Source organism: Frankia sp. ACN1ag (assembly GCF_001414035.1).
Taxonomy (GTDB): domain Bacteria; phylum Actinomycetota; class Actinomycetes; order Frankiales; family Frankiaceae; genus Frankia; species Frankia torreyi.
Map to the genome: position 1 here is coordinate 1 of NZ_LJPA01000019.1, position 57671 is coordinate 57671.

General features: G+C 73.3%; 51 protein-coding genes, 1 tRNA gene and 8 pseudogenes (1 of these 60 running past the window's edge). 32 read left to right on the top strand and 28 right to left on the bottom strand.

The window, feature by feature from the left end; translation table 11 throughout:
- The 6 genes and pseudogenes from UK82_RS38420 to UK82_RS17880 form a co-directional block, all read left to right on the top strand.
- A partial coding sequence (locus tag UK82_RS38420) for a transposase (RefSeq protein WP_236706076.1) occupies positions 1–199 on the top strand: 199 nt, incomplete at both ends.
- 342 nt (positions 200–541) lie between these two features.
- Positions 542–642 (top strand): annotated as a pseudogene (locus tag UK82_RS38425) (dTDP-4-dehydrorhamnose 3,5-epimerase family protein); the annotation flags it as partial.
- A gap of 1 nt (position 643) precedes the next feature.
- Positions 644–1168 (top strand): annotated as a pseudogene (locus UK82_RS17865) (dTDP-4-dehydrorhamnose 3,5-epimerase family protein); the annotation flags it as partial.
- The gene (locus UK82_RS17870) at positions 1165–1806 is read left to right on the top strand and encodes a GNAT family N-acetyltransferase (RefSeq protein ID WP_044885354.1); all 642 of its coding nucleotides are present in this window, start codon (positions 1165–1167) and stop codon (positions 1804–1806) included. The pseudogene UK82_RS17865 and the gene UK82_RS17870, both read left to right, overlap by 4 nt.
- Before the next feature lie 364 nt (positions 1807–2170).
- Positions 2171–2707 (top strand): anti-sigma factor, encoded by a 537-nt coding sequence (locus tag UK82_RS17875; protein WP_011607046.1) that lies wholly within the window; start codon positions 2171–2173, stop codon positions 2705–2707.
- Positions 2704–3675 carry an RNA polymerase sigma factor SigF gene (locus UK82_RS17880; protein WP_082121889.1) on the top strand — a complete coding sequence of 324 codons (972 nt, stop codon included), beginning with the start codon at positions 2704–2706 and terminating at the stop codon, positions 3673–3675. Before UK82_RS17875 ends, UK82_RS17880 begins: the two co-directional genes overlap by 4 nt.
- A 106-nt stretch (positions 3676–3781) precedes the next feature.
- Here UK82_RS17880 and UK82_RS17885 read toward each other — a convergent pair whose 3' ends face one another.
- Positions 3782–4309, bottom strand: coding sequence for a hypothetical protein (locus UK82_RS17885; protein ID WP_044885353.1), 528 nt, complete (start codon positions 4307–4309; stop codon positions 3782–3784).
- 328 nt (positions 4310–4637) lie between these two features.
- On the opposite strand from UK82_RS17885, the gene UK82_RS17890 reads away from it, so the two are divergent.
- Positions 4638–5675 carry a diacylglycerol kinase family protein gene (locus UK82_RS17890; RefSeq protein WP_044885352.1) on the top strand — a complete coding sequence of 346 codons (1038 nt, stop codon included), beginning with the start codon at positions 4638–4640 and terminating at the stop codon, positions 5673–5675.
- A gap of 386 nt (positions 5676–6061) precedes the next feature.
- Here UK82_RS17890 and UK82_RS17895 read toward each other — a convergent pair whose 3' ends face one another.
- On the bottom strand, positions 6062–6886 hold the full coding sequence (locus UK82_RS17895) for a glycerophosphodiester phosphodiesterase (protein WP_044885351.1): 825 nt from the start codon (positions 6884–6886) through the stop codon (positions 6062–6064).
- Between the two features lie 547 nt (positions 6887–7433).
- Here UK82_RS17895 and UK82_RS17900 point away from each other — a divergent pair.
- A complete protein-coding gene (locus UK82_RS17900; protein ID WP_009742166.1) occupies positions 7434–7682 on the top strand; it encodes a WhiB family transcriptional regulator in 249 nt (82 codons plus the stop codon).
- A gap of 369 nt (positions 7683–8051) precedes the next feature.
- On the opposite strand, the gene UK82_RS17905 is transcribed toward UK82_RS17900, so the two are convergent.
- Positions 8052–9512 (bottom strand): sensor histidine kinase, encoded by a 1461-nt coding sequence (locus tag UK82_RS17905; protein ID WP_173667315.1) that lies wholly within the window; start codon positions 9510–9512, stop codon positions 8052–8054.
- Positions 9513–9612: 100 nt separating this feature from the next.
- On the opposite strand from UK82_RS17905, the gene UK82_RS17910 reads away from it, so the two are divergent.
- The 4 genes and pseudogenes from UK82_RS17910 to UK82_RS38430 form a co-directional block, all read left to right on the top strand.
- The gene (locus UK82_RS17910; RefSeq protein ID WP_173667313.1) at positions 9613–10884 is read left to right on the top strand and encodes an 8-amino-7-oxononanoate synthase; all 1272 of its coding nucleotides are present in this window, start codon (positions 9613–9615) and stop codon (positions 10882–10884) included.
- Positions 10881–11597, top strand: a complete 717-nt coding sequence (gene bioD, locus UK82_RS17915; protein ID WP_044885349.1) for a dethiobiotin synthase — start codon at positions 10881–10883, stop codon at positions 11595–11597. Before UK82_RS17910 ends, bioD begins: the two co-directional genes overlap by 4 nt.
- Before the next feature lie 437 nt (positions 11598–12034).
- Positions 12035–12832, top strand: a 798-nt coding sequence (bioB, locus tag UK82_RS17920) for a biotin synthase BioB (protein WP_396230585.1), incomplete at its 3' end; no start/stop codon positions are given.
- A 1-nt stretch (position 12833) separates the two neighbouring features.
- Positions 12834–13102, top strand: a pseudogene (locus UK82_RS38430) (biotin synthase BioB); the annotation flags it as partial.
- Positions 13103–13187: 85 nt separating this feature from the next.
- On the opposite strand, the gene UK82_RS17925 reads toward UK82_RS38430, so the two are convergent.
- Complete coding sequence (locus UK82_RS17925; protein WP_055408282.1) at positions 13188–13382, bottom strand: hypothetical protein; 195 nt, start codon at positions 13380–13382, stop codon at positions 13188–13190.
- A 209-nt stretch (positions 13383–13591) separates the two neighbouring features.
- Positions 13592–13822, bottom strand: a complete 231-nt coding sequence (locus tag UK82_RS17930; RefSeq protein WP_011607058.1) for a biotin/lipoyl-binding carrier protein — start codon at positions 13820–13822, stop codon at positions 13592–13594.
- 160 nt (positions 13823–13982) lie between these two features.
- Between UK82_RS17930 and UK82_RS17935 the strand changes: the two genes are divergently transcribed.
- The gene (locus UK82_RS17935; protein ID WP_236706078.1) at positions 13983–14945 is read left to right on the top strand and encodes a DUF5317 domain-containing protein; all 963 of its coding nucleotides are present in this window, start codon (positions 13983–13985) and stop codon (positions 14943–14945) included.
- A gap of 32 nt (positions 14946–14977) precedes the next feature.
- Entirely contained in the window at positions 14978–15052 is a 75-nt protein-coding gene (locus UK82_RS42855) for a 50S ribosomal protein bL37 (protein ID WP_369299096.1), read from the top strand.
- Between the two features lie 81 nt (positions 15053–15133).
- Here UK82_RS42855 and UK82_RS17940 read toward each other — a convergent pair whose 3' ends face one another.
- The 5 genes and pseudogenes from UK82_RS17940 to UK82_RS17955 form a co-directional block, all read right to left on the bottom strand.
- Entirely contained in the window at positions 15134–16087 is a 954-nt protein-coding gene (locus tag UK82_RS17940) for an NAD-dependent epimerase/dehydratase family protein (RefSeq protein ID WP_044885398.1), read from the bottom strand.
- A 164-nt stretch (positions 16088–16251) separates the two neighbouring features.
- On the bottom strand, positions 16252–16536 hold the full coding sequence (gene rsrA, locus UK82_RS17945) for a mycothiol system anti-sigma-R factor (protein WP_044885346.1): 285 nt from the start codon (positions 16534–16536) through the stop codon (positions 16252–16254).
- A partial coding sequence (locus tag UK82_RS38435) for a sigma factor-like helix-turn-helix DNA-binding protein (RefSeq protein ID WP_304438055.1) occupies positions 16533–16804 on the bottom strand: 272 nt, incomplete at its 5' end. The genes rsrA and UK82_RS38435, both read right to left, overlap by 4 nt.
- A gap of 1 nt (position 16805) precedes the next feature.
- Positions 16806–17248: pseudogene (locus UK82_RS38440) on the bottom strand (sigma-70 family RNA polymerase sigma factor); the annotation flags it as partial.
- Positions 17249–17383: 135 nt separating this feature from the next.
- Positions 17384–18065 (bottom strand): alpha/beta family hydrolase (locus UK82_RS17955; RefSeq protein ID WP_236706079.1); only part of this gene is annotated, 682 nt, incomplete at its 5' end.
- Between the two features lie 187 nt (positions 18066–18252).
- Between UK82_RS17955 and UK82_RS17960 the strand changes: the two genes are divergently transcribed.
- Complete coding sequence (locus UK82_RS17960) at positions 18253–19041, top strand: methyltransferase domain-containing protein (protein ID WP_044885345.1); 789 nt, start codon at positions 18253–18255, stop codon at positions 19039–19041.
- Here the strand turns inward: UK82_RS17960 and UK82_RS17965 are convergent.
- Positions 19038–20357 (bottom strand): amidase, encoded by a 1320-nt coding sequence (locus UK82_RS17965; RefSeq protein ID WP_055408357.1) that lies wholly within the window; start codon positions 20355–20357, stop codon positions 19038–19040. The genes UK82_RS17960 and UK82_RS17965 overlap by 4 nt on opposite strands.
- A gap of 54 nt (positions 20358–20411) precedes the next feature.
- On the opposite strand from UK82_RS17965, the gene aroA reads away from it, so the two are divergent.
- The 4 genes from aroA (at position 20412) to UK82_RS17985 (ending at position 24579) form a co-directional block, all read left to right on the top strand.
- Positions 20412–21734 carry a 3-phosphoshikimate 1-carboxyvinyltransferase gene (gene aroA, locus UK82_RS17970; RefSeq protein WP_044885343.1) on the top strand — a complete coding sequence of 441 codons (1323 nt, stop codon included), beginning with the start codon at positions 20412–20414 and terminating at the stop codon, positions 21732–21734.
- A 107-nt stretch (positions 21735–21841) separates the two neighbouring features.
- Positions 21842–22828, top strand: coding sequence for a ribosome small subunit-dependent GTPase A (gene rsgA, locus UK82_RS17975; RefSeq protein ID WP_044885342.1), 987 nt, complete (start codon positions 21842–21844; stop codon positions 22826–22828).
- Between the two features lie 99 nt (positions 22829–22927).
- On the top strand, positions 22928–23767 hold the full coding sequence (gene hisN / locus UK82_RS17980) for a histidinol-phosphatase (RefSeq protein ID WP_044885341.1): 840 nt from the start codon (positions 22928–22930) through the stop codon (positions 23765–23767).
- 92 nt (positions 23768–23859) lie between these two features.
- Positions 23860–24579: a glycerophosphodiester phosphodiesterase gene (locus UK82_RS17985; RefSeq protein ID WP_044885340.1), complete on the top strand. Its 720-nt coding sequence runs from the start codon at positions 23860–23862 to the stop codon at positions 24577–24579.
- Between the two features lie 322 nt (positions 24580–24901).
- On the opposite strand, the gene UK82_RS17990 is transcribed toward UK82_RS17985, so the two are convergent.
- The 3 genes and pseudogenes from UK82_RS17990 to UK82_RS18000 form a co-directional block, all read right to left on the bottom strand.
- On the bottom strand, positions 24902–25045 hold the full coding sequence (locus UK82_RS17990; protein ID WP_235487522.1) for a hypothetical protein: 144 nt from the start codon (positions 25043–25045) through the stop codon (positions 24902–24904).
- Positions 25046–25757: 712 nt separating this feature from the next.
- Positions 25758–26750 (bottom strand): annotated as a pseudogene (locus tag UK82_RS17995) (alpha/beta fold hydrolase); the annotation flags it as partial.
- 12 nt (positions 26751–26762) lie between these two features.
- On the bottom strand, positions 26763–28193 hold the full coding sequence (locus tag UK82_RS18000; RefSeq protein WP_044885338.1) for a gamma-aminobutyraldehyde dehydrogenase: 1431 nt from the start codon (positions 28191–28193) through the stop codon (positions 26763–26765).
- A gap of 189 nt (positions 28194–28382) precedes the next feature.
- On the opposite strand from UK82_RS18000, the gene UK82_RS18005 reads away from it, so the two are divergent.
- On the top strand, positions 28383–29741 hold the full coding sequence (locus UK82_RS18005; RefSeq protein WP_055408287.1) for an FAD-binding oxidoreductase: 1359 nt from the start codon (positions 28383–28385) through the stop codon (positions 29739–29741).
- Positions 29742–30060: 319 nt separating this feature from the next.
- Here UK82_RS18005 and UK82_RS41860 read toward each other — a convergent pair.
- Both UK82_RS41860 and UK82_RS18010 read right to left on the bottom strand, forming a co-directional pair.
- The coding region (locus tag UK82_RS41860; RefSeq protein WP_304438056.1) for a hypothetical protein at positions 30061–30159 on the bottom strand (99 nt) is incomplete at its 5' end.
- A 1-nt stretch (position 30160) separates the two neighbouring features.
- Positions 30161–31464: pseudogene (locus tag UK82_RS18010) on the bottom strand (aspartate aminotransferase family protein); the annotation flags it as partial.
- A 228-nt stretch (positions 31465–31692) separates the two neighbouring features.
- Here UK82_RS18010 and UK82_RS18015 point away from each other — a divergent pair.
- Together UK82_RS18015 and UK82_RS18020 are read left to right on the top strand one after the other, a co-directional pair.
- On the top strand, positions 31693–32181 hold the full coding sequence (locus UK82_RS18015) for an Lrp/AsnC family transcriptional regulator (RefSeq protein ID WP_044885335.1): 489 nt from the start codon (positions 31693–31695) through the stop codon (positions 32179–32181).
- A 360-nt stretch (positions 32182–32541) separates the two neighbouring features.
- Positions 32542–32733, top strand: coding sequence for a hypothetical protein (locus UK82_RS18020; protein ID WP_396230586.1), 192 nt, complete (start codon positions 32542–32544; stop codon positions 32731–32733).
- A gap of 294 nt (positions 32734–33027) precedes the next feature.
- On the opposite strand, the gene UK82_RS18025 is transcribed toward UK82_RS18020, so the two are convergent.
- Positions 33028–33104 (bottom strand) — tRNA-Met (locus UK82_RS18025).
- A 119-nt stretch (positions 33105–33223) separates the two neighbouring features.
- Complete coding sequence (locus UK82_RS18030) at positions 33224–36289, bottom strand: UPF0182 family protein (RefSeq protein WP_044885334.1); 3066 nt, start codon at positions 36287–36289, stop codon at positions 33224–33226.
- Positions 36290–36448: 159 nt separating this feature from the next.
- Here UK82_RS18030 and UK82_RS38445 point away from each other — a divergent pair.
- Positions 36449–36656: PPA1309 family protein (locus UK82_RS38445; RefSeq protein ID WP_236706080.1), on the top strand; the 208-nt coding region annotated here is incomplete at its 3' end.
- 1 nt (position 36657) lies between these two features.
- A pseudogene (locus UK82_RS38450) lies at positions 36658–36955 on the top strand (PPA1309 family protein); the annotation flags it as partial.
- Positions 36956–37062: 107 nt separating this feature from the next.
- Here UK82_RS38450 and UK82_RS18040 read toward each other — a convergent pair.
- From UK82_RS18040 to UK82_RS18050, 3 genes are all read right to left on the bottom strand, one after another.
- On the bottom strand, positions 37063–38103 hold the full coding sequence (locus UK82_RS18040) for a PDZ domain-containing protein (RefSeq protein ID WP_044885333.1): 1041 nt from the start codon (positions 38101–38103) through the stop codon (positions 37063–37065).
- Between the two features lie 90 nt (positions 38104–38193).
- Positions 38194–38592: a hypothetical protein gene (locus UK82_RS18045; RefSeq protein ID WP_044885332.1), complete on the bottom strand. Its 399-nt coding sequence runs from the start codon at positions 38590–38592 to the stop codon at positions 38194–38196.
- 59 nt (positions 38593–38651) lie between these two features.
- Positions 38652–39149 carry a molybdenum cofactor biosynthesis protein MoaE gene (locus UK82_RS18050; RefSeq protein WP_370657216.1) on the bottom strand — a complete coding sequence of 166 codons (498 nt, stop codon included), beginning with the start codon at positions 39147–39149 and terminating at the stop codon, positions 38652–38654.
- Between the two features lie 223 nt (positions 39150–39372).
- Between UK82_RS18050 and UK82_RS18055 the strand changes: the two genes are divergently transcribed.
- From UK82_RS18055 to UK82_RS18065, 3 genes and pseudogenes are all read left to right on the top strand, one after another.
- A complete protein-coding gene (locus UK82_RS18055; RefSeq protein ID WP_055408292.1) occupies positions 39373–40803 on the top strand; it encodes a zinc-dependent metalloprotease in 1431 nt (476 codons plus the stop codon).
- 254 nt (positions 40804–41057) lie between these two features.
- Positions 41058–42296, top strand: coding sequence for a ThiF family adenylyltransferase (locus UK82_RS18060; protein ID WP_044885330.1), 1239 nt, complete (start codon positions 41058–41060; stop codon positions 42294–42296).
- Between the two features lie 121 nt (positions 42297–42417).
- Positions 42418–43888 (top strand): annotated as a pseudogene (locus UK82_RS18065) (ABC1 kinase family protein); the annotation flags it as partial.
- A 576-nt stretch (positions 43889–44464) separates the two neighbouring features.
- On the opposite strand, the gene UK82_RS18070 reads toward UK82_RS18065, so the two are convergent.
- The 4 genes from UK82_RS18070 to UK82_RS18085 all read right to left on the bottom strand — a co-directional run.
- Positions 44465–45994, bottom strand: a complete 1530-nt coding sequence (locus tag UK82_RS18070; RefSeq protein WP_236706081.1) for an alkaline phosphatase family protein — start codon at positions 45992–45994, stop codon at positions 44465–44467.
- A 127-nt stretch (positions 45995–46121) separates the two neighbouring features.
- Positions 46122–46409 carry a WhiB family transcriptional regulator gene (locus tag UK82_RS18075; RefSeq protein ID WP_173402707.1) on the bottom strand — a complete coding sequence of 96 codons (288 nt, stop codon included), beginning with the start codon at positions 46407–46409 and terminating at the stop codon, positions 46122–46124.
- Between the two features lie 106 nt (positions 46410–46515).
- A complete protein-coding gene (locus tag UK82_RS18080; protein WP_236706082.1) occupies positions 46516–47130 on the bottom strand; it encodes a glycerate kinase in 615 nt (204 codons plus the stop codon).
- 45 nt (positions 47131–47175) lie between these two features.
- A partial coding sequence (locus UK82_RS18085) for an ATP-dependent DNA helicase UvrD2 (protein WP_236706083.1) occupies positions 47176–49349 on the bottom strand: 2174 nt, incomplete at its 5' end.
- 159 nt (positions 49350–49508) lie between these two features.
- Between UK82_RS18085 and UK82_RS18090 the strand changes: the two genes are divergently transcribed.
- Both UK82_RS18090 and UK82_RS30730 read left to right on the top strand, forming a co-directional pair.
- Positions 49509–49748 carry a mycoredoxin gene (locus UK82_RS18090; protein ID WP_044885326.1) on the top strand — a complete coding sequence of 80 codons (240 nt, stop codon included), beginning with the start codon at positions 49509–49511 and terminating at the stop codon, positions 49746–49748.
- A gap of 188 nt (positions 49749–49936) precedes the next feature.
- A complete protein-coding gene (locus UK82_RS30730; RefSeq protein WP_396230589.1) occupies positions 49937–51460 on the top strand; it encodes a GAF and ANTAR domain-containing protein in 1524 nt (507 codons plus the stop codon).
- Between the two features lie 79 nt (positions 51461–51539).
- Here UK82_RS30730 and UK82_RS18100 read toward each other — a convergent pair whose 3' ends face one another.
- From UK82_RS18100 to UK82_RS18110, 3 genes are all read right to left on the bottom strand, one after another.
- On the bottom strand, positions 51540–52934 hold the full coding sequence (locus UK82_RS18100; RefSeq protein WP_044885325.1) for a pitrilysin family protein: 1395 nt from the start codon (positions 52932–52934) through the stop codon (positions 51540–51542).
- Positions 52931–54232 (bottom strand): pitrilysin family protein, encoded by a 1302-nt coding sequence (locus UK82_RS18105; RefSeq protein WP_044885324.1) that lies wholly within the window; start codon positions 54230–54232, stop codon positions 52931–52933. The genes UK82_RS18100 and UK82_RS18105 overlap by 4 nt, the downstream gene beginning before the upstream one ends.
- 298 nt (positions 54233–54530) lie before the next feature.
- The gene (locus UK82_RS18110) at positions 54531–54902 is read right to left on the bottom strand and encodes a hypothetical protein (RefSeq protein WP_044888310.1); all 372 of its coding nucleotides are present in this window, start codon (positions 54900–54902) and stop codon (positions 54531–54533) included.
- Between the two features lie 100 nt (positions 54903–55002).
- Between UK82_RS18110 and UK82_RS18115 the strand changes: the two genes are divergently transcribed.
- From UK82_RS18115 to UK82_RS18125, 3 genes are all read left to right on the top strand, one after another.
- Positions 55003–56583 (top strand): helix-turn-helix domain-containing protein, encoded by a 1581-nt coding sequence (locus UK82_RS18115; protein ID WP_044888309.1) that lies wholly within the window; start codon positions 55003–55005, stop codon positions 56581–56583.
- A 110-nt stretch (positions 56584–56693) separates the two neighbouring features.
- On the top strand, positions 56694–57485 hold the full coding sequence (locus UK82_RS18120) for an endonuclease/exonuclease/phosphatase family protein (protein ID WP_044888308.1): 792 nt from the start codon (positions 56694–56696) through the stop codon (positions 57483–57485).
- A 135-nt stretch (positions 57486–57620) separates the two neighbouring features.
- On the top strand, positions 57621–57671 hold the 5' end (the start) of the coding sequence (locus UK82_RS18125; RefSeq protein ID WP_044888307.1) for a MerR family transcriptional regulator. Its footprint extends 1197 nt past the window's final position; only the first 51 of its 1248 coding nucleotides appear in the window; its start codon is at positions 57621–57623; the stop codon falls past the right edge of the window.

Sequence of the window (57671 nt, forward strand, 5' to 3'; positions counted from 1 at the left end):
TTGCACCACATCCACCACCGGACGGACCCTCACCATCCACCCCCAGCACACCCAGCTGGCCGCCGCCCGCCGCGAGGCCACCAACCCGGCATGGCAGGACGAGTACCGCCGCTGGCGTCCCCCGGTAGAACGCGGAATCGCCTGGCTGGTAGCCCACGGCAACCGCCGCGTGCCCTACCGCGGCGTGACCCGCAACGACNCCTGGCTCCACCACCGCGCCGCCGCNCTCANCCTCCGCCGGCTGATCAACCTCGGACTCNCCCACACCAGCACCAACGGCTGGNCCCTGACCGCCGCACCCCCTTAAACCACGGCCATCCACCCCCACCAGCACCCCGCAAGATTTTCAGTGATCTTCTAGACCCCACGGTGGACGCTGCCCCCACCGTCGCCGCTGCCCCCACCGTGGACGTCGGCGCACGACACCGGCCGCATCATCGGAGCCGGCGCTCCGCACGAGCCACCCCTGCGCGCCAACGCGCGCCGACCCGACGGTCCGGCCTGCGGGGAGGCAACTGGTNGAACCGGTACCTTCGCTGTCGTGGAGATCAGCGAACTATCGGTTCCAGACGCCTGGGTGTTCACCCCGCGTCAGCACTCCGACAGCCGCGGGACCTTCCTGGAGTGGTTCCGCTCCGACGCNCTTGCCGAGGTCGTGGGCCATCCGCTGACCCTGTCGCAGGCCAATCACAGCGTCAGCCGGGCCGGAACCCTTCGCGGCGTGCACTACGCTCAGGTGCCACCCAGTCAGGCGAAGTACGTGACCTGCGTGCGCGGGCGGGTGCTCGACTGCGTCGTTGACATCCGCACCGGATCGCCGACGTTCGGCACCTTCGCCTCGGTCCTGCTCGACGACGTCGACCGGCGGGGCCTGTACGTCTCGGAGGGCCTGGGGCACGCCTTCATGGCGCTGACCGACGACGCGGCGATCTCCTACCTGTGCTCGACGCCTTACACCCCCGGTCGCGAGCACGGCGTCAACCCGCTCGACCCCGATCTGGCGCTGCCCTGGCCCGATGATCTCACGCCGCTGCTGTCGGAGAAGGACGACTCGGCCCCCTCGCTGAAGGAGGCAGAGTCGGCGGGCCTGCTGCCGGCCTACCGCGACTGCCTGGCCTTCTACGACGAGCTACGCGCCGCCGGCGCCGTGGCGGGCGGATCACGATGATCCGGGTGGCCGGCCCCGGGGACGTCGAGGTCGTCCTGGAGCTGGTCCGGGCGCTCGCCGGCTACGAGCGCGAAGCGGACCGGGTCGCCATGACCCCGGCCGATCTGCAGGCCGCCCTGTTCGGCCCGATCCCGGCCGCCTACTGCCTCGTGGCCACGGCCGACCAACCACCCGCGGGTGCCACCCCGGACGGGGGACCACCCCCGTCCGGGGGACCACTTCCGACCGGGGGGCCGCTCCCGTCCGGGGGCCCACTCCCGACCGGCGGTGCGCTTCCGGCCGGGGTGGCGCATCCACCCCCCGTCGTGGGCTTCGCGATCTGGCATCCGACCTTCTCCACCTGGACCGGCCAGTCCGGCATGCACCTGATCGACCTGTTCGTGCGGCCGGAGCACCGCCGTGGCGGCCATGGCCGGGCGCTGCTCGCCGCACTCGCCACGGTCTGCGTCAAGCGCGGCTACCGGCGGCTCGAATGGGCCGTGCTCGACTGGAACACGCCGGCGCAGGCGTTCTACCGCTCGCTGGCGGCGCGGCCGCTGACCGGGTGGTCGACCTGGCGGGTGGACGGCGACGCCCTCACCGATCTCGCCGCCCTGGGCCGCCCTCGCCCCGGCGCCGGCACCGCCGATCCGGCCTGATCCCGCCGCTTCGGCCCGGATCGGGGCCCGACCCGGCGGTTCGTCCCCGTTTCTGGGCCCCGCGTGCCTGGTCGGCACCGGCGCCGGCCAGGCACGGAAGGGCGCCGACGGCGAGGGCTTACGATCACCCGACCTGCGGGACCCACCGGCGGCTGGGTACGGTGGAGGCGGTGGCCGTCGCCGGCCGCCGACGGAGCGGATCGCGACCGGCCATGAGGGACGTCACGGCCGCCGCGGAGATGCATGATGCCGTCGGTGAGCGGGAAGGCAGTCATTCACAACATCATCGTTCGGCCGGCTCCGGCCGGCGGACCACCCGCGAGGGTTCCTCCTCGCACTATGCAGGCTCTTTGGGGGTAGGAACGTGGATCCGACGCCTTCGACCGGCGGCGCGGAGAACTCCGACACCATCGACAGCCAAACCGCCCACTCCGGCGGACTGCGCGACGTCGTCGCGCTCACCCTGCCCGCGGCCAGTGCGTACCTGACTGTCCTGCGCACCGCCACGGCATCCCTCGCGGCCAGGCTCGACTTCACCCTCGACGACATCGAGGACCTGCGGATCGCCGTGGACGAGGCGTGCGCGCTGCTGCTCGTCTCGGCGGTGCCCGGGTCGTCGCTCGACTGCACGTTCACGCTCTCGCCCGGGGTGATGCACGTGCTGGTGACGGTCGAGAGCCTCGACGGCGAGCCCCCGTCGGAGGACACCTTCGCCTGGACGGTGCTCAAGGCCCTCGCGGGGGATGTGGACACCTCCACCGGCCCGGGCAACAAGGTGAGCATCACGCTGCAGAAACGCCGGGGCGTGCGGGCGGATCTCGGCGAGCCGCCGGCGGGACACGTCCGCGGATCGGGTGCGGCCGACCAGACACCATTGGGTGACGCGGTAGGTACACCGTGACGTCAACCGGCAGAACTCCGACTCCGCCCCGTACGGCAGCCGCCCATGACACCCCCGCGGTGGACCCGGTGGCCGCGCTGAGCCAGCGGGGGGCTGCCCTGGACGAACATCCCGCCGAGCGCGGCCAGGAGCCGGACCTCGGCACCGAGGTCGCGGCCCAGCCGGCGCCGAGCGCCGAACCCGAGCGCGAGGGCACCGAACGCACCCACTCTCCCGACCGGGCGATGGCCCGGGCGCTGTTCGTGCGCCTCGCCGAGCTGCCCGAGGGCGACGCGGAACGCGCCGCCATCCGCGACCAGCTCGTCCGGATGCACCTGCCGCTGGTGGAGTACCTCGCCCGGCGCTTCCGCAACCGCGGTGAGCCGCTCGACGATCTCGTCCAGGTCGCCACGATCGGCCTGATCAAGTCGGTGGACCGGTTCGACCCGGAGCGCGGGGTGGAGTTCTCCACCTACGCCACCCCGACGATCGTCGGCGAGATCAAGCGTCACTTCCGCGACAAGGGCTGGGCGATCCGGGTTCCCCGCCGGTTGCAGGAGCTCAAGCTCTCGCTGACGAAGGCGACGTCCGAGCTGTCCCAGACACTCGGCCGCTCCCCCACCGTCAGCGAGATCGCCCGGCATCTGCAGATGAGTGAGGAGGACGTCCTCGAGGGGCTCGAATCGGCCAACGCCTACTCGGCGGTCTCCCTCGACGCGCCGGACTCCGGTGACGACGAGGCTCCCGCCGTCGCGGACACCCTGGGCGTCCAGGACGAATCCCTGGAGGGCGTGGAGTACCGCGAGTCGCTCAAGCCGCTGCTGGAGAAGCTCCCGCCGCGGGAGAAGCGCATCCTGCTCCTGCGCTTCTTCGGCAACATGACCCAGTCGCAGATCGCCACCGAGCTCGGAATATCCCAGATGCACGTGTCCCGGCTGCTGGCCCGGACCCTGGCCCAGCTACGCCGCGGCCTGCTCGAGGACGGCTAGACCCCTCCGACTCCGGTCATCTGGTGGAGCTCCGGTCATCTGGCCTCGCCAGGTCGCGTACCGCCGCAGGACCGCCACAACCTCACGAACGCGTACCGCGCCTGTCTCAGGGACGCTGCGGCCCCCGCGGCACCTGCCTGCCGTCGCCGCGTCCGGCGTCCTCGTCCTGCCCCGCGTGGGTGGCGGGGCCGCGGGCGCTGGCGGCCGACGGACCGAACCCGACCGAGGCCAGCAGGGCCACGACAATCACGAGTGGGACGACGAACAGCGGGATGCCGTAGCCGTAGTCGCCGGCCTGCACCAGCCCCCAGGCGACGGGCAGGCAGAGGATCTGCACGACGAGCGTGGGCGACCGGTAGGACGCCCCGCGCCGCAGCACTCCCGCCGCGAGCACGGCCACGCCCACGGCGCCGAGGATCGCGAGAACCCCACCGGTCTCGGCGCGCCCGACGTCGTCGATGTCGGAACCGAATCCGCGCAGCACCTGCAGGACGCCCAGCGCCAACAGGACGAGCGCCTCGGCGGCAAGCAGAACGCTCGCCACCCAGGCCGGCACGGACGCCGTGCGCGCGGCCTCACGCAGCTCGTCGAACCGGCCGCCGGCCGGCTGCCCGGGACGGCTCGTGGATCCCATGGTTCCGACACTACGTCTCCCAGCGGCCAGACCGGTCTTCCAGGCGACCAGAACGGTCTCCCAGGCGGCCCGACCGGTCTCCCGGTCCCGGACCCGGACCCGGCGCCCCGCTGCCCAGCCGGGCGCGGACGGGGTCGCCGTTGCCGTTACACGACTCCGCCGTCACCCGACTCCCCCGTGCGCCCGTTGCAGGGGATTTGTACCGATTCGCGACCGAGTGTGGGATCCGGCGATCGCGACGACGCTGACACCCGGGCCCCCCGGTTTCACCGATGTGAGAGTTTTCCCAGCCGCCGCCCGGGATGGGCGGGCGGACTACGGTAGAGGCATGCGAGGGCTGCTGGTCGTCAACCCCGTCGCCACCACCACAACCGAACGTGTTCGTGACGTCCTCGCCAGCGCGCTCGCGGCGGACGTCGCGATGGAGACCGTGCTGACCAAAGGCCGCGGCCACGGGGTCGAGCTGGGGGCGCGGGCCGTCGAGCTCGGCGTCGACGTGGTGATCGCGCTCGGCGGGGACGGCACCGTCAACGAGATCACCAACGGGTTGCTTCAGAACGGCCCGATCGACGACGGGCCAGCGCTCGCGGTGGTGCCGGGTGGCAGCACGAACGTGTTCGCTCGGGCCCTGGGATATTCGGCCTCGCCGGTGGAGGCGACCGGCGAGCTGCTGGACGCGTTGCGCGAGGGGCGCAGCCGCCGGATCAGCATCGGTCGCGCCGAGTACGGCGACGAGGGCCGCTGGTTCACGTTCTGCTTCGGCATCGGGCTGGACGCGCGGGTGGTCGCGCAGGCCGAGGAGAAGCGGCGCAAGGGGCGCCGCAACAGCGCCGGCCTGTTCCTGCGGACGGCGGCGGGCCAGGTGACCCGCGGCGCCGATCGGGGCGCCCCGCCCATCACCCTGGAGACGACCGACGCCCACAGCCTTCCCGTCGACGCCGCTCTCCCCGCCGACGCCGCTCTCCCCGCCGACGCCAGCGTGCCGGCCGATTCCGGGCAGGCGGACGCCGAGGCGGCCGGGAGCGCCGAGGAGCGCATCGCCCTCGGCATCGTCTGCAACACCCGCCCGTGGACCTACCTGAACTCCCGTCCGGTGCTGGCCTGCCCCGAGGCGTCGTTCGACACCGGGCTGGACCTGCTGGCGCTGCGCCGGGTGCGGCTGTCCAGCGTGCTGCGCACGGCCTCGCAGATCCTGGGAGACGGGCGCGGTCCGCACGGGCGCAACGTCGTGCGCCGCCACGACGCGGCCGTGATCCGGTTCCTCGCGGACCACCCGCTGCCGCTGCAGATGGACGGCGAGTACCTCGGCGAGTACGTCGACGTCACGCTCACCCACCACCCGCGGGCCCTGCGCGTCATCGCCTGACCAGCCGCCTCGGCCCCGACCGGCCTGCCCGCCGACCGGCCTGCCCGCCGGCCACCCCACCCGGCGGCTCCGCCGACACGGTCCGGCCTGCGCAGGTCCGCCCGCATTGGCGGCAGGTGTCGCGATTTCTCGGACGAGTCAGACGAGTCGGACGAGTACGTCCGAAGCCCACGCCGACGGGCGACCCGCCGTCCACGGTCCGGATTCCGGGCACCGTTCGGGCGCCCGCCAGCCGCTGTGATCGATCGTGTACGGAATCGCGCCGAGGCTCGAGCACGGTCCGCGCCCGGAATGCCGCCCTTGTTCCTCGACACGATGTGGCCGCATTTCGGCCGTAATCCCTGCCGGGACGATCAGGAGTGGGGAGGGGTGGTTCCCGTCTCGCCTCAGTCGTCCTGGGGGGCTTCCACCCCGTGCGGCGTGTCCGCGCCACGCGAGATGCCCGGGGCGGGCGAGGTGCCCGGGGTTGGCGGGGCGCCGAGGGCTCGGCGGATCTCGACCGGGTCGTCGCAGATCGCCCCGGCGACCCCGGCGTCCTGTAGCCGGCGGGCGGCGTCGACGGCGGTGACTGTCCACGTCACCAGGCGTACGCCGGCCTGTCGGGCGCGGGCGCCCGCGTCCGGCGAGCCGAGCACGGCGCTGGTGTGGGCATGCAGCTCGGCGTGGCCCGCGGACCGAGCGTAGGCGAGGCCGCCGCTGACGGACATCCGCGGCATCGTCAGGAACGCCGTCGTGACGGCCAGCTCCGCGTCGCGCAGGGCCTCGATGGCGAACCAGTCGAACGACGACACCGTGATGCCGCCGGCGCCGGCGTCGAGGTCGGCCACGGTGGGCCGTGGCCCCGTCCAGCCCCGGGCACGCAGCCGCTCGGCGAGGGCCCGCGCCGTGCGCTCCCGGGGGGCGTCGAAGTCCGGCTGGCCGGGCTGGTTCTTGATCTCGCAGATCAGCCGGCCGCGGCCGGCCCAGACGTCGAGGATCTCGTCGAGCAACGGGATGCCGCGGGCGCGCAGCGCCTCGGTGGGTTGCCGGACGATCGCCCGCCCGGCCGGCTTGGACAGCCGGGCGTCGTGCACGCATACCAGATCCCCGTCGGCGCTGCGGCGGACGTCGATCTCGACGCCGTCCGCCCCGGCACACAGCGCCGCGTCCACAGCCTCGACCGTGTTCTCCGGGCCAGGAACCCTGCTACCGCGATGACCGAGAACCTCCATGGCCCAACCCTGCCATCTCCGGCGGGCCGAGCGTGTCACGGCAGGCGGGGAGGACGCCGCCCAGCCGCGGCCGGAGTAACCGGAGTAACCCGGATGCGCACAGACGAACGCCGATGCCCAGATGGCATGAAGCCGGCCGCTTGATCGGGAAGAACCCGCCGTGTGCCTCGCAAACCGACCCGACGACAGCCGGCCCATGCCACCGCATCCCCTGTCAACCAGGACTTCTGTGGCGCTTCAGCAACCGTCGGAGACGGTCGCACCCCGTGGCCCATCTGTGTCCCTGCCGGACAAGTGCAGGCCAGGCAGGGTGTGAAGACGGTTGCAGGTTCTTGCGCCCCTGCCCGTTCCGGTGGGAGGGTGGCGAATGTCCGAGGTGGATGCACGTGCACCCGGGCTCACCGACAGCCAGGAACCCGCTCCACGGCCCGCCGACGGGGCCGAGCAGACAACCTGCTCACTTAATTTTCATCCGCGGCACAACCGTAGCGGCTCGCAAAGCGTCTCATGTGCAGTGTGGCCCGAGACGAGAGAGGGAGTTGGACGCATGGACTGGCGCCACAGAGCGCTCTGCCGTGACGAGGATCCCGAGCTCTTCTTCCCGATCGGTACTACCGGTCCGGCGGAACGCCAGGTCGAAGAGGCAAAGGCCGTTTGCGCGCGGTGCGCAGTCACCAGTGACTGCCTCAACTGGGCACTGGACACCGGGCAGGACTCCGGGGTCTGGGGCGGGTTGAGCGAGGACGAACGCCGGGCGCTCAAGCGCCAGGTCCGTCTGCGGGTGCGAACCGCCTGAGTGCACGACCCCCGGTGGCCCAGCGCCGAGGACCGGGGGGCTCCAAGGACGTGCCACGTCCGCATCACCCCAACCACCCGCGGTAGATCCTGCCCGCCGGACCTCGCACTATCGGCGGACCACAGCGGTCCCCGCACGACGCCATGCCATGACCCGTGCCCGGGCACGGGGGTGGCTGGCAGCAGCATCGGCCGTTCTGTCCGCGCGTCCGCCGCAGCGATGCGGCGCGACGCGGACGGGGCGGCCGTAATGTTTTCGGCCCCCGCCACGACCCCTTCGCCCCCCGCCCACGGGCGCGGGACATCGCCACACCAGCCGCGAGCGAGGGACACAACCTGGGGGATACCCCCGCGCGCGCGCCCTAAACACTCAACTTTCAGAAAGTGGGATGGACAGCAGCGCCTCGGTGCCGCGCTCCGGACCGGCCTGCAGCCGGATGGTGCCGTGCATCTCACCGAGCACGAGCTGACGGACGATCTGCAGCCCCAGCCGGGGCGAGTGCTCGAGCTGGAAGTCCTCCGGCAGGCCGGCCCCGTCGTCGGCGACGACGACGTCCAGCCGGTCCACCAGGCGCTGCACGCGGATCTCGATCGAACCCGCCGAGCCATCGAACGCATGTTCTACAGCATTCTGCAGAAGCTCTGAAAGCACAAGGGCCAGCGGCGTGGCGAGTTCACCGGGCAGCCGCCCGAAGGAACCCGACCTGCGGGTGTTCGCCCGCGCACCGGTGGACGCCAGGTCGACGGTCACCGACGTGATCTGGTCGGCGATCTCGTCGAACGGCACGCTCTCGCCCAGGCTCTGCGAGAGCGTCTCGTGCACAACCGCGATCGAGGTCACCCGGCGCACCGACTCCCGCAGGGCCGATCGTGCCTCGTCGACCTTGGTCCGACGCATCTGCAGCCGCAGCAGCGCGGCCACCGTCTGAAGATTGTTCTTGACCCTGTGATGGATCTCACGGATGGTGGCGTCCTTGCTCAGCAGCAGCGCCTCCCGCCGACGCAGATCCGAGACGTCCCGGACGAGGACGAGCACCTCCCGGGTGGACCCGGGGAACAGCGGGATCGCCCGCAACATCACCACCGTGCTGCCGACCCCGGCCTCGACCTCCACCGGCCGGCGCCGGCCGATCGCATGCCAGACGGCGGGCGTGGTCGCGGGCAGGTTCAGCGCCCGGTGCACCGTGCGCAGGTCCTCCCCGGTGACGTTGCCGGTGTAGCCGAGGCGGCGGTACGCCGACAGCGCGTTCGGGCTGGCGAAGATGACCTTGCCAGCACCGTCGAGCCGCATCATCCCGTCGCCGACCCGGGGTGACTCCGGCAGCTCGGCCGAGCTCCCGCGGAACGGAAAGGCACCCTCGGCGATCATCAGGGCCAGGTTGTTGGCGCCCTGCAGGTAGGAGGACTCCAGATCGCTGGGGGTGCGGGGATTGACCAGGTTGGTGTCGCGGGCGAGCACGGCAATCACCTCGTCGCCGTGGCGGACCGGGATCGCCTCCGTCCGCACCGGCACCCCGCCGTCCCACTCGGGCTCGCCCTCCCGGGCGATGCGGTGCTCCCGCCAGGCGTTCTGGACCACCCACCGGTTGATGACGACGCTGCCGACCTCGTCGTTGTGGTAGGCGGTCGGGCCGGTCGTGGGTCGGACCTGGGCCACGACGAGAAACTCCGTCCCGCTGGTATGGCCCCGGCCCGAACCCGAACCGGAACGGACGGGCACGAGGAGCAGCAGGTCAGCGAAGGAGAGGTCGGCGAGCAGAGCCCAGTCCGCGACGAGCGCGTGCAGGTGGTCGATGTCGTCGTCGCTGAGATCCGTGCTCGCGCGCAGCATGTCGGCGAGGGTTCCCACGGGTCGCAGACTGCCAGACGGACCGGGGCTGCGAGCTGGCGGGCACCCCCGCGGGACCCTCCGGGCCCGTACGCTCGCCGTCGTGACCGTCGACAACGCCGCCGCGGCCGTGGTTCCCGGTACGCGCACGGAGCCACAAACCGCCGCAAGCGTAGCGAAGACCACCACCGAGCCCACCGGCGACCCGCCCGCGGCCGATCCGCTGGCCTGGCTTGCCGATCATGCCTGGAGCCGCGAGGTGGCTGGCCTGCGCCGCCGGCTGCGCCCGCGCACCCTGACGCCCGCCGCGGATGGTTCCCAGGTTCGCGTCGACCTCGCCAGCAACGACTACCTCGGCCTCGGCCGCCATCCCGCGATCGTCGAGGGGGCGGCGCGCGCCCTGCGGGAGTGGGGCACGGGATCCACCGGCAGCCGGCTGGTGACCGGAACGACCGCCCTGCACGGCGAGCTGGAGGCGGCGCTCGCCGACCACGTGGGCTTCGCCGGGGCGCTGGTCTTCTCCTCCGGCTACACGGCGAACCTGGGCTGCCTGACCGGGCTGGCCGGCCCCGGCGACCTGATCGTCTCCGACGCGCTCAACCATGCCTCGATCGTGGACGCCTGCCGGCTGTCCCGGGCGCGGGTGGCCATCACCCCGCACGGCGACGTCGCCGCCGTGACCGCCGCCCTCGCCGCCGGCGGCTGGCGCCGCGCGCTCGTGGTGACCGAGTCGGTGTTCTCCGCCGACGGCGACGCCGCTCCCCTCGCCGAGCTGCACGCCACGGCCCGCGCCCACGGGGCGGTTCTCGTCGTCGACGAGGCGCACGGGCTCGGCGTGGTCGGCCCGGCCGGACGCGGCGCGCTGGCCGCCGCCGGGCTCGCCGGCCAGCCGGACGTGGTGGCCACGGTCACCCTGTCGAAGGCACTCGGCGGCCAGGGCGGCGCGGTCCTCGGCACGGCGGCCGTCCGCGAGCACCTCATCGACACGGCCCGCGCCTTCATCTTCGACACCGGCCTCGCCCCGGCGAGCGTCGGCGGGGCGCTGGCGGCGCTGACGCACCTGCGGGCCCATCCGGAGCTGCCCGCCGCGGTCCAGCGCCGCGCCGGCGAGCTCGCCGCGCTCACCGGGGCGCCACGCCCGGCCGGCGCGGTCGTCTCGGTCCTCGTCGGCGAGCCGGAGCCGGCGGTGGCCGCGGCGGCGACCTGCCTGGCGCACGGGGTGGCGGTCGGCTGCTTCCGGCCGCCGACGGTGCCCGCGGGCACGAGCCGGCTGCGGCTGGCCGCCCGCGCCGATCTCAGCGACGCCGACCTGACACTCGCGACCGAGGCGTTCGCCGCCGCCGGGGTCCTCGCCGCCGAGGTGCCCGCCCGGTGACGCTGCTGGTGATCACCGGTACCGGCACCGAGGTCGGCAAGACGGTGGTGACCGCGGCGCTGGCCGCGCTCGCCCACGACCGCGGCCACGCCGTCGCGGTGGTCAAGCCGGCGCAGACCGGGGTCCGGCCCGACGAGCTGGGAGACGTCGATCTGGTCGCCGGGCTCGCGGGCATCCGCGACGTCCACGAGCTGGCCCGTTACCCCGACCCGCTCGCGCCGGCGGCCGCCGCCCGCCGGGCCGGACGACCCGCCGTCGACCTCGGCGACGTGGCGGCCCGGATCGGCAAGCTCGCCACCGACCACGACCTCGTCCTCGTCGAGGGGGCCGGCGGTCTGCTGGTGCGCTACGACGACAACGGCGCGACCCTGGCCGATCTCGCCCGGCTGCTCGCGGCGCCGGTGCTCGTCGTGACGGCGGCGGGACTCGGCGCGCTGAACGCCACCGCGCTGACCCTGGAGGCGCTGGCCCACCGCGGCCTCGACCTCGCCGGCGTCGTCATCGGATCCTGGCCGCGCGAGCCGGACCTGGCCTGCCGCAGCAACCTGACCGACCTGACCGACCTGGCCGGCCGACCGCTGGCCGGGGCCCTGCCGGCGGGCGCCGCCCTGCTGAGCCGGCCCGAGTTCCTGGCGACGGCCCGGCAGTCACTCGAACCCGCCCTCGGCGGTACCTTCCGTGCACGGCAGTTCCGTGCACGCCACCCCCTATAGGGCGATTCCCTTGCGTTTCCACAGGCCTACCCGTCCGCATTGTCCCTGTAGAAAGGCAAGGGAGCGTAGGAGGCGGTAGGCGGCGACGGAGCCGATGGCTGGCGGAGCCGATGGCTGGCGGAGCCGATGGCCGGCGGAGGCCGGCGGCGGCTGCCGACTGCCGGCCCGCTGGATGCACGGAGGACGGACGCGGGTGACGAACGTGCCCGACGTCGCGCGGGAAAACCGGGCGGCGCAACGGGCGCGGGTTCGACAATGGAGGGCGCGCTCCGACCGATCCGACGACAAGCCCACCCGCGAATATCGACAAATCCCAATACAACTAGCAAACCGGACAAGCCGAACCGAGACACCGGTTCGATCAGCCCACCCGACGACGAGCCGACCCACCACCACCGAGCGCATCTCCTCTGCCGACGTCCCGCCTGGAGGCCCCCGTGACCGCACCCGTGACCGCGCACACCGCCCCGGCGACGGTGCCACCGCCGGCGCCGGCCGCCGCCGGGCAGGACCCGGCCGCTCTGCTTGCCCACGCCCGGCGTGAGGTGCTCGAGGCCGGGCGGGGGCTCGACGAGGCTGGCGTGCTCGCCGTCCTGCGGCTGCCCGACGAGTACCTGGGCGACGCCCTCGCGCTCGCCCACGAGGTCCGGATGCGCTGGTGCGGGCCGGAGGTCGAGGTCGAGGGCATCATCAGCCTGAAGACGGGCGGCTGCCCGGAGGACTGCCACTTCTGCTCGCAGTCGGGCAAGTTCGACTCGCCGGTGCGCTCGGCGTGGCTCGACGTGCCCTCGCTGGTCGAGGCGGCCCGCCAGACCGCGGCCACCGGCGCCACCGAGTTCTGCATCGTCGCGGCCGTTCGCGGACCCGACGCCCGGCTCATGTCCCAGGTCCGCGAGGGGGTCGCGGCCATCCGCGCGGCCGTCGAGATCAATGTCGCCTGCTCGCTGGGCATGCTGACCCAGGAACAGGTCGACGAGCTCACCGCGATCGGTGTGCACCGCTACAACCACAATCTCGAGACGTCCCGCTCGCACTTCCCCAAGGTCGTCACCACCCATAGCTGGGAGGAGCGCTGGGAGACCTGCGAGATGGTGCGCGCGGCCGGCATGGAACTGTGCTGCGGCGCGATCCTGGGGGTCGGGGAGTCGCTGGAGCAGCGGGCCGAGCTCGCCGCCCAGCTCGCCGTGCTGGAGCCCGACGAGGTGCCGCTGAACTTCCTCAACCCGCGGCCGGGTNCCCCCTTCGGCGACTACCCGCCGGTGCAGCCGCGCGACGCGCTGCGCGCCATCGCCGCGTTCCGGCTGGCTCTGCCCCGGACGATCCTTCGCTACTCGGGCGGCCGGGAGATCACCCTGGGCGATCTGGAGGCGCAGGGGATGCTCGGCGGCATCAACGCCGTGATCGTCGGCAACTACCTGACGACGCTGGGCCGGCCGGCCGAGTCGGATCTGAAGATGCTCGCCGACCTGAGCATGCCGATCAAGTCGCTGCAGGCCACGCTGTAGGACTGCGCCCGTCTCCGGCCGGCCGGCTCGCGCGCGGCGCGGGCCCTGGCCGGGGGCGGGCTGGCGGGGGGCGGGCGGGGCGGAATCAGGCGTTGGTGGCCGTCTTGAGGCCGTGTTCGGTGCAGCGCGCCGACCAGCCCGCGGGGGTCACCTGCACCACCATCCGCCGCCGGCAGACCCGGCAGTAACGCGGGGGTTCGAGCTCACGGGCCCGCGCGCACGCCTCATGACTGCCCACACTGGCCAACTGACCGCAACGGTCACAGAACGAAGCGTCCACGAACGTCAGCTTAGGGCATGGCACGACGCAGCCCGTAGCCGACGGCGGGGCCGACCCGCAAGCGGCTCGCCGCGGATCCCGGCGGGCCCGATGGTCACGCCGGGCGCCGGGCGGAACGGGCCGGCCCGAACGGGCCGGCATGAACCGGGATGAACCGGGCCGGATGGACCGGCCCGGGTACTTCAACCCCGGATGAAACCGGGCGGGGCTCAGCCCGCGGCGACCGGCTCGACCACGGCGATCAGGTCGCCGTCCTGGACGACATCGCCCTCCTGGACCGCGATCCTGGCGACCGTGCCGCCATCCTCGCTGATCACCGGGATCTCCATCTTCATGGAGTCGAGGATGACGAGGGCGTCACCGGCGGCCACCGGGTCACCCACACCGACGACGACCTTCCAGACGTTGGCCACCATCTCCGCGCGGACTTCCTCGGCCATCGGGCTCCCTTCAGCGGCGGGTCGAACCTGGCAAGAGCCTAGTGCCCCCGGTCACCCGGACCAACTGCCCTGCGCCCACAGGTGTGTTCGCACCGCAGCACAGAGGCGACTCGACCGCCCGGTGTTGGGACTGTCCGGCGTAACCCCGCAGACTACGGATGTGCTTGTACTTCTCGTGCTGACCCTGGTGTGCGGGCTGGGCGTCGGCCTGGCCCGCGGCGGAACCCTCGGCGCCCTCGCCCGCGTCCACGTCCTGCGCCCGTGGTTGTTCGCCGCGGTGGTCCTGGTACTGGCGGTGGGCGGGCTCGTCCCGGCGCTGCACAGCCCCGCCTGGATCGTGGCGGCGGTGCTTGCCGCGTTGTTCGCCGGCATGAACAACCGACTGCCCGGGCTCGGGCTGCTGGTGACCGGCATCATCGCCAACGCCGCCGTCATCACGGCGAACGGCGGGCAGATGCCGGTGTCGTTGTGGGGCGCGGGCCGGGCCGGCGTTTCGATCGACGACATCCTCACCTCGGCCTTCCACACCCCCGCCGGGGACGGCACGAGCCTGCGGCTGCTCAGTGACATCATTCCGCTGCCCTTTCCGGGGGCGCCGGCGGTGGTGAGCATCGGCGACGTCGCGATGGCCGCGGCGCTCGGGCTGTTCGGTGCCGTGACCCCGGTGCGGGCCTGGCGCACGCTGCGAGCCCGACGCCAGGCGGCGCTGGCCGGCGCGCCGCCGGCGGGGTACGGCGGTGCGGACGGCCTGATCGGCTCCGACGACCACTTCGGTCAGGACGACCGGCTCGGCCACGACGAGCGCCTCGCCGACGACGACCAGCCAGGTCACGACGACCACGCTGGTTGGGATGAGCCCGACGTTCATCCCTACGCGAACGACGTGCTCGACGGCGGCTCACGCAGGGGCGCCGTGGTGGTCCCCGAGGCCGGGTCCGCCGGGAACGTCCACCTGGTCGGGCAGGTCGGCGACGGCGGGGGCGACGGCCACCGTGCGGCCGACAGGCGGGACGCGGCCAACAGGCGGGACGCGGACGACGCCACGGACGGCGACACGGACGGCGGGGGTGAGGGCCCCGCGGGCAGGTCGGTCACCACCCGCCGGCCCGGGCTGGCACGATGACTCCACATTCGATTGACGGAGGGGAGGACGCCATGGCGAAGAAGAAGCGCAAGCGGCGCGCGCGGGCCAAGAGCAAGGCCAACCACGGCAAGCGCCCGAACACCTGAGCAGCCCCGGACACCGAGGCAGCGCTGAACACCTGACCAGCTCGGCGGGCCGTGCGCGCACGGCCCGCCGCCAGGCGCCGCTCAGGCCGCGGCGACGGTCTGCCGGCGCAGCCAGGCGACGGTCCGCGCCAGGCCCGCGTCGAGGTCGACCTCGGGTCGCCAGCCCACCAGCCGCTCGGCCAGGCCCACGGCCAGGGCGATGCGGGCCAGCTCGCCGGGACGCGCCGGCGCCCGCAGCGGGGTGTCGGGCGCGCCGATGATGGCGGCAATCCGGCTGTGCAGCTCCCGGACGCTGGTCTCGACGCCGGTGCCGATGTTGAGCCGGCTGCCGGCGGCGGCGTCCACCGGCAGCACCCGGGCGAACGCCTCGGCCACGTCGCCGACGAACACGTAGTCCCGGCTCGCGGTGCCGTCACCGAAGATCTTCGCTGGCCGGCCGGCCAGCATGGCCGTGCCGAAGATGGCGACGACGCCCGCCTCGCCGTGCGGATCCTGCCGCGGCCCGTAGACGTTGGCCAGCGCCAGGGCGGTCGAAGCCAGGCCGTGGGTGGCCCGGTAGACGTTGAGATACAGCTCGCCGGCGGCCTTGCCCGCGGCGTACGGGGACTCGGGCGCCACCGGCGCGGTCTCGTCCACCGGCAACCGCGCGGGCGAACCGTAGATCGACCCGCCGGACGACGTGTGGATGACCTTGGACGTGCCGGCGAGGCGGCTGGCCTCGAGGACGTTGATCGTGCCGAGCACGTTCTGCCGCGCGTCGCGCAGCGGGTCTGCGACGCTGACCCGGACGTCGATCTGGGCCGCCAGGTGGGCGACCACCTCGGGTCGCACCCGGTCGGCAAGGGCGAGCAGCTCGGGCGAGGTGACGTCGAGCTGCTCGAAGGAGAAGCGGGGGTCCGCCGCCGCGGCGGTGAGGTTGGCCAGGCGGCCGGTGGACAGGTCGTCGACGCCGACGACGCTGTGACCGTCGGCCAGCAGCCGGTCGGTGACGGTGGAACCGATGAAGCCGGCCGCGCCGGTGACGAGGATGCGCACGAGACAGGACACTAGCCCGCACTCCTGTGCACTTCCTGTACACCAGGTGACCGCGAACGCCGTGGCGGCCAGGCGCCGTCACGGCGGGTGCTCGCGTTCGATGAAACGGGGCAGTGAAGCGGGGCAGTGAAGCGGGGCGGCCTCGCGGCCGGGCTACCGGCGCCCTACTCGGGCCGGAACTCCGTGGCGTCCGCCTCCACCCGGGCCGACCGGAGCCGGGCCAGGACACTGGTCCGCAGCGAGTCCGGCGCTCGCTCCCCGCCGCACTTGCGGGCGACGAGCATCTTCACCTCGTGTTCCACGCCGAACTCGCGCAGGCACGGGGAGCACTCGTCGAGATGCGACCGGATGAGGTTCTGCTGGCCGCCGTCGCACTCACCGTCGAGGTACAGGAAGACCGCGTCCAACACCTTCCGGCAGTCGATCTCGTGCTCACCACCGCAGCTCACGACGCACCACCCTCGCCGTCGGCGGACCCGGCGCCCACCAGCCCACGACCCGCCGCGTACTGCTCCAAGGACTTGCGCAGACCGCGTCGTCCACGGTGCAGCCGGGACATCACGGTCCCGATCGGCGTTCCCATGATCTCCGCGATCTCCTTGTAGGCGAAGCCCTCGACGTCGGCGAGGTACACCGCCATCCGGAAATCCTCCGGCAACGCCTGCAACGCGTCCTTGATGTCGCTGTCGGGCAGGTGCTCCAGCGCCTCGGTCTCCGNGCTCTTCAGGCCGCTGGACGTGTGCGACTCCGCCTCGGCGAGCTGCCAGTCCTCGACCTGCTCGGTCGGGCTCTGCAACGGCTGCCGCTGCCGCTTGCGGTAGGTGTTGATGAAGGTGTTGGTGAGGATCCGGTAGAGCCACGCCTTGAGGTTCGTGCCCTCCTGGAACTGATGGAAGGCCGCGAACGCCTTGACGAAGGTCTCCTGGACGAGGTCCTCCGCGTCGGCCGGGTTGCGGGTCATCCGCAGGGCGGCCGCATAAAGCTGGTCGAGGTACGGGAGGGCGTCGCGCTCGAACCGCGCGCCCCGCTCCTCGGTGGTCTCGTCGACCAGGATCACTCCCTCACCGTCACGCTGTGCAACGGCCCACTCCGCGTTCCGGGTTTCGGGTCGGACGGAACCGGACCGTCTCTCCGGAGCGGACGATACCCCGACCACGGTCTNGGCGCGCATCGGCACGACGGCCACAGGGGGCCATTGTGGGACATGTCGCGACTGCGCCGACGGCTGCCGGTGCGTGGCGTTCGCAGGAGTCATGAGACCTCCGTGACCTCGTGAGACAACGACGTCAACGCCGATCACCCCGCGGCTGATTCCCGCCCCGGGCCCGACGGGCCCATTCGGTCGAGCAGGAATGCGGCACCGATCCGGGCGGCCTCGGCGACGGCCTCGCCGGCCGGCCGGCCGTCCCGCACCCGGGTCCGGAAGGAGTGGTCGCCGCCCGCGACGAGGTGCACCCGCCGGTCAAGCGCCGGATCCGGCTCCGGTCGGCCGAAGGTGTCCCGGTCGCCCTGGACGACGAGGACGGGCACGCCGGCGCCGTCGAGCTCCCCCTGTCGCGACGGCTTCGGACCGCCATTCGCGGTGGTGCCCGGCGGCCGCAGCGGGAAGCCGAGGGCGAGCACCCCGCACGCGCCGGACCCGGCGGCGACCCGCATGGCGACCCGCGAGCCCATCGACACCCCGGCGAGGGCCAGCGGGCGCGGCGTCCCGAGCGCCTCGATCGCGGCGGTGGCCACCGCGTCGAGGCGGGCCGGTCGGTCCGGCGCCCGGCGCCCGGCCACCCGGTAGGGCATCTCCAGCCGGGCGACCCGCACCCCGGCGGCGCCCAGCCGGGCGGCCAGCGCGTCGAACAGGGGCGTGTCGACGCCGCTGCCGGCCCCGTGCAGGAACACGACGGTCGACTCGCCGATCCCGGGAACCACCCGCAGCCGCCCGCCGTCCACAGCTATGCAGGCACCATCAGCTCCGCAGGCACCGNCAGCCCCGCAGGCACCGTCACCGGACGTAGGTCCGGGGCCGGCGTCAGGGGGTGGCGGGACCGGCGCGCATCGATCCGACACAGCAGGGAAGGACACGGCGTGGTCGGGCGCAGAATCTGTCAGACTTCCACCTTGAGTGTGTGACTTGCCTCGCATCATTGCCTCCCGAAGGGTAGGAAAGCTTCATGCTGCCTGGCCTCGACGCCGACCCAGGCCCGCCCCGTGGACGAGCAAACACCCTGGTCTGCGAGGCTCCGGCCGACAGTGACGATCCGTACTGGGCCTTCTATGAGGAGGTCGCGTCGGCCCAGTTGCGGGAGTGGCTGCCGGCGCAGCCGGCGCGGGTGCTTGACGTCTCCGGCCCCCGGGCCCGCTTCGCCCGCCAGATGGTGACCGCGGGTCACCAGGTCGTGCGGGTGGTGGCCCAGGCCGAGCCGGCCGAGCCGGCCGCCGGCCCGGGCGCGCTGCTGCCGGTCGTGGGCGACGCCCGCTCGCTGGACTGGTTCTCCCCCGTCTCGTTCGACGCGGTGCTCGCCGAGGCACGGGCACTGTCGTTCTGCCTGGCCACGGAGACCACCCTCGACGAGATCCACAGCATGCTGCGCCCGGGCGGGCGGCTGCTGCTCTGCGTCGACTCGCTGCTGCTCGGCCTCGCCCGCCTCGCCGAGCAGCATCGCTGGGCGGAGCTGTCCGACGTCCCCCGCGCCGACGTGGTGCTCGTTCCCGCCGAGGACGGCACCATCACCCGCTGCTTCTGGCCGGAGGAGCTGCGGGCGCTGCTGACCAGCGCCGGCTTCGTCGTCGACTGGATCCGGCCGCGCACGGTGCTGTCCGCCGAGGCGGTCAAGCGGGCCGTGGCCGAGGACGTCTCCTGCTTTCCCACCCTCGTGCGCACGGAGGTGGAGCTCTCCGCCGAGCGCGAGGGCGAGTCCATCGGCATCCACCTGATCGCCTCGGCCCGCCGGCCCGCCTAACCGGTCCACCGGTCCGGTGCCGGCGACGGCCAGGGGACGAGCCGTTCCAGTGCGGCGACGAGGCGCAGCAGACGGCCCTCCTCGCCATGACGGCCGACGATCTGCAGCCCGACCGGGCAGCCGTCGGCGGTGAAACCCGCGGGCACGCTCACCGCCGGCTGCCCACTGAGATTGAATGCCCAGGTCAGGCTCACGCTGCGGACCTCGCCGGGGCCCGCATGCGGATGCGGCCGGTTAGGCGTTGTCGGCGTGAGCAGCACGTCCGCCCGAGCAAGCACGCCCGCGAGGCATCGGTCGTTATGCGCGCGCACCGCCGCGGCGTTTGACGCGGCCGCAGTCCCAGCGGCCGCAGTCCCGACAGCCGCAGTCCCAGCGGCCGCAGTCCCGACAGCCGCAGTCCCAGCGGCCGCAGTCCCGGCAGCCGCCGTCCCCGGGCCCGCTGACGCCGCTCTCAGTGCGGTCCACGCCGCCTCCGGGTCAAGCAGCTCGACGGGCACGTCCGTCCAGGCCAGCACGCCCGCGGCGGCAAGCCGGTCGGCGGCGGCCCGGCTCACGGCGACCACCTCCGGCTCGGGCCTGGCGAAGCCAAGCGTCGACGACCAGACGGCGATTCCGAGCCGCCCGCCCTCCCGCTTGCCCCCGGGAGGCACCACCGGCGGCACCTCGCTGGCGCCGGCGACGACCGCCCACCAGGCCGCCGCGTCGGCGGCGTGGCGGACGATCGGGCCGGGCACGGTCAGGCCGGCGCGGTCGGGGCCGGGGAAGCGGCCGTTGGTCGGCTTGAGCCCGACCACGCCGCACCAGGCCGCGGGGATGCGGGTGGAGCCGGCGCCGTCAGCGGCGGTCGCGAGGGGAACGACTCCGCTGGCCACGGCGACCGCCGAGCCCGCCGACGATCCACCGGGCACTCGATCGGGCCGCCACGGGTTCACCGTCGGGCCGCGGGTGGTGTGCCCCCAGGTCTGCCAGGGATGCGCCGTTCGGATCGGCACCGCCGTCGCCCCGATCACGATGGCCCCCGCGGCGAGCAGCCGGCGGGTCGTGGGCGCCGTGACGTCGCTGCCCGCCTTGACCGCGATCGGCACACCGGCCAGCGGCAGCTCGGCGCCGCGGGCGAGCGCCCGGCTGACCAGGCTGGCCCGGTACGCGGCCCAGGCCGGCCAACAGGAGGTGAAGGCCCGCAGCGCGCCGTCGGTCTCCCGCAGCCGGGTCAGGGCCGCCTCGACCGGGGCCTGCGGGGCGATCAGCCCGGCGCGGACCAGCGCGGCCAGCTCGGTGGCGCCGAGCGCCGGGTACTCACGGCGCACATGATTCATCGGCCCGTCCGGTACCGCCGGCGCCGGGGGCGGCCGACCATCCGGCATGCTGTCATGGTGAGCATCCTGACCGGCCCCGAGGCCACGGGCACGCAGTCCGACCCGTGGCCGGCCCCGACCGCGCAGCGCCCCGTGACGGCTGTCGTCCCGGTGCCCGGCGCGAAGTCCGGCACGAACCGGGCGCTCGTTCTCGCCGCCCTGGCGAACGGGCCGTCCCGGCTGCGCGGCGCCCTGCGCTCGCGCGACACCCTGCTGATGGCGGGGGTGCTGCGCGCGCTGGGTGCCGAGATCAGCACCGACGGGCCGGACTGGGTCGTGCGACCCGTGCCGGCCGCGCGCCTCGCCGCCGGCACGCGGGCCGAGTGCGGCAACGCGGGCACCGTCGCCCGGTTCACCCCGGCCCTGGCCACCCTGCGCGAGGGCGACGTCGAGTTCGACGGCGACGCCCGCATGCGCGACCGGCCGCTCACTCCGCTGCTCGGCGCGCTGCGCCGGCTCGGCGCCGACATCGACGGCGACCGGATGCCCTTCACCGTGCGCGGCCGCGGTCGGCTGCCCGGCGGCGAGGTCACCGTCGACGCCTCCGACTCCAGCCAGCTCGTCTCCGGCCTGCTGCTCGCCGCCCCCCGCTACGACGCCGGGGTCACGGTCGTGCACCGCGGGGCGCGCCTGCCGTCGGGCCCCTACCTGGACATGACGGTCGCCGACCTGCGGGCGGCGGGCGCGGTCGTCGAGGTCGCGCCGCCCGGCACCGACGGCAGCCGGCGCTGGCGGGTGGAGCCCGGCGAGCTCACCGCCGCCGACCGGGCCATCGAGCCGGACATGAACAGCGCCGCGGCCTTCCTCGCGGCCGCGGTCGCCACCGGGGGGCGGGTGGTGGTGCCGGACTGGCCCGAGGCGACGGAGCAGCCCGGTCGGATGCTCCCCACGCTGCTGGCGGCGATGGGCGCCACGACCGAGCGCACCGCAGCGGGGCTGGCGGTCAGCGGCGGCGGCGGGATCCACGGGATCGACGTCGACCTCGGCGACTTCGGGGAGGCCGCGCCCGTCCTGACCGCGCTCGCCGTCCTCGCCGACTCGCCGTCCCGGCTGCGCGGCATCGGGCACCTGCACCTGCACGAGACCGACCGGCTCGTCGCCCTCGCCCAGGAGCTCGGCAGTCTGGGGGCACGGATCACGGTGACCGACGACGGGCTGGCGATCGAGCCGGCGCCCCTGCGCGGCGCGCGCCTCGACCCGCGCGGCGACCATCGGCTGGCCATGGCGTACGCGGTGGTGGGCCTGGTCGTGCCGGGGATCGTCATCGACGACATCGCGACGACCGGCAAGACGGTGCCGGACTTCCCCCGCATGTGGACGGCGATGCTGGCCGGATGAGCCCTGGCGGAATGAGCCCTGGCAGTTTGAGCCCTGACAGTTTGAGCCCTGACAGCTTGAGCCCTGACAGCTTGAGCGACGCGGCGAACCGGGCTAGGGGCTAGCCGATGGCCCGCGAACTGGACGAGGACGATGTCCGGGTGCGACCGGGGCGCAGCTCGCGTCCCCGGACCCGGGAGCGGCCCGACCACGCCGAGGCGGTGCCGGCGGTGGTGGTCGGCGTCGACCGTGGCCGCTACACCTGCCGGCCGGGCCCGACGCCGCAGCGGCTGGTCGCCGCGGTGCGCGGCGGGTCGATGCGCCGCACGTCGGTGGTCGTCGGGGACCGGGTCGCGCTGGTGGGCGACGTCTCGGGGACGTCCGGGGCGCTGGCCCGGCTGGTGCGCCGCGAGGAGCGCACGAGCGTCCTGCGGCGCACGCCCGACGACACCGACCCGGCGGAGCGGCCGATCGTCGCGAACGCCGACATCCTGGTCATCGTCTGCTCGGTGACCGATCCGGTGCCGCGGCCGGGCCTCATCGACCGCTGCCTGGTCGCCGCCTACGACGGCGGACTGTCCCCGGTGCTGTGCCTGACCAAGACCGACCTGGCCGACCCCGCGCCGCTGATCGAGCTGTACCGGCCGCTGGGATTCCCGGTGCTGACGACCCAGCCGGACTGCGACCTCGACCCGCTGCTGGCGCTGCTGACCGACCGGGTCAGCGTGTTCTTCGGCCACAGCGGGGTCGGGAAGTCCAGCCTGGTCAACCGGCTGGTGCCGGCCGCGGACCTGGCGATCGGCGAGGTCAACGCCGTGACGGGCCGCGGCCGGCACACGTCGTCGGCGGCCGTGGCGCTGCTGCTCCCGGGAGGCGGGACGGTGATCGACACACCGGGGGTCCGGTCGTTCGGCCTCGGCGCGGTGGCACCGAACCGGGTGCTGCGGGCCTTCTCCGACCTCGCCGCCGCGGCCGAGCACTGCCAGCCCGGCTGCGAGCATCTCGCCCCGTCGCCCGACTGCGCGCTGGACTCGGCGGTGCGCGACGGCGAGGCCGACGCCGCCCGGCTCGCGAGCCTTCGCCGCTTGCTGGCGGCCCGCGGAACCCCCCTATGAGAATGCAGCTCGCGAGATTCGTCACACTCTTCCCGCCACGCGGGGCCTGCCGTCCGCGTCACCGACGCGCCAGGGGGCTCGGCTCGTAGTCTCGCAGGCGTGACCCCGCCTAACCCCACCTCCGTGGGCACCGAATCGACCGAGGACATCGACGCCGTTGCCGTCGCCGACGATCTCGCGCTCGCGCTGAGTCTCGCGGACGCTGCCGATCGGATTACTCTTTCCCGTTTCCAAGCCGTCGATCTGCACGTCGAATCCAAGCCGGACAACACCCCGGTCTCCGACGCCGACACCGCCGTCGAATCCATGATCCGTGAGCGGCTTGCCGTCGCCCGGCCGGGGGACGCCGTCCTCGGCGAGGAGGAGGGGCTCGTCGGCGCGGGTGCCCGGCGGCGCTGGATCCTCGACCCCGTCGACGGGACGAAGAACTTCGTGCGTGGCGTGCCGGTCTGGGGCACTCTGCTCGGCCTGGAGGTGGACGGCCAGATGGTCGTCGGCGTGGCGAGCGCACCCGCGATGAGCCGGCGCTGGTGGGGAGCCCGGGGCACCGGCGCGTTCACCCGGGACGCCACCGGCGACACCCGGGCGCTCAAGGTCTCCTCGGTCGGCCGGCTGGCGGACGCGTTCATGTCCTTCGCCTCGGTGGAGGGCTGGCGGACCGCGGACCGGCTCGACCAGTTCCTGCACCTGGCCGACCAGGTCTGGCGGACCCGGGCCTACGGCGACTTCTGGTCGCACATGATGGTCGCCGAGGGCGCGGTGGACCTCGCCTGCGAACCCGAGGTGTCCCTGTGGGACATGGCGGCGCTGCAGGTCATCGTCGAGGAGGCCGGCGGCCGGTTCACCGACCTGGCCGGCCGCCGCGGCCCGGGCCACGGCACCGTGCTGACGACCAACGGCCACCTGCACGACGTCGCGCTGCGTTCCTTCAACCCCTGAGTCCCCGCGCAGCCACGGGGCGCCCCGGTGGCGCCCCGCCGGGTTACACCGGACGGTCCTGACAGTCGGATGACGGAGATGAGTGGCGGCCGGTGATCGGCTTCGCGCATCGCGGGGCGCCGGCCCCGCACCAACGGGAGAACACCCTGCCCGCGTTCCGCCGTGCGTTGGCCGGCGGGGCCAGCGGGTTGGAGTCGGACGCCTGGCTGACCGCGGACGGGGTGGCGGTGCTGCACCACGACGGGGTGCTCGGACCGCCTGGCCGGCGGCGGCGGATCAGCGATCTGACCGCCGACCGGCTGCCCGGCTGGGTGCCGTCGCTGACCGCGTTCTACGCCGAACTCGGCACGTCGTTCGAGTTCAGCCTCGATCTGAAGGGGCCGCCCGGTGGCTGGGCGCCCGCGGCGGACGCCGTGGTCGCCGTGGCCCGGCGGGCGGGCGGAAGCTCGGCGGCCCGGCGGCTGTGGCTGTGCGGGAACCTCCCGGAGCTCGCCGCCTTCCGGGATCGTGACCCGGACGTGCGCCTGGTGAATTCCACGTCGATGCGCACCGTGATGGATGGTGGCGGGATCAGCACCTACGGCGAGCGGCTGCGCGCCGCCGGGGTGGCCGCGCTGAACCTCCGGACCCGGGAATGGACGCCCCCGCGCGCCGGGATCGTCGGCGTTCTGCACGACCTCGGTATCGCCGCGTTCGGTTGGGATGCGCAGAGCACAAGCACGCTGGTACGCCTGGCCGGATACGGGCTCGACGCGGTCTACAGCGACCATCTGGCGCGGCTGGTGCGGGTCACCGGTTCCGCTGCGGCATAGCGCCGGACCAGCAGCATAGCGTCGGACCAGCGGATGAGTCGGAAGCACGGGCGGCGCATCGGGGCGAATTGGTTGACGAAGCCGACGTAGTCGCCCATTGCGTTGTGCGCAGCGTGACCTGACTCCGGCGCACCGTCATATCGTCGACGGTTAGGTTGGCTTGAGGTAGCTATAGGGACCACCGACGGAGAGTGGCCACGAAAGATCGGCCGACCGGCCCGATGGATTGGCCCGCAGAAGCGATTACCGCGCGGTTGACGACGGTGGGCGACCATGGCTCACCGTGGCACTTTCCTGACACCCGGATGACGGGCGACTCCGCTCAGTCCTCCTCGGCGACTTTCAGCATCTGCTCCGGAAACCCGGTGCGTTCCGCCACATGCTCGACGGAGTAACCCTGTCGCACCAGGTCACGGGCCTGCTCCAGCGTCCAGCCCCGCCCGGGGTCAACCCGGCTGACAACCACTTCACTCGCCTGGTGCCGTTCCTGCGGCCAGCTGAGTCGTGCACGGCGTGCCAAGGGTCGACCTCCGAGATTTGAGGACTTTGGTGTTACGCCACCAAGGATAGGCCATATTGACGTCGGCCTGCCCGTTGAACTCCACGATAGCGGGTGGCGACCTGTTAATGCAGACCCGCGCCGAAGGCTGTGCATCATCCGAACGCCGGGTGGCCCGAACAGGCGACCATGCACAAGGTACGAGTGGGCAGGATCTCCGTCGACCCCGGGAACTTCCCGGTGACGAAGAGCGTCGAGGAGAGCGGTTCAGCCGAGAAGGCATGACCGCATCTGTCCGGGGGCCTTCCGGCCCACCCATCGCTTAGCCGTCCATCCGCGGCCGCGAGGGCATAGACCGAACCGCGGTGCGCGACGCCGGCCAGGTCGAACCCGAAACGGCCTGATACCGGCCCGCGAGCCCTCAGCCGACGGGTGCGCCCGGATCGGGCGGCCCGCCCCGGCCGGTGCCCCGCGACGGCCGCTCCCCTACCCGCGACGCCCCCACCCGCGGCTTCCCCACCCGCGACGTCCCCGAACGGGGGGACTCGGCGGTGGTGGCGTTCACGGTGCCGGTGTTCGTCTCGATCGTGTAGTTCGTCTCGATCGCGGTGTTCGTCTCGGTGCCGGTGTTCGTCTCGGTGCCGGTGTTCGTCTCGGTGCCGGTGCTCTCGGTGCCGGTCGTGGCAGCCGCCGTGGGCGAGGCCGGGATGCCGGGATCGTCCATCGGCCGGGGGGTGCGCTCCTCCCGGCCGTGTTCGCGCAGCAGCATCCGCCATTGGCGTGGCGAGTGGCTCGCCGGCCTGGTCGTGGCCAGGAAATCCTCGAGAACCCGCCGGAAGCGCGCGGGATCGCTGTGATGGGGAAAATGCCCGGCACCGGAGAAGATCTCCAGCCGGCTTCCGGGCATGGCCGCATGCGCGATCCGGGCGTGATCGACCGGGATCACCGCGTCCCGGTCGCCCCAGACGATCAGCGACGGCATCCCGGCGGCCAGATAGCAGCGGTCGAGCATCGTGATGGCCTGCCCGCGGGCGTCGACGACGCTTCGTAGCGTCCGGAGGAAGGCCGCCCGCGCCGTCGGCACCCCGAGCGAGTCGCAGACGTGCAGGATGTCCTCGGCATCGCGGCCGAGGGCGGTGTGCAGTGCCCGCAGTGCCCGCAGTCCGGCCCAGCCGGCGAGCCGCACCGGCGGGATGCCCATCAGCGACATCACCGTGCCGGCGCCCGGCAGCGCCGCGGCCCGAAGTGCCGGGTGCAGATCGGGCCCGACCCCGCCGGTGGACACCAGGACGAGCCGCTCGCAGCGCTCCGGGAACTGGTAGGCGAACTGCATCGCGACCCCGCCACCGAGCGAATGCCCGACGACCGTCGCCCGCTCGATGCCGAGCACGGTGAGCAGGTCACGCATGCCGCAGGCATAGCCGGCCACCGAGTAGTCACCGCGCGGCTTGTCCGACTCCCCGTGTCCGAGCAGGTCGGGGGCTATCACCGTGTGGCGCCGCGCGAGCTCGGGAATGATCGGCCCCCAGGTGCGGGCGTTGTCCCCGATGCCGTGGATCAGCAGCAGCACCGGTCCGCGGCCGGCGCGCAGATAGCAGCGCCGATACCCGTGGACCGTGACGAACCGCGGGGTCAGCCCCCCAGCCCCCGCACTCGGCGCACCGACGGTCATGGCCACCCCAGCTCAGAACTCGATGTTGCTCATCACGTGCTTGATCCTGGTGTAGTCCTCCAGGCCGTACACGGACAGATCCTTGCCGTAGCCGCTCTTCTTGAATCCGCCGTGCGGCATCTCCGCGACGATCGGGATATGAGTGTTGATCCATACGCAGCCGAAGTCCAGGCGGCGCGCGACCCGCATGGCCCGGCCGTGATCGCGCGTCCAGACGCTGGAGGCCAGGCCGTACTCCACGCCGTTGGCCCAGGCCACCGCAGTGTCCTCCGCGTCGAACCGCTGCACCGTGATGACCGGGCCGAAGACCTCCGACTGGATGAGTTCGTCGTCCTGGCGCAGACCGGCGACAACCGTGGCGGGGTAGAAGTAGCCCGGCCGGTCGAGGGGCGCCCCGCCGGCAAGGATCTCGGCGTGCTCCGGCGCCCGCTGGACGAACCCGCCCACCCGGTCGAGCTGGCCGGCGCTGTTCAACGGGCCGTAGTCGACGTCGGTCTCGTCCGGCGAACCCGTCGCGGTGCCCCGGGCCGCCTCGGCCAGCGCCGCGACGAGATCGTCGTGGATCCCCGGCGCGGCCAGCACCCGGGTCGCCGCGGTGCAGTCCTGGCCGGCGTTGAAGTAGGCGGCGCCGGCGATCTCCGCGGCGACGGCGGCCGGATCCACGTCGTCGAAGACGATGACCGGCGCCTTGCCGCCGAGCTCGAGATGCACCCGCTTGAGCGAGTCCGCCGCCGCCCGCGCCACCTCCATGCCGGCCCGCACGCTGCCGGTCACCGACACCATCGCCGGCCCCGGGTGCGCGACCAGCGCCCGCCCGGTATCCCGGTCCCCGCAGACGACGTTGAGCACGCCGGGCGGGAGGAACTCGGCGGCGATCTCGGCGAGCAGCAGGCTGGACGCCGGGGTCGTGTCCGACGGCTTGAGGATGACCGTGTTGCCGGCCGCGATCGCCGGGGCGATCTTCCATACCGCCATCATCAGCGGGTAGTTCCACGGCGTGACCTGCGCGCAGACCCCGACAGGCTCCCGGCGGACGTAGCTGGTGTGCCCGGCGAGGTACTCCCCGGCGGCCCGGCCCTCCAGCAGGCGCGCGGCCCCGGCGAAGAAGCGAATCTGGTCGGCGGACGGCCCGATCTCCTCGTCGATGGTGAGCTGCAGCGGCTTACCGGTGTTGGCGCTCTCCACCGCGGCGACCTCGTCGGCGCGATCCTCCAGCGCGTCCGCGAGGCGCAGCAGCGCCCGGGAACGCTCGGCCGGGGTGGTGTCGCGCCAGGTCTCGAACGCCGTGGACGCGGCGCGGACGGCGGCGTCGACGTCGGCGGGACCCGACCGCGGGGCCTCGGCGAACAGCTCGCCGGTCGACGGGTTCAGAATTGACATCGTCTCGCCGCCGGCGGTCTGACTGGAGACACCGCTGACGAAGTTGGCGAGGATCTTGTCCATACGTCTCTCCTCGTGCTGATGGTCTCCCGACCGTCCGACCGCCCGACATGTCACCACAACGATTACGATGGTTACACGAACTTCAGGCCACGGATAGCGTGAACAAAGGACCGTGACGCCACGGAAACACGCTACCCGCGCCCCGTCCAGCGGAGGGCGCACGGCCCCGGAGAAAGGCAGGTCGAAACGATGCCGGGCCGCCGACGTCCCGCCGCCGCAGCCGCCGTCCCGTCCCTGTGGCTGGATACCGCCGGCCCCGCCCCCACGCCCCGGCCGCGTCTGTTGGGCCGGCTCACCGCCGACGTCGCCATCGTCGGCGCCGGCTTCACCGGCCTGTGGACCGCCTACCACCTGCGCCGCGACGACCCGACCCTGCGGGTGGCCGTCGTCGAGCGGGAGATCGCCGGATTCGGCGCGTCCGGGCGCAACGGCGGCTGGTGCTCGGCGCTGTTCCCCGTCCAGTCGATGGCGCCGGCGATGCGGGGGCCGCTCGCGGCCACCATCGACGACATCGACGCCGTCTGCCGCGCCGAGGGCATCGACTGCGACCTCGTCAAGGACGGCTTCCTCGAACTCGCCACCACCCCCGCCCAGCTCACCCGCCTCCGCGCAACCCTCCCGAGCGTGCCCGCCGTCGACTCCGCACCGCGCTGGCTGGACGCCGACCAGGCCGCCCGCCTCGTCCGGGTGCCCGGCGCCCTCGGCGGAATCCTCGATCCGCAGTGCGCCGCGCTACACCCGGTCAAGCTGGTCCGCGGCCTCGCGACGGCGGCGCAGCGCCACGGCGCCGAGCTGTTCGAGCACTCCCCCGCCGAGCGCATCGAACCGGGTCGGGTGGTGCTGGCCGACGGCGAGATCCAGGCAGGCGTCGTCGTGCGGGCCACCGAGGGCTACACCCCCACCCTGCCCGGCCTGCGCCGCGACCTCGCCCCCGTCTACTCGCTCATCATCGCCACGGAGCCGCTGCCGGAGTCGGTCTGGGCGGAGATCGGCTGGGATCGCCGGGTCACCCTGTCCGACGGGCGCCGGCTGCTCATCTACGCCCAGCGCAGCGCGGACGGCCGGATCGTCCTCGGCGGTCGCGGCGCGCCGTACCACTTCGGCTCGCGCACCAGCCCGGCCTTCGACTCCTCCCCCGCCGTCTTCGAGCACCTCCGCCGCACCCTGGTCACCCTGTTCCCCGCCGCCGCGAACGCCCGGATCACCCACCGCTGGGGCGGCCCTCTCGCCGTCCCGCGCGACTGGACCCCCGGCGTCAGTTTCGCCCCCGACACCGGCCTGGCCTGGGCCGGCGGCTACGTCGGCGACGGCGTGGCCGCCGCCGCCCTGGCCGGACGAACCCTCGCCGACCTGATCCGCGGCCAGCACTCCCCTCGCACCGAGCTCCCCTGGGTCGTCGACCGCCGCCGCCCCTGGGAACCCGAACCGGCCCGCTGGCTCGGCATCAACGCCGGCCGCCTGCTCGCCGCGGCCGCCGATACCCGCGAGAACCGCACCGGCCGCCCCTCCCGCCTCGGTCCCGCCCTCGACCACCTCACCGGCCACTGACCCTCCTCAAGCCCGAACGGGCCGGCCGAACGCCGTCTCCGATCGCCCCGCGGATCATCAGCGACGGGTGGGCACTCAGCCCGCCGGTACACAACTCAGCGGCGATCTCCGCCGGACGGGATCCACCCGGTCGCGCGATGCGGTTCCGCGGAACACCACGATCGCCGGAGCTGGGGGCTGAAACTGGGGCTGAGGCGCGCAGCGCGGTTCCGCGGAACACCAACATCCCGCGATCGGATCGCCGCTCCAACCAGGCGGCGTTGCTGGTTGCGATCCCTCTAGGGATGATCAGCGACCCCGGCCAGGCGTGCCAGGCGGGTCAGGCGGTGAGGTCGCGGGTGAGCTGGTCGAGGCTGTCGAGGTAGCGGTCGACGTCGGCGTCGGTGTGCTGGACCGACAGGGTCCACTCCTCCTCGCGNCCGGGGGCCATCAGGACGCCGCGGTTGGCGTTGTAGAGCCAGGCGAGCTCGGGCAGTTCGGCGTTCTGGTGGGCCATGAAGGACGTGTAGTCGCGGATGGGCGCGTCGGTGAAGTGCACGCAGCCCTTGGAGCTGATCCCGACGGTGTAGCCGGGGATGCCGTGGCGGGCCAGGATCTCGTCGCAGCCGGCGATCAGGCGGTCGTTGAGGCGGTCCAGGTGCGCGTAGGCCTCGGGGGTGAGCACCTCCAGCAGGCTCGCCCGGGCCGCGGCCATGGTCAGCGGGTTGCCGTTGAACGTGCCGACCTGCTTGACCCTGTCCGAGGCGACGACTTCCATGATCTCCGCGGTCGCGCCGATGGCGCCCGACGGCAGGCCGCCGCCGAGGGCCTTGGCCAGCGTGATCATGTCGGGTCGCACGCCGAAGCGCTCGGTGGCGCCGCCGGCCGCGACGCACAGGCCGGTCTTGACCTCGTCGAAGATCAGGATGATGCCGTGCCGGGCGGTGATCTCCCGGACCGCCTCGAGGTAGCCGGGCTCGGGCAGGATGACGCCCAGGTTCATCATCGCCGCCTCCATGATGACGCAGGCGGGCAGGCGGCCCTCGGCGGCGAGGGCCTCGATCCGGCGCTCCATCGCGGCGGCGTCGTTGAACGGGACGGGCACGGTGAGGTCGATGACGGCCTGCGGGATGCCCGCGCCGTAGCCGAGGGAGTTCATGTTGTCGGCCGGACCGATGTCGTCGTAGGGCGTGCCGATCGACACCATCACGTAGTCGTGGTGGCCGTGGTACGAGCCGAAGATCTTGACGATTGTGTCGCGGCCGGTGACCCCGCGGGCGATGCGGATGGCGTCCATCGTCGCCTCGGAGCCGGAGTTGACGTAGCGCCACTGCGGCAGCCCGAACCGGCGGGCGAGCTCCTCGCTGACGATGACCGAGTCCTCGGTCGGCATGGCGAAATGGGTGCCGAGGGCGACCCGCTCGGTCACCGCCCGCACGATCGCGGGGTGGGCGTGGCCCTGGACCATCGAGCCGAAGCCGTTGTGGAAGTCGGCGTACTCGTTGCCGTCGACATCCCAGACGAGCGAACCGCGCCCGTGGGTGAGGTAGATCGGCCACGGGTCGCGGACCTGGTAGGACGAGGGCACCCCCGACGTCATCGACCGCGTCGCCCGCGCGTGCAGCCGTTCGGAACCACGGGTCCGGTTCTGCAGGCGGGCCTCCTCCCGATCGGTGAGCTCCGCCGCCCTGGCGTGAAGTGCGGCCTGGGTCACACTTGCCTCGGTAACGATCAGATTCGACACCGTCCACGCATCCCTTCAGCCAAGCGCCTACCGAAAGCGTAGCTCGACTGGCCATCGGGCGAGCGAATCCGTAGACAAAAGCGGATTCAGGTATCGCTTCCCCGTTCATTCGCTCGTAGCCATACGATGACAACGGGACGCCCTCCGAGCGGTCCGGGCCGGCGCGGCCCGACGCCCCGGCCGGCGATCGGACCGGCGCACCGCCGGGCGAGACGAGGAGGATGCCGGGTGCGGTCTCGACGGACACCCGGCCAGCGCTCCGCCTCAGACGGGCTGCTGGACGACATCAACAAGGCCATCATCGAACAGCTCCAGCAGGACGGCCGGCGCTCGTACGCGGCGATGGCGGCCGCCGTCGGGCTGTCCGAGGCGGCGGTGCGCCAGCGGGTCCAGCGGCTGCTCGACGCCGGCGTCATGCAGATCGTCGCCGTCACCGATCCGCTGCGGGTCGGCTTCCACCGGGAAGCCATGATCGGCGTACGGGTCACCGGCGACACCCGGGTGGTCGCCGCCACCATCGCCGCTCTCCCCGAGGTCGACTACGTCGTGCTCACGGCCGGCTCGTTCGACCTCATCGTCGAGATCGTCGCCGAGGATGACGAGCACCTGCTGGAACTGATCAACGATCGGATCCGTGCCCTGCCGCAGGTGCTCGCCACGGAGACGTTCGTCTACCTGCGTCTGGTGAAGCAGACCTACACCTGGGGAGCGCGCTGACGCGCCAGGGCAACAGCAACAGGCGGGCAGGGTGACGCGGGATTCAGGGGCACGAACGGGACGGCGACCGGTGGCGGCGAAGCGCGACGACGACGGCGATAAGCCGTGGTCGGAGGCATGCCCGCGCCGGGCCGGCGGATGGGCACTCGTCGCCACGGGTGAGGCGCCCGGAGTGGGGAACGGACGCGGAGTCACGCCGCCGACACCGTTCCCCGAACAACCAAGCAGTACCAACAAGAGTCCAACACGTGCAATGACACAACAACTCGGCCCAGACACGATGGGGTGAGCATGGCGCTTGTCCACCATGACCCGCAGGACGGCATACTAGTTACTCGCATTGGGCAGGCCGAGATCACCGTGCGGCCCGAGCCGCCGGCGAGCGCCGGCAAGGCTCCGGTGATCCTCCTCCGCCTGGACGCCCCCATGCTGGATACGCTCGCCGCCGCCTACCTCGACCCGGACGAGGCCCGCCGCCTCGCCCAGTCCCTGCTCCGCGCCGCCGAGGCGGCGCGACCGAGCAGTCCCTGGCGCACGCCCCGCCCCCGCTGACCCGCGCCCGGCGAATCAGCCGCGGTTCGGCCACCTCAGCGCCTGGGCCGAGGTGGTGTGCATGGAAGCGGCGCCGGCTGTCTCTTCCACAGGGATAAATCGGGCGTCGAACCCTGTGGAAGAGCCAGGTAGGCGCTCTCCCACGCACGAGACGGAGGTCGAGACCGTTCCGCGCGCCTGAGGCGTGCGGTCCGCGAGCGAAGGGGCGGGGGCCGCAGGGATCTACCGAGCAGGCAAACCGGACGATGAGAATCGAAAAGGCTCCCGGAGAAATCTCCGGGAGCCTTTTCGCGGTGGTAGCGGGGACAGGATTTGAACCTGTGACCTCTGGGTTATGAGCCCAGCGAGCTACCGAGCTGCTCCACCCCGCGTCGGTGTGTCTTTACTATACAGGGCCGCCACCGGCAGATGTCAAACCGATGGCGGCCCTAATTTTGGGAACTTCCCGGCGAAGATCATAAAGGGGGCGGATCGTCCCGTTCCGGGAGTATCAGCCGGAGGTGGGCGCCGCCCGTGGCTGCTGTGGCGGACTGCTCGTGGGACCCGCGGAGCCCGCAGGGCGCGCGGGGGCGGCGGTCGGCGACGCGCTGGGCGGCGCGGAGCCGGCGGCGGTGCCGCGAGGTGCGGGCGCGGGCGAGCCGCTCGGCGAGGGGCTCGCGGCCGGCGGGGTCGTCGGTGGGCTGGCGAGAGTCCGCAGCCGGCTCAGCGCGTCGGCCAGGTCGGTCTGCGCCTGGCCGTAGGCGTTGAAGTCCGGCGGGTTCTTGCGCAGGGCGTCCTGACCCGCCTTGTAGGCGCTGTCGGCGGCGTTGACGGCGTCCTGCAGCCCGGACGTCCCGCCCGGTGGAGCGGCGCCCGCGCCGCCGCTCTGCGTAGCACCCTGACCGCCACCGGTGGTCGTGGTGGCTCCGGTACCGGCGCCAGCCGCAGCGGCCCCGGCTCCGGAGCCGAAGACCTTGTCGAGTGCCTCCCCCAGGGATGTGCCGAAGCCGATGCGCTCCCCGAAGGCGGTGGCGATGCCCTGCAGGGTGGGATAGCCCGAGCCGCCGCGGGCCTGGACGTAGTACGGCTCGACGTAGAGCAGCCCGCCCGCGACCGGCAGGGTCAGCAGGTTGCCCTCGATGGTCTGCGAGCCGGCTCCCCGCCACAGGGTCAGCTTGTTCGCGACGTCACCGTTGGCCTCGATCGCGTTCTGCACCTGCACGGGGCCGTTGATCGTGCCCCCGGGCGGGAGTTTGAGCAGGGTGAACTGCCCGTAGTTGGACGGATCGCTGGAGACCGCCATGTAGGCCGCGAGCTTCGACGACCGGGCCGAGATCAGCGGCGACGTCAGGTTGTACGACGGGCCCGAGCGGCCGGGTAGCTGGCTGTAGACGTAGAACGGGGGCTGCGGCTGCCCGCTGCCGTCGGGCGAGTCCGACACCTGCCAGAAGTCCTCCTGCGAGTAGAAGTCCCGCGGGTCGGACACGTGGTACTGGCCGATGAGGTCACGCTGGACCTTGAACAGGTCCTCGGGGTACCGCAGGTGCTCCCTCAGCGACGGCGAGATGTCCCGCTTCGGCTTCACCGTGTCCGGGAAGGCCTTCATCCACGTCCGCAGCACCGGGTCGGACTCGTCCCAGGCGTACAGGGTGACGGTGCCGTTGTAGGCGTCGACGGTCGCCTTCACCGAGTTGCGGATGTAGTTGACCTGGTTCGCGGGCTGCCGGGCCCGGTTGCCGCTCTGCGCGGTCACCGAGTCGGCGGTGACGTTGCCCAGGGTCCGCCGGGCGGAGTAGGGGTAGCCGTCGGACGTGGTGTAGCCGTCCAGAATCCAGGTGACGCGGCCGTCGACGACGGCGGGGTACGGGTCGCCGTCGAGGGTGAGCCAGGGCGCGGCCTTGCTGACCCGGTCCCGCGGGTTGCGCTCGTACAGGATGCGGGAGTTCTTGGTGATGTCGCCGGAGAGCAGCAGGTTCTTCTCGCCGAAGCGCAGCGCGAACAGGGCCTGCCGGAAGGTCGAGCCGATCGAGACCCCGCCGTCGCCGGTGTAGGTGGTCGTGGCCTGGGTGTCCGCCCCGGGGCCGGGTCCGTCGATCTCCACCTGGCGGGTGCCGACGACGGAGTAGTTCGGCGACATCTCGCCGAAGTAGACCCGGTTCTCCTTGACGCCGAAGTCGCCCTCCTGGGGGAGGTTCCGCTCGCCCTGGTCGAAGGCGGGCTGACCCTCGTCCACGGTGTTCGACGGGGCGGCGACGAAGCCCTTGCCGTGGGTGTAGGTGAGGTGCTCGTTGATCCAGTTGCGCTGGTCGACGCCGAGCCCGGCCTGGTTGAGCTCCCGCACGGAGACGACGTAGTCGCGGGTGGTCTTCTTCTTGTCGGCGCCGGTCACGGTGTACCGGTCGACGTCGAGGGTCTTCTCGAACCCGTAGTAGCCGCGGATCTGCTGGAGCTGCTGGAACGTCCGCGACAGCTTGCTCGGGTCGAGCAGGCGGGTGTTGGGCACCGTGCCGGTGTCCGCGGCGACCTGCGAGGCGGTGACATCGGTGCGCGCGGCGTACGGCTGTGGCTTGACGTTCTGGATGCCGTAGGCCGCGCGGGTCGCCGCGATGTTGCGCTCGATGTACGGCTGCTCGCGGGTCGCCTCGTTCGGCCGCACCTGGAACTGCTGGATGAACGCCGGGTAGATGCCGCCGATGACCACCGATGACAGCACGAGGATCCCGGCGCCGAGCAGCGGCAGCGTCCAGCCGCGCTGGAAGATGTTGTAGATGAACAGCACCGCGCAGGCCAGCGAGATGAACAGCAGGATCAGCTTCGCGGGCAGCACGGCGTGGACGTCGGTGTAGGACGCGCCGGTGGCGACGCCGCGCGAGGAGAACACCGAGCCGAACCGGTCGAGGTAGTAGGCCCAGGCCTTGAGCAGCGCGAGCAGTCCGAGCAGCACGGAGATGTGCGCCTTGGCGGCGGGCGTCACCCGCTCCCCCGGCGTCTGCAGCCGGATGCCGCCGAACAGGTAGTGGGTCAGCACGGTGACCAGCAGGGACAGCAGCACGGCGGTCAGCAGGAAGCCGAGCAGGAAGCGCTGGAACGGGTACGTGAAGGCGTAGTAGCTGATGTCCCGGTGGAACTGGGGGTCCCGGGTCCCGAACGACTCGCCGTTCACCCACAGCAGCCAGGTCCGCCACCGGCCGGAGGCCGACAGCCCCGCCGCCAGGCCGAACACCGCCGCGATACCGAAGAGGATCAGCTTCATGTACGGCTCGATGGCCGACCGGTAGCGTTCGAGGTTCTGCTGTTCGGTGGAGAGCGGACGCAACTGCGGGCGAAACCGATAACCAAGTACGATGTTGGTCCCGATGACGACGGCCATCACCGCGCCGAAGATGAGGAACAACAGGATCCGGGTGTAGATGACGGTCGTGAAGACCTTGCTGAAATCGACCGAGCGGTAGAACAGCAGGTCCGTGTAGAGCCGCGTGAAGGTGGCGAAGAACGCGATCACGAGGGCGACGGCCAGCAGCACCGGGACGATCACCTTGGCGCGGGTCAGCACCGGGCGGCGACTGGTCGTTGCCACAGTTCCTCCGTGCGGTCAGGACGGTCGGGTGTTCATCGACAAGGGCGGATCCGGGGTTTCCGGACCCACCAGCCGGGCGGTGCCGACGCGAGGGGCGTGTACTGCCCCAGTACGGCAACCTACGCCAGGCACTCAGGGGAGATCGGAGAGGATGGGTTGGTGAGCAGCCCGAACATCACGGAGTTGACCTCCGTCGTACTCGAGGTCGAGCGGCACGTCGCGGACTCCGGCTGGGATCAGCCCAGCCAGGTCTACGCACTCGCCGACACCGCCGATCTGCTGGCGCGGGAACCCGCGCTGGCCCCCCACATCGGGGATTCGCCGCCTGGTTCACTGACCCCGGTCGAGCAGGAGCCGCTGCCGGTGGNCCGGCTCGACGAGGTGCTCGCCGGGATTGGGTGGCCCCCTGAGGTGCTGGGCTGCGTGCTGGTGACCGAGCTCGTCGTTCTCCCGCCGAGCGCGGAGGAGGAGGCGCCGTACTCCGACCACGAGATCGAGTACTGGGCCGCGAACCACCCGGAGCGCCAGGACGTCCGGCTCGCCGTCGGGGTCACCCGCAGCGGGCTGCACGCGTCCTGCCTGCGGGTGCGCGGGGACGACGAGCTCGTCGTCGATCCCGACCTGGCCGACAACCTCGTCGACGGGCTGCTCGCGACGTTCCAGTGACTTCGACCGCCGGGTGGGGCGGCCGGCGACCCGCGTGGCCCGGGGGCCGTCCGCACGCTCCACCCGGCCGGTCCAGACCACCCGGCCGGTCCAGACGGCCGGACCGCTCAGCAGGACGGCACGCTCGCCGCCGGATTCGTCCGCAGCGCGTCCACCGCCTTCAGGGCGCCAGCCAGGGTGTCGACCTTCACCAGGCGGGGCGCGCGGCCGGAGTCCACCGACAGGGCGTCGGCGCAGTTCGCCGCCGGCACGAGGAAGATCGACGCCCCGGACGCCTTCGCGCCGAGGATCTTCTGCTGAATGCCGCCGATCGGCCCGACCTCGCCTGCCGCCGTGATCGTCCCGGTACCGGCGATGGTCTTCCCCCCGGTGAGTGCCCCGGGAGTGAGGAGATCCACGATGCCCATCGCGAACATCAGCCCGGCGCTCGGGCCGCCGACGTCCGACAGCCGGATCCGGACGGTGAACGGATAGGTCCGCTTCTCGGTCGTGGTGATGCCGATCATGGCCCGGGACGGGTCGTCGGTCGCCGGGCGGGTGGTGATGGTGACGGTGGCCGGCTTGCCACCCCGCTTGTAGGCGATGGTGACGGCCGTCCCGGGGCGGACCTTTCCGACCTGGGCGCGTAGCTGGTCCTGGGTCGTCACGGCGACCCCGTCGACCTGGGTGATGACGTCGCCGGCCACGAGTTTACCGGCGGCGGGCGACCCGTCCGGGATGGTGTAGACGGCGACCGATCGGCCCGTCGCCGCGACGCCGAGCTGGGCGAGCGCGGCCGCCGTGGCCTGGTCCTGCGAGTCCAGCATGGCCTGGGCGTTCTCCTGCTGGACCTGCTCCTGGCTGGAGCCGCGAGGCCGGATGAGCTCGGTGGGGACGACCGCCCGGTCGTCGTCGATCCAGTCCTGCAGGGCGCTGACCAGATTGAGCTTCGGGGTCTCCTCGACCGTGGTCAGCTCGAGCCGACCGGAGGTCGGATAGGTGCGGTGCCCCTCGATCGTGATCAGCCGGGTGCCGTCGACGGCGCCGAGCGTGTCGGTGACCGGCCCGGGGGCCAGGGTGACGAACGGTACCGGCATCCACAGGCCCACGACCAGGAGCACCAACGCCAGTACCGACGCCACCACGAGAGACTGGGTGCGCCGGGCCATGAACGCAGTCTATGTACCGGCCCGCACCCGGTCGGGCCGGCGTCCAGGGCAGGCGACCCTCGCCCCGGACGCCGGAGGTCCGACGCGCGGTCAGGAGGTCTCGGGCGGACGACCCCTGGGCTGGTGCCGCAGCGACGACACGTCGATGGGCACGGTGTCGGCGAAGGGCGACACCTGGGCACCGGTGGCGACACCCAGGTCGTCCAGGTCGTCCAAGCCGGCTAGGTCGTCCAGTTCGCTCGGGGAGAGCGGGGTGTTCGAGGTGAACGGGTCATCGTCCGGAGGCGGTTCGGGGTAGCCGGATTCGTCGAGGTCGGCACCGGTCCGCGTGGCGGACTGGGCGGGTATCGGGCGGGCCAGCGCGGCCATGCTGCGCCGGTAGCCCGCGATGGTGATCATGGCTTCGGAGGTACGGTCCGGCCGGCCGCGCAGGGCGACCCACACGGCCGTCAGGAGCAGGGCGACAGGGGGGATCAACAGGAACCACATGGGAGCCTCGACGTCGAGACGAGTAAGAAGATGACTTATTTCTATCGTAGGTGCCCCGCTCAGCAGGCGCCTACCCATTCAGCCGCGCCATCCTCAAAAACCTGATGTTTCCAAATCGGAACCTGCGCCTTGATGTCATCGATCAGACGACGACAGGCGGCAAATGCCTCCGCCCGGTGGGCCGCCCCCACGGCCACCACGACCGCGGTCTCACCCACCCGTAGGTGCCCCGTGCGGTGGGCCACCGCGATCGCCCGCACCGGCGCGCCGGCCGCCACCTCGGCGGCGACGCGCTCGATCTCGGCGGCCGCCCGCGGATGCGCCTCGTAAGCGAGGTCCGTCACCCCCCGACCGGAGTCATGGTCGCGAACGGTGCCCACGAACAGCGCAATCCCGCCCACGTCCGGGAGCAGGACGGCGGCCATGCACTCGTCCACCGACAACGGGGTGTCACGAATGTCCGCGAGAACGACGCGGGCCGGAGCCCCGGTACCGTGCCCCGCGTCGGAACCGAGATCGGAGCCGAGATCAGAGCCGAGATCGGAGCCGGCGTCCACGGCCGGCTCCCCCGACGCCGGGGACGGCCCGCCCGCCCCGGCGGTCTCGCGCGCCGAGGCACCGGTCGGTGGGACGGGTGCGGGAGAACGCGTCGAGTCCACGTCCACGACCGTAACCGGCCGGGGCGGCCTCCGTTTCGCCCGGCGGCCAGAAAACGCATTACCGTGGGTTCATGTCCCAACCGCGCGTGCGACGCCCCGCTCCCCGATCAGGCCACGTCCGATGAGTGGCGACTTCCCGTTCGGCTTCGCGTCCTCCGGCGGCGGCGGCGAGGAGCCCCGGTCCCCCTTCGGGGGCGGGGGCCCCTTCGGCGGCGGCGCGCCGTTCTTCGCCGAGCTCGAGCGGCTGCTGTCCTGGCAGGGCGGTCCGGTCAACTGGGAGCTGGCCCGGCAGGTGGCGGTGCGCTCCCTGGGCGACGGCGAGTCGAGCGTCCCCATGGGGCAGCAGCACATGGTCGCCGAGGCGCTGCGGATCGCCGACGTCTGGCTCGACCCGGTGACGACCCTGCCCGCCGGCGCGACGACCGCCAGCGCCTGGTCGCGAGTCGAGTGGATCGAGAAGACGCTGCCGGTCTGGAAGACGCTGTGCGACCCGATTGCCGCCAAGGTCGTCGAGGCGATGCGCACGGGGATCTCCAGCGGGCTGAGCCAGCTCGGCGGGGGTGGCGTCGAGCTGCCCAGCGAGCTGCGTGACGCCCTGCCGCCCGGGGTCGATCTCAGCGCCCTGATGGGGGCCGGTGGACCGATCATGCAGATGATGAACCAGGTCGGCGGCATGCTCTTCGGCGCGCAGGTGGGGCAGGCGATCGGCACCCTGGCCGCGGAGGTCGTCTCGTCGACCGAGGTTGGCCTGCCTCTCGGGCCGGCCGGGACGGCCGCGCTGGTCCCGGCGGGGGTCACCGCGTTCGGGTCCGGGCTGGAGATCCCCGAGGACGAGGTGCGCATCTACCTCGCGCTGCGGGAGGCCGCCTCCACCAGGCTGTTCGCGCATGTGCCCTGGTTGCGCGCCCACGTGCTCGGCGCGGTCGAGGAGTACGCCCGCGGCATCGCGGTGGACACCGAGGCCGTCGGCCGGGTGATGCGGATGGTCGACCCGACCGCCCTGATGAACCCGGAGCGGTTGTCCGAGGCGCTCGGCGAGGACGTGTTCAACGACGCGACCACGCCCGAGCAGAAGGCGGCGCTGGCCCGCCTCGAGCTGATCCTCGCCCTCATCGAGGGCTGGGTGGACCACGTGACCGACGCCGCGGCCACCGGCCATCTGCCGGCCGCCGGCCGGCTGCGCGAGATGGTCCGGCGCCGGCGTGCCGAGGGCGGGCCCGGTGAGCAGACCTTCTCCACGCTGGTCGGGCTCTCCCTGCGCCCGCGCAAGCTACGCGAGGCCGCCGCGCTGTGGGCGGCGCTGGCCGAGGCCCGCGGGCGGGAGGGGCGCGACGCGGTGTGGGCGCATCCCGACCTGCTGCCCACGGCGGCCGACCTGGCCGCGCCGGACGGCTTCGTCACCGGCGCGTCGGCCAGCGTCCTGGACGATCCGATCGGCGAGATCGAGAAGCTGCGCGACACGCCGCCCGCCGAGGGCGGCGGGAAGTCCCCCGGCGGCCCCACCGACAAGCCGGACACCCCCGGTGGCTCGGACCCCGGCACCGCGAGCTGACCGTGACCCGCTGAATCCGGCGGCGACGCGACCGCGCCCTGCCCCGCCGGGCCAGCCGGCGCCGAGCCGGTGTGGACGAGGCACGCTCGGACCACGCACGATCCACAGGGCGGTCCACAGCCTCTCCACAGCCGCCGGCGCGGTCTCGCGTTCTGTCGGACCCGCATGACACGGTGGGGATCAACCGGCCCGCTGGCCGGTCATCCTGATCCGCGTCCGGTGGCTTCGGCCGCCGGCGGACCTGCGGGGGATCCATGCGCCCGATCCTCAAGCCTGGCCTTCGTCGGCTCTGGCACAACAGCTCCACCCTGCAACTCGGCATCGACCCGGCCCGCGCCGTCCTCGTCACCGACCTCGGTCCGCCGCACGCGGCCCTGCTGGACGCCCTCGACGGCCGGCGCACGTTGGAACAGCTCCGCCTCGACGGCGGCGAGGCCGCGCGCGATCTGCTCGACCTGCTCGGCCGGGCCGGCCTGCTCGACGACGCGGCAACGGCCCCGGGCACGACGCCACTGAGTCCGGCCGACCGCGACCGCCTGTCGCCCGACCTCGCGGCGTTGTCGATCCGCTCCGCCGATCCGGCCCGCCCCCGCCGGGTGCTCGCCGCGCGCCGCGCCGCCCGGGTGCTCGTGCGGGGTGCCGGGCGGGTCGGCGCGCAGATCTCGACCCTGCTCGCCGCGGCCGGGGTCGGCCGGGTCGTGGTCGACGACGCGGAGGTGACGACGGCCGCCGACGTGTCCCCGGGCGGGCTGCGGCTGGACGACGTCGGCCGGCCCCGGGCTCTCGCCGCGGGGACGGCGATGACCCGGGTGCGCCGACAGGCCGATCGGCGCCCCGGTCTCGGCGCGGCCGGCTCCGCATCCCTGCCGCCCCCCGGGCGCGGCAACGGACCGGGGGTGGATGCCTTCGACGCGGATCTGATCGTGCTGGCCCCGGTCGGCCCGCCGACCGTAGCGCCCGGTGCCTGCCTGGACCTCGAACGCCGCGGGACCGCTCATCTGCTGGCCGGGGTGCGCGAGACGACGGGGATCGTCGGCCCGCTCGTCGTGCCGGCCGCAACGGCCTGCCTGCACTGTCAGCACCTGCACCGGCACGCCCGCGATCCGGTCTGGCCGATGCTGGCGATGCAGTTGGTCCGCCCGCGCCCGGCCGGCCACGACCCGTGCGAGATCACCCTCGCCAGCCTCGTTGCCGCGATCGCCGCCATGCAGGCGCTGGCCTTCCTGGACCTCGCCGTCCCGCCGTCGCCCGACCCTGGCCCAGGCTTTCACCAGTCCGACAACACGGACTTGCCCCACGCACCCGCAAGCACCAAAGATGAGATGTTCGACACGCCAAACGCCACTCCGAAGATCCTTCCGGTAACGGCGGACGGGGCGTTGGAGCTCGCCCTGCCGGACTGGCGCCTCCGCCGGCGAAGCTGGCCGGTGCACCCCAACTGTCCCTGCCGCACCGCCCGATCCGCAGCGGTGCAGGCTGGCACCGATGCCTGAGATCCGGGTGCCGGATGCCCGCGCGCCGGCAGCGGTGCCCGGGCTCGGCGGCGGCAACATCGCCACGACCACTACCCACGGTCGGCGCCCCTCACGCCTCGGAACAGGGCACGATGGAGCGGTGTCCGACATCCCACGGCGGGCCGTCGTCCGCACCGCCAAACTGGCAACGCTTCCGATCGGAATCGCCGGCCGAGCCACGCTCGGCGTCGGCAAGCGGATCGGCGGCCGTCCCGCGGAAGCCGTCGCCTCCGAACTCCAGCAGCGCACCGCCGCGCAGATCTTCCGCGTCCTCGGGGAGCTCAAGGGCGGCGCGATGAAACTCGGCCAGGCGCTGTCCGTGTTCGAGGCGGCCCTGCCCGACGAGGTCGCCGCGCCGTACCGGGCCGCGCTGACCAAGCTCCAGGAGGCGGCGCCCCCGCTGCCGGCATCCGTGGTCCACCGCGTCCTCGCCGAGGAGCTCGGGGCGGACTGGCGGTCGTTGTTCGTCGAGTTCGACGACGCGCCGGCCGCGGCGGCGAGCATCGGCCAGGTTCACCGGGCGGTGTGGTCGGATGGCCGGCCAGTCGCGGTCAAGGTGCAGTACCCGGGGGCCGGGCCGGCCCTGGTCGCCGACCTCACCCAGCTCGGGCGGGCGGCCCGGCTGTTCAGCGCGGTGACTCCGGGGCTGGACATCAAGCCGCTGGTCGAGGAGCTCAAGGCCAGGATCACCGAGGAGCTCGACTACCGGCTGGAGGCGGCCTGGCAGTCGGCCTTCGCACAGGCGTACGCCGACGACCCGGACATCGTCGTCCCGCGCCCGCTGGCCGGCTCGGACCGGGTGCTGGTCAGCGAGTGGATCGACGGGGTCCCCCTGTCCGCCATCATCGCCGACGGCTCCACCGAGCAGCGCGACGCCGCCGGCCTGCTGCTCGTGCGGTTCCTCTACTCGTGTCCCGGGCGCGCCGGCCTGCTGCACGCCGACCCTCATCCGGGGAACTTCCGCCTGCTGCCCGACGGCCGGCTCGGCGTGTTGGACTTCGGCGCCGTGAACCGCCTGCCTGGAGGGCTTCCCGCCCCGATCGGCCGGCTGGCCCGCCAGACCCTGGCCGGCGACGCGGAGGCGGTGGCCGCCGGCCTGCGCGACGAGGGGTTCATTCCCCCGTCCGCCGAGATCGACGCCGACGACCTGCTCGACTACCTCGCGCCGATGCTGGCGCCGATCGCCGAGCAGGAGTTCACCTTCTCCCGAGCCTGGCTGCGCAAGGAGGCGGCACGCCTGAGCGACTGGCGCTCCGCCGCGGCGCAGCTCGGCCGCCAGCTCAACCTCCCGCCGTCGTACCTGCTCATCCACCGGGTCACCCTCGGCGCGATCGGGATCCTCTGCCAGCTCGGCAGCACCGGCCACTTCCGCGCCGAGATGGAACGCTGGCAGCCGGGGTTCGCCGAGCCCGATTCCGCGGCCGCCCTGGCCGCCGAGGAGGCCAACCACCCGGACCGGACACTGCCCGTCCTGGCGGTCCGGGACGAGGCCGGGGTCATCCGGCCGCTGCCGGGCCCGGTCGTGCTGCCCGGGGCCCCGACCGCCGGCCGCACCCGCCGAACCTCCAGGACCGCGAAGACCCCGAAGCCAGGGCGAGCCGCAAAGCCGGCGCGGACCACGAAGCCCGAACCGGTCACACAGCCCGAACCGGTCACACAGCCCGAACCGGCCACAAAGGCTGAACCAGCCACAAAGGCTGAACCAGCCACGAAGCCGGAGCCAGCCACGAAGGTGCGGGCCGATCAACGGATCGACCGACCGACCAAGGCGGCGACGAAGGCGGCGACGAAGGGCGGCGCGCCGCGACGCGCCCCGGCGGCCACGCGCGCCACGAAGCCTGCCGGCGATCCGGTGCCTCAGCCCATTCCCGTAGCCGACGCGGTACCCACGCAGGCCGAACCCGACGAGACGAGCCGGCCGGCCCGGTCATCACGGCGCGCCGCCAGGACCGCCGTCTCCCCCGCGACCGACCCCCCAGGCGCATCCGCAGCGCCCGGCCCCCGTCGCGCCGCGGGCCGGGCACGGGCAGCTCCCCCTCGCCAGATCCCCCGGGACGAGACGCCCTCGGACTCGATCACTGCCGAAGACTGACCCTCACGCCAGCGTCGCTAGCTGCGGTTCTGCGGAGCCTGGTCACCCGACCGACCTACATCGCGTCCGGGGTGAGACCGTCGAGAGCGGACTCGCCGAGGTAGAGGAAGCCGTAGCCCTCGTCGCGGAACCGGACCCCGGCGGCGCGCAGGGCGTCGCCCCAGTCGCCGCGGCAGGCCGGGTCCGCCGCCTCCGAGCCGTGGTCGGCGGTCAGCAGGATCGCGGTCTCGGCCAGCAGGCCACGCTCGGCGAGCAGATCGAGGAAGCCACCGAGGCGGGCATCCGCGTCCCGCAGCGCGGCGCGGGACTGTTCCGAGTAGGGACCGCCGCCGTGATGGCCGGTGTCGGTGACCGTGGTGTTCCACCACATGACGTCGGGTGGGGTAGTGCCCGGCGCCCAGAGCTGGATGACCTGGGCGAAGCCCAGCGCGTCCACCCGGGTGGACCAGGCGTAGTCGGAGCTCTCCTGGACCCAGCGCGCGCTGGCGTGCGGGTCGCCCTCGGCCGGCGGCAGGTAGTCGCCCATGTCGCCGGCTCCACCGGCGTTGCCGGCCGCCCGGACCAGGCCGAACGTCGAGTAGTGCGCGCCCCGGTCGACGGGCTCGTTCACGCAGGCGCTGACCGCGCCGGGGCGCTGGCGGGCGATGGCCTCGAAGAGCGTCTCGACGCCGTCGCGGAGCTGCTCGCAGGCGGCGTGCCAGGTCTTCACGTCGTTGACGATCACCTGGCGGCCGGTGGCCCGGTCGAAGTAGACGTTGTGGAGGATGCCGTGCCGGCCCGGCCCGACACCGGTCAGCGCCGACGTGTGATTGGTCAGCGTCACGCTGGGGAACTCGGCGATCGCCCCACCGGTCAGCGCGGTCCCCTCGGCCAGCAGGCGGGCGACGTTCGGCAGTTCGCCGGTCTGGGCTAGGTGCAGCAGGTCGTTGCTGTTCGCGCCATCCCACAGCAGGCCGACGACGTGGCGCGCGCCCGGACCGGCGAGCTGGGTCAGCGGCGTGCCCTCGGCGTCGGGCAGGGTGACGCCGGCCAGCGCGGCGAGGGTGGGTGCGACGTCGATGATCCGCGCCGCGCCGGGCCGCAGCCCCCGGACGCGCACGCCGGGGCCGGACAGCACCAGCGGGGCTCGGGACTGGCCGGCGTTGAGCGAGCCGTGCTCGCCGAGGTGCCCGCCGCGCTCGGGCCAGTAGTGCCGCGGGGTGTGCACGACGATCAGGTCGGGCGACCGGGTCGCGTCCCCGAACGCGGACAGCAGCCGGCGACCGGCGAAGGGGTAGGCGTCGCGTTCGTTCGGCGGCGACGGATCCGCCAGCGCCGCGGCCAGGGGCACCCCGTGCATCGGGTCCTGGCAGGCCAGCGGATGCCGCCCGAAGCGGACCTCCCAGGGGCCGTCCGGATCGGTCACCGGCAGCCGGGCCGAGCCGTCGGCGTTGGCCACGTAGAGCCAGCCGGCATCCACCCAGGCGGCGAGGTCCACGATCTCGGCCAGGTCGGGGCTGGTGAGGGCGGCGACGGCGAGAGACAGGTCGTCGGACCCGACCGGTTCCGGCGCCACCCCCGGCGCCGTTCCCGTTCCGGTCGACATCGGATATACACGCTCGCTGCTGGGCACGCCGGAACAGTACCGGTGCCGACGGGAGCACTGAAAGAAATCAACGGCCAACGGCGGCGGGCGGGACGCCGACAAACCGGTGTCCCGCCCGCCGCGCCCGTCAGGCCGCGACCTCCTCCGGGCGGACCTTGCGCGGCCGGCCGCGGGGCCGCTTGCGGGGGACGACGGTGCCGGTCACGACCAGCTCGCCACCCCACACCCCCCACGGCTCGGCCCGGTCGAGGGCCGCGGCCAGGCACGCCACCCGGACCGGGCAGGTACGGCAGACCGCCTTGGCGGTCTCCACGTCCGCCGGGGACTCAGCGAAGAACATCTCAGGATCGACGTCCCAGCAGGGCAGGACCAGCCGATCCCGCTCGATCCGGGAGACGATCGAGTGATCGAACACCGGTGTCACCTCCGACACGGGTAGGTCTTCGAGCGGATAGAAGGAGCAAAACGACAAAGGCCGCGATCCCCATGGGGATCGCGGCCTCGGCGTCGGCTCCGCGGAACTAGTCCGGGAGCGGATCGCGAGCGGATCCCGAGATGAGGTGACGGTCTGCGTGCTCGGACGCCTGGGCCGCGGCGGAGGCCGTGTTCCAGGACGACGCCGGGTTCCCGGACATGGCGAGCCGACGCGTCGGCTCGCCGGCCGGACGATCGGCGATCGCGGTGAACCCGCCCAGGCCGAGGACCGTGCCCGAGACGCCGGCGGCGGGCGCACCCGTCCCCTGGGCCTCGGTGCCATGGCAGGCCGCCAGCACACGGACGTCCGCCACGAAGAGGGCGCCGACCGTGCTGACCACGCCGGACCGGCCGAGACGGCCGACCGCGCCGAGAACACCTAGGCCGAGAGCTGGGCTGCCGAGGGCGGCTTTACCGGGGGCGGCTTGGCCGAGAACGACGGACGCCTCGACGACGGACGCCTCGACGACGGCCGGCACGGGCTCGACGGCACCGCTGGCCGACGGGCCGGGCCGATATCCCCGGGGACGGGCGATCTCGGTGCCGGCCTGGTCCATCACGATGCTGAGCACAGCGAGATCACCTCCTTCTCGGGAAGCCATGGAGCGCAGCCGTTCCAGGGCCTGCGTCGGGCGTCGTGGGTAACGGTAGAAGGTCGCCACGCGAACCTCAACGTATTTTCTGTGTCGCGTGTCGGACACCCGCAGTTACGAGGGCTCGTGTGTGGGCGTCGGCGGGGTGCGCCCGGCGACGAGGTCGAGCACCGCCTGCCCGTAGCGGTCGAGCTTGGCCTGGCCGATCCCGGGGATCCGGACGAGCTCCGGGACCGAGCGCGGCCGGCATTCGGCGAGCGCCTGCAGAGTCGCGTCGGTGAAGATCACAAAGACGGGCATGTGCAGCTCCCGCGCGGTGGCCGCGCGCCACGCCCGCAGCCGCTCGTACAGCGCCGCGTCGACGTCGCCGGGGCAGCCCTCGCAGCGCCCGATCCTGGCCTGGGCGCCGGTCAGGGCCCGCCCGCAGACCCGGCAGCGCACCGCCGAGCGTCCCCGGCCCGGCCCGCCGCCGGCGCCGGTCTCCTCCGTCGCCCCCTGGCGCCCCGCCGCGCCGCCGGCCCCCCCTGTGGTGCCAGTCCCCGCTGGACTGCCAGGCCCCTTCAGTCCGCCGGCCCCGGGGCCACCCCGCCCGCCGGCGGCCGGGACGAGGCCACGGCGCGCCGGCCGCAGATCGTCGAGGAAGCGGGACGGGCGCCGCGAGCGCCGGCCGTCGGCACGGGCCAAGGCCCAGGACAACACGAGGTGAGTACGGGCCCGCGTCACGCCCACGTAGAGCAGGCGGCGTTCCTCGGCGATCTGCTCGGCGGTCTTCGCGTGGACGAGCGGCAGCGTGCCGTCGGTCAGCCCCACGAGGAACACCGCGTCCCATTCCAGGCCCTTCGCGGCGTGCAGCGTGGACAGCGTCACCCCCTCCACGGTGGGCTGGTGCTCGTGGGTGACGCGATCGCCGAGCTCGGCGACGAACTCGGCGAGGCCCGCCTGCGGGGAACGGGCGGCGAGGTCGACGGCGAGGCGGTGCAGGGCGGCGAGGTTCTCCCACTGCTCCCGCTCCGCGCCGGACCCGGCCGACGGCCGATCCGCCCGCCAGTGCAACGCGCCGAGGATGTCCGCGACGGTGTCGGCGAGCCCGGCGGGCCGGTCGGTGTCGGCCGAGCGCAGGGCGGCCCGCAACAGCCGCAGCGCCGCGACCACCTCGGTCCGGGCGAAGAACTTCTCGCCGCCGCGGACGAGGTAGGCGACGCCGGCCGCGCCGATCGCGGCCTCGTAGGCCTCGGACTGGGCGTTGATCCGGTACAGCACGGCGATGCGGCTGGCCGGCGTCCCGCGGGCGATCAGCGTGCGGATGCGGCTGGCGACGGCGGCGGCCTCGTCCGCCTCGCTGTCGCACTCCAGCCAGACCGGCGGCGGGCCGTCGGGCGCCGCGGCGACGAGCCTCGTGCCGGGCGCGGCCTGCACGAGCCGGTTCGCCAGCCCCACGACCTGCGGGGTCGACCGGTAGTCCCGCACGAGCCGGACGACCGCCGCGTCCGGGTGGCGGCGGGGGAAGTCGAGCAGGTAGCGAGGCGAAGCACCGGCGAACGAGTAGATGGTCTGGTGCGGATCACCGACGACGCAGAGGCTGTCGCGCTCGCCGAGCCAGGCCTCGAGCACGCGCTGCTGCAACGCGTTGACATCCTGGTACTCGTCGACGACGAGGTGGCGGTACCGGGAGCGGACCTCGGTGGCGACCCAGTCGTGCTCCTCGATCATGGCCGCGGTGAGCAGCAGCAGATCCTCCATGTCGACGACGCCGGCCTCCCGCTTGACCTCCTCGTACGCGGCGTAAAGCCGGGCGACGGTCTGCGCCGGGGTGGCGGTCTCCCGGCCACCGGCCGCCGCCAGCCGGGCGTAGTCCGCGGGCGCGACGAGGCTGGCCTTGGCCCACTCGACCTCGGCGGTCAGGTCCCGCAGCTCGGCGCGGTCCGGGCTCAGCCGCAGGCGCCCCGCGGCGCGCACCATGTTGGGAATCTTGCTGGACTCGAGTCGGGGCAGCGGTCCGCCGGCCACGGCCGGCCAGAAGTGCTGCAACTGCCGCAGGGCCGCCGAATGGAACGTGCGTGCCTGCACACCGGGCACGCCCATGGCCCGCAACCGGCCGCGCAGCTCCCCCGCCGCCCTGGTCGTGAAGCTCACGGCGAGGATCTGGCCGGGGCCAACCCCCCGGTCCACGACCATGTGGGCGATTCTGTGCGTGATGGTGCGCGTCTTGCCCGTACCAGCACCGGCGAGGATGCAGACCGGTCCCAGGGGGGCGTCGGCCGCGGCCCGTTGCTCGGGATCGAGCTGGGNCAGCAGGTCCCCGGCCCCGGGGGAGGCGGCGGCCCGCGCGGCGGGGCCAGGCGATCCGGACATCCCCCGACACGGTAGTCCCCACCCGCGCCGGGAAGCGTCGCAGGCACGACGCTGTTACACCGACCGTTGCGTCCCAGTGGCTTGGAGGCCCTTTCGTGCTCACGATCTACACGACTTCCTGGTGCGGCTACTGCGTTCGGCTGAAGAGCCAACTCGACCGCGCCGGGCTGGAGTACAGGACCGTTGATATCGAGAACGACCCGACAGCAGAGCAACTTGTCCGCGATGCGAACAACGGGAACGCGACCGTACCGACCGTGCTCTTTCCCGATGGCACTGTGATGACGAACCCTAGCGTCCGCCAGGTCACTGAGAAGGTCACTTCTGCCGCATAACGGATACGTAGAGCAACGACATCCCGGGATTTCTTACCTTCCCACCGCACACGCGGCCGGCTCGTGGGACGGTGTCCGTCACTGCCCGTGAAGTTTGTGGGAGAGTTCGGCCTGTGTCGTCAGCACCTTCAGAACAGGCGTGGAGCACCGTCGATGCCGCGCTGCGGGCCGTTCGCGCCCTGGACCGGATGGAGACAGCCTGTTTCGTCGTGGTATCTGCGACGACTGCGAGCTATCTCCGTGTGACCGGAACCTTCGCCGATCTCGGCGAGGGAACCCACTATCCCCGGGCGGACAGCGTCATCGCCCGCATGCTCGACGGTGCGCCCGCGGCGGCGACCGGAGTCGGCCCGGGGCATCCCGCGGCCGACACGGCCGAGCATCGCCAACTGGGGGTGCACAGCTATCTCGCGATGCCGGTGATCCCCACGGACGGCCGACTACTCGGTTTTCTCGTCGGTCTGGACCACGGTGAGGTGAGCGTGTCAGCCGACACACTGGCCCTGGTCCGGGCAATCGCGGACGCCCTCGCGGCCACGGGCGACATCCCCTCGCCACCCCCGCCGGCCGTCTCGCCCAACGGACCGCGGCCCGGCGATCACTCCCGGGAGGCCGGCGGCTCCGGCGACCACGCCTTGGTCGGCACACCGGACGAGGAACGTCCGGCCCAGGCGGCACCTGCGGCCCGGCCCGGTGCCGCGGCACCCAGCACAGCCGCAGCACCCAGCGGCGAAGGGTCACCAGGCGGCGAGGGGCCGACGCACGCCGAGGGGCCGACGCACGCCGAGGGGCCGACGCACGCCGAGGGGCCGAGAGGCGCCGAGGGGCCGGCGGGCGAGCAAGGGGCTCACGGTCCTGCCGCGACGTCCCCGCCGCCACCGGCCGGCACCTCCCGACCGCCCGGGAGTGCGCCGCCGGGGCCCGTGGACGGGCCGGAGCCCGCCGCGGTCCCACCGACCCCCCCGCGGCCACCTGGCCGGGTGCCGACGCCCCAGGCCCTCGCGCGGGGGGTCCGCCCCGGACCGCCCGGCCGGGCCGGTCCGCCGCGACCGGCTCCGCCGCCCGCGCCCGGCGGCGGCACCGGCCCGGCGGGGACCGGCGCCGCGGGGACCGGTGCCGCGGGGACCGGTGCCGCCAAACCCGCTCCGGCCGTCTCCCGGCGTTCGACCGCGGACATGCGGCTGCGGCGGACGCCCGCCGGTTGGGTCGTGGAGGGTCCGGGGGCGGAGGTCCGCCCGGTCGGTGATCTCATCTCCGCGATGGTTCTCGCCGACCTGCTGGCCGAGGACCTCGCCCCACCCGGCCGCCCACGCCGAGCGGAGCGTGACCTTGGGGAGATCGAGCAGCTCCGGCTGTCCGTCGTCCAGCTCGAGCACGCCCTGGCGTCCCGGGTGATCGTCGAACAGGCCATCGGCGTGCTGGCGGAACGCAATCAGATCCGGCCGCGGGAGGCGTTCGAGAGGTTGCGGCGCACGGCCCGAGGCATGGGCCGTCGCGTCCATGACCTGGCCCGACAGGTCGTCGATTCGGTCGGCGACCCGCGAGCGGTGCTTCCGGGCGAGCTCGGTGGCCGGGGCCCGGCCGGCGGCGGTCCTGGCGGCGGCGGTCCGGGGCATGGTGGCGGGGGCCCCGCGGGCGCGACGCCGGGACCGGGGTCGGGCGGGGGCGCGCCTCGCCCGACGCCGCCGCGGTCCACCTCCGGCCGGCGCTGACGCGACGCCGGTCGGGCGAGCGCTCAGCGCCGCCCGGCAGGCTGGCGCGCCTCGCCCGACCGGGGCTCGGCGAACCGCGTCAGGACTCGATCAGCCCGAGGGCCCCCACCGCCCGGACGATCTTGGCCTTGTCGCCGACGAGCACCGTGATCAGTCCGGTGGGCGCCAGCAGGTCGGCCGCGACGGCCTGAACGTCGGCGGCCGTCACCTCGGCCAGCGCCCGCGGGTGGTCGCGCAGGTACTCCACGCCGATGCCGACGCCGGCCAGCGCGGACAGCGTCGAGGCGAGCCCCGCGGCGGTGGCGCTGCCGATGGCGAGCGTGCCGACGGCGTACTGGCGGGCCGCGTCGAGCTCGTCCTGCGTCGGCGGGAGCACCGCCAGCCGCCCGAGCTCGTAGAGGATCTCCAGCAGGGCCGGGCCGGTCACCTCGGTGGCGACGTCCGCGGCGACGGTGAAGCGCGATCCGACCTGGTAGTGGTCGATCGAGCTGCGCGGCGAGTACGTGTAGCCCTTGTCCTCGCGGATGTTGTTGACCAGCCGGGAGCTGAAGTACCCACCGAAGATCGTGCTGGCCAGCCGCTGCGCCGGGTAACCGGGGGCGGACCGGTCCAGGGCTGCCCCGCCGAGGCGGATGTTCGTCTGCACCGCGCCGGGGCGGTCCACGATGACGATCGGGCCGCGGTGCAGCTCGGGTAGCGGCGGTGCGCTCGACGCGGGCCGCCCCGACCAGTCCCCGAGCGCCGCGGTGACCGCCGCCAGCGCCCGCTCGGGCGACACGTCGCCGACGAGGGTGAGGATGGCCCCCGCCGGCGAGACCCGTTCGGCGTGCAGGCCGCGCACGTCCGCCGCGCCGACCTGCCCGACCACGTCCGGGTCGGGGATGGCGGTGGCGTAGGGGTGGTCGCCGAACAGCCGCTCGAGCAGGGCCTCGCGGGCGATCACGGCGGGCTGGCTACGGGCGACCGCGGTGTCCTCGACGATCCGGTCGCGCTCGCCGGCGACCTCGTCGTCGGGAAAGGTGGCGCCGAGCAGCACGTCGGCCATGATCTCCAGCAGCGGCTCGAGGTTCGCCGCGAGCGCGGAGCCGACGACGGCGAGCCGGTCGCTGTCGACCCCCGTCGACAGCGAGCCGCCGAGGCGCTGGACCTCCGTGGCGAGCCCCACCCGGTTGAGCCGCCGCGACCCGGTGAACAGGGTCTCCGCCAGCACCTCGGCGCGGGCCTGGTACACGGGCCCGCGCCCGGCGAACGGGATGCGCAGCCGCACCTCGACGATCGGCACGCTGCCCCGCTGCACCACCAGCACCCGCAGGCCGTTGGCGAGGGTGCGGTCGGTGACGGCGGGCAGCGCCGCCGGCTCGGTCGGCCGGACGGCGGGGATCACGCCCGCCGGGGCGGCCGGGGTGGCGGTGGCCGCCGGCGGCGCCGAACGCGCGGAGTTCGTCGATGTCGAGGTCACAGCACTCCCGATCATGAGGCGGCGCCGGCATGCAGCTCCAGGACCGAACGGCCCTGGTCGAGCAGGGAACCGGCGGCGGCGGCGACCGCCGCGCCGGTGACGGCCGACAGCTCCGCCGGCAGTTCGTTCACCAGCTCGGGCCGGCCGCGGTGCAGCTCGTGCACGGCCATGGCCAGCCCACGGCCGAGGGCGTCGTCGGCCTCGCGCAGCAGCGAGGAGGCCACCCGGGCCTGCACCCGCTCCAGCTCGCCGTCCTCCAGTCCGTCCCCCGCGAGCCGGGCGAGCTCCTCGTCGACGGCCGCGAGGACCACGTCGGCGCTGGACTCCTCGGACTGGCGGGCCTCCAGAGTGAGCAACAGCGGGTCGCGCTGGTCGAACGGATTGCCGAACGCGCCCAGGTAGGTGCTGACCCCGATCACCGAGCGGTCCTTCTGGACCAGACGGCGCTCCAGACGGCTGGCATCGCCGTCGCTGAGCACCTCGGTCAGCAGGTAGTAGGCGAGGTAGGCGGGCAGGTCGGCGATCGGGTCGGGGACGCGGTAGCCGACCGCGAGCGCCGCGCGGGGAGCGAGCGGGTCGGTGAGGACCGCCCGGCGCTCCGCCGCGGGCACCGGCTCCGCGAAGCTCGCCCGCGGCGGCACCGCGCGGGCGGGGATGTCGCCGAAGTACCGGTTGACGAAGGTCAGCGCCTCGCCGGAGTCGAAGTCGCCGACGATGGTGAGCACGGCGTTACCGGGGGCGTAGTACTTGTCGAAGAAGTCCTCCGCGTCGTCGAGGCTGGCCGCCGCCAACTCGGAGAAATCCCCGTAGCCGTTGTGCGCGTTGGGAAAGGTGTCGAACGCCACCGGCGGCAGTTTGATCCAGGGAAATCCGCCGTACGGCCGGTTGAGGACGTTGACCCGGATCTCCTCCTGCACCACGGCGATCTGGTTGTCGAGGTTCTGCCGGGTGATCTTGGGCGCCCGCATCCGGTCCGCCTCGAGGAACAGGGCCAGTTCGAGCGCCCCGGCCGGCAGCAGCTCGAAATAGTCCGTGTAGTCGGGGTGCGTGGAGCCGTTGAAGATTCCACCGGCGGCCTGGACGTGCTTGGGATGTTCCGCCTTCCCCACGTTCGCGCTGCCCTGGAACATCAGGTGCTCGAACAGGTGAGCGAAACCGGTGCGGCCTTCGGGCTCGGACCGGAAGCCCACGTCGTAGTGCACGGAGACGGCCACCACCGGCGCCGTGCGGTCGGGAGCGAGCAGGACCCGCAGGCCGTTGTCGAGCCGAGTCCGCTCGATCGGATAGGAGGATGCCGGCAGGGCCGACCTCACCGCGGCGGCGCCGACCGGACCGGGTTCTCTAGGCGAGGACACAGTTGCCAACGCTACTGCCCGCCGGCCCGGCCCGGTGGCGAAGAAGGCCACCGGCCGGCTTTGCGCCCTCCGCCGGCGCATTCCGAGGCGCACGACGGCGGGGTGAGGCGATCGTCGAAGCCCACGCGGGCCGGGGTACGCCGCCGGTGCCGGGCGGTCCCACCTACGGAGGCCCGCATCCGGGCACCCGGCCGGCGGCCCACGAGCGGCTGTGCGGCCACGCCGGGCGCCGACCGGGCCGTTCGCCGCCCGGCGCTCACCACCCTCGCGCCGCGCCCCGGCGATCGCGCGCGCGGCGCCGACCGCCCGACCGCGAGGCTCCGCGGTCGCGGCCCGGGTCGCCGCGGCGCCGGGCGGCCGAACCCGCCGCCCGGCCGGGCGCGCCGGCCGCGGAGACCAGAAAGACCAGCGTGGCGGCGATCGCGACCTGCAGGAGCAGGGTCACCGGGGCACCGGCGTCGATCGCCGCGGCCACCACCAGCCCGAGGGCCGCGCCGAGCAGACCCAGCAGGATGGTCATCACACAGCCGATGGGGGCACGCCGGGACCGGGGAACGACGGCCCGCCCCAGCAACCCTATGATCACGCCAGTAATCAGAGCGCTGATGATGCCGGTCAGAGCGTCCACGGGCCGATTCTGCCGGCTGGGGACGATCGACGACCACGAGCGACCCGGCTCGGGTGACGAGGTGCGGGAAATGGCGACCACCAATCGGCAAACTATCCCCATGGGACAGTTTCCGGCCGGTCTACCCGAGAGCCTCGCCGCGGAAGTTGACTCGCTGGGCGAGGAGATCATGGCGGCGATCGCCCGCGAGGTGCCCGCCTACGCCCGCCCGTTGGAGGGCCGGTTCGGTCGCGGCGTGCGCCGCGGGGTCGCCGAGGCCCTGCACCGCTTCCTCACCGTGGTCGAGGCCGGCCCGCACTGCGCCCCGGACCTCGCCGCCAGCCGCGAGGTGTACGTCCGGCTCGGCCGGGGCGAGGTCCACTCCGGGCGGTCGCTGGACAACCTCCTCAGCGCCTACCGAGTCGGCGCCCGGGTGTCCTGGCGGCGCTTCGGGGAGGCCGCGGTGCGCCACGGCGGCGTCGACGCGGCGGGCCTGGTGTCCCTGGCCGAGATGATGTTCGCCTACATCGACGGGATCTCCGCGGCCTCCGCCGAGGGCTACGCCGCCGAGCAGTTCGCGGCGGGCGGCGAGCGGGAGCGGCTACTCGACCGCATCGGCGAGATGCTGCTCACCGGCGCTCCCGCGGACGCCGTCGCCCAGGTCGCCGACGCGGCCAGCGTGCGGCTGCCCCGCCGGCTGGCCGCGGTCCTGATCCCGGCCCGGCCCGATCCGCAGCCGGCGGCCGGGCGCGAGCCGACCGCGTCCGTCCCGGCGGGGCTCCTGGTGACTGGGCCCGTCCCGGCCGAATTCGTCCCAGCCGGATCCGTTGCGGGTGGGTTCGGTTCGGGCGGGTTCGTCACAGCCGGACTTGTCCCTGGCGGATCCGTCCCAGCCGGATCCGTCCCGGGTGGTTTCGTCCCGGGCGGGTTCATCCCGGCGGTGCCCGCCCGGGCCGAGTCCGCGCCGGCGGCGCCCGCGCTCGGCCGCGCCGAGCCGTTCATGCTGCCCGCGGACTGCCCACGGGCCGTGCAGGGCCAGGACACCTGGCTGTTCGTGGGCTCGGCGGAACGCGGTCCGGCGCGGGCGGCCCTGGCGAAGCGGCTGGCGGGCCTGGCCGCGGTGGTGGGACCGGCGGTGCCCTGGGGCCAGGCCAAGGCGAGCGCCGCCCGGGCCCGCTTCGCCCGCGACGCCCGCAGCGCCGGCCGGCTCGCCGCCGCGGGCGCCGCCGACCCGCTGTTCACCGACGAGCACCTCAGCGCGCTGGTGCTCGCCCGCGACCCGGGTCTCGTGACGGATCTGGCGACCCGGCTGCTCGCTCCCCTCGACGGCCTGCCGAGCCGGACCCGGGAACGGCTGGCCGAGACCCTGCTGCACTGGCTGTCGCTGCGGGGGCAGCGCGGGCTGATCGCCGAACGGCTGCACATCCACCCGCAGACCGTCCGGTACCGGGTCAACCAGCTCCGCGAACTGTTCGGGCCGTGCCTGGAGGATCCCGACGTCCGCTTTGACCTGGAGCTGGTGCTGCGCGCCGGCGCCACCGCCACCCGCGTCGAATCGACGCCCGGTCCGAGCGGTGGAGCCGGTTCGAACGGTGGGGCCGGGGCGGGCGGCGCAGGCCGGACGGGTGGTCCGGACGATGGGGACGGGCTGGCCGAGCCGAGCCGGTCGGACCCCTCGGCGGGCGCCACGGCCAGGCGCTGACACCGGGCGCGCACTGCCGGCGGCGAGGCCCGGCGCCACCGCGCTCCCGCGCCCGGCGCCACCGCGCCGCCAGGGGAGTCCGGGACCGTCCGATCCGGTACGGTCCAGGCGTGCGGCTGGGCTCCTTCAACGTGATGCACGGCCTGTCCCTCCCCGACGGGCGGGTCGAACCGCACCGTTTCGCCGCCGCCGTCGCCGGGCTGGGCGCGGACGTGCTCGGTCTGCAGGAGGTCGATCTCGACCAGCCTCGATCCGGCGGGATCGACCTGGCCGCCGAGGCGGCGGCGGCGGTCGGTGCCGCCGATGGGAACTGGCGGTTCGCCCCGACCGTATTCGGTACGCCGGGGGCCGGCTGGCGGCCCGCGCAGGGAGCCCGCGGCTCCGGCGAGCCGGCGTACGGCATCGCACTGATCAGCCTGCTGCCGGTCCACGAGTGGCGGGTGATCGGCCTCGGCCGGGCCCCTGTCCGCTCCCCCATCGCGATTCCGGGTGGCCCGAAAGGACCGGGACGCCTCATCCTGCTGGACGACGAGCCGCGGGTCGCCCTCGCCGCCCGGATCGACGCGCCCGGCGGACCGCTCACCGTCGTCACCACGCATCTGTCGTTCGTGCCGGGGTGGAACGCGCTGCAGTTGCTGCGGCTGTCCCGGCGCCTCGCCGACCTCGACGGTCCCCTGATCGTGCTCGGGGATCTCAATCTGCCGGGACGCCTGCCGGCGGCGCTGACCCGCTGGCGACGGCTGGCGGTCACCCCGACCTATCCCGCGCACGCCCCCCGCGTCCAGCTCGATCACGTGCTGGCCCGCGGGCCGGTGGGCGACGTCACCGCCGTCCTGTGCCGGCGCGCGGAGATCTCCGATCACCGGGCCCTGCTCGTCGATCTGAGCGACCAGCCGGTCTGACTCGGCCCGCTGCGATCGCGCCGACGGTTGACCTTGCCCCATGGGCAGGCCGAAGCATGGCCGCAGCCGGGCGCCGTGCCCGGTACGAGGAAGGCCCTGGGCCGAGGAAGGCCCTGGGCCGAGGAGGCGGTAGCGATGGCTCTGCTGACGATCGGGGAGTTCGCCCGGCTGAGCCGATTGTCCCCG

What these genes read in the sequence shown, in the direction of transcription:
- UK82_RS18115 (WP_044888309.1), top strand. Translation starts at nt 55,003, where the DNA reads ATGGGACAGTTTCCGGCCGGTCTACCCGAGAGCCTCGCCGCGGAAGTT.
- UK82_RS18000 (WP_044885338.1), bottom strand. Translation starts at nt 28,193, where the DNA reads ATGGACAAGATCCTCGCCAACTTCGTCAGCGGTGTCTCCAGTCAGACC.
- UK82_RS18070 (WP_236706081.1), bottom strand. Translation starts at nt 45,994, where the DNA reads ATGTCGACCGGAACGGGAACGGCGCCGGGGGTGGCGCCGGAACCGGTC.
- UK82_RS17885 (WP_044885353.1), bottom strand. Translation starts at nt 4,309, where the DNA reads ATGGGATCCACGAGCCGTCCCGGGCAGCCGGCCGGCGGCCGGTTCGAC.
- UK82_RS18060 (WP_044885330.1), top strand. Translation starts at nt 41,058, where the DNA reads ATGCGCCCGATCCTCAAGCCTGGCCTTCGTCGGCTCTGGCACAACAGC.
- UK82_RS17895 (WP_044885351.1), bottom strand. Translation starts at nt 6,886, where the DNA reads ATGGAGGTTCTCGGTCATCGCGGTAGCAGGGTTCCTGGCCCGGAGAAC.
- UK82_RS18040 (WP_044885333.1), bottom strand. Translation starts at nt 38,103, where the DNA reads ATGGCCCGGCGCACCCAGTCTCTCGTGGTGGCGTCGGTACTGGCGTTG.
- UK82_RS18100 (WP_044885325.1), bottom strand. Translation starts at nt 52,934, where the DNA reads ATGATCGGGAGTGCTGTGACCTCGACATCGACGAACTCCGCGCGTTCG.
- UK82_RS18045 (WP_044885332.1), bottom strand. Translation starts at nt 38,592, where the DNA reads ATGTGGTTCCTGTTGATCCCCCCTGTCGCCCTGCTCCTGACGGCCGTG.
- UK82_RS17965 (WP_055408357.1), bottom strand. Translation starts at nt 20,357, where the DNA reads ATGAATCATGTGCGCCGTGAGTACCCGGCGCTCGGCGCCACCGAGCTG.
- UK82_RS30730 (WP_396230589.1), top strand. Translation starts at nt 49,937, where the DNA reads ATGGAGACAGCCTGTTTCGTCGTGGTATCTGCGACGACTGCGAGCTAT.
- UK82_RS17900 (WP_009742166.1), top strand. Translation starts at nt 7,434, where the DNA reads ATGGACTGGCGCCACAGAGCGCTCTGCCGTGACGAGGATCCCGAGCTC.
- aroA (WP_044885343.1), top strand. Translation starts at nt 20,412, where the DNA reads ATGGTGAGCATCCTGACCGGCCCCGAGGCCACGGGCACGCAGTCCGAC.
- UK82_RS17930 (WP_011607058.1), bottom strand. Translation starts at nt 13,822, where the DNA reads ATGGCCGAGGAAGTCCGCGCGGAGATGGTGGCCAACGTCTGGAAGGTC.
- rsgA (WP_044885342.1), top strand. Translation starts at nt 21,842, where the DNA reads ATGGCCCGCGAACTGGACGAGGACGATGTCCGGGTGCGACCGGGGCGC.
- UK82_RS18055 (WP_055408292.1), top strand. Translation starts at nt 39,373, where the DNA reads ATGAGTGGCGACTTCCCGTTCGGCTTCGCGTCCTCCGGCGGCGGCGGC.
- UK82_RS17905 (WP_173667315.1), bottom strand. Translation starts at nt 9,512, where the DNA reads ATGCTGCGCGCGAGCACGGATCTCAGCGACGACGACATCGACCACCTG.
- UK82_RS17870 (WP_044885354.1), top strand. Translation starts at nt 1,165, where the DNA reads ATGATCCGGGTGGCCGGCCCCGGGGACGTCGAGGTCGTCCTGGAGCTG.
- UK82_RS17960 (WP_044885345.1), top strand. Translation starts at nt 18,253, where the DNA reads ATGCTGCCTGGCCTCGACGCCGACCCAGGCCCGCCCCGTGGACGAGCA.
- UK82_RS17890 (WP_044885352.1), top strand. Translation starts at nt 4,638, where the DNA reads ATGCGAGGGCTGCTGGTCGTCAACCCCGTCGCCACCACCACAACCGAA.
- UK82_RS18005 (WP_055408287.1), top strand. Translation starts at nt 28,383, where the DNA reads ATGCCGGGCCGCCGACGTCCCGCCGCCGCAGCCGCCGTCCCGTCCCTG.